Annotated in this window: 37 protein-coding genes, 3 tRNA genes and 2 pseudogenes (1 of these 42 only partly in view); 8 read left to right on the plus strand and 34 right to left on the minus strand. The window is 58.3% G+C overall.

What is annotated here, in order from left to right; genetic code table 11:
• The 22 genes from gmhB to ACTG20_RS21450 all read right to left on the minus strand — a co-directional run.
• A protein-coding gene (gene gmhB, locus ACTG20_RS21345; protein ID WP_194494694.1) for a D-glycero-beta-D-manno-heptose 1,7-bisphosphate 7-phosphatase crosses the window boundary here: on the minus strand, positions 1-172 show its 5' portion. It extends 371 nt beyond the left edge of the window; only the first 172 of its 543 coding nucleotides appear in the window; its start codon is at positions 170-172; its stop codon lies beyond the left edge, outside the window.
• A gap of 113 nt (positions 173-285) precedes the next feature.
• Positions 286-1,470: an elongation factor Tu gene (tuf, locus tag ACTG20_RS21350; protein ID WP_005339879.1), complete on the minus strand. Its 1,185-nt coding sequence runs from the start codon at positions 1,468-1,470 to the stop codon at positions 286-288.
• Positions 1,471-1,524: 54 nt separating this feature from the next.
• Entirely contained in the window at positions 1,525-3,630 is a 2,106-nt protein-coding gene (gene fusA / locus ACTG20_RS21355; protein ID WP_021229318.1) for an elongation factor G, read from the minus strand.
• Positions 3,631-3,705: 75 nt separating this feature from the next.
• Complete coding sequence (gene rpsG, locus ACTG20_RS21360; protein WP_005339911.1) at positions 3,706-4,176, minus strand: 30S ribosomal protein S7; 471 nt, start codon at positions 4,174-4,176, stop codon at positions 3,706-3,708.
• 93 nt (positions 4,177-4,269) lie between these two features.
• Positions 4,270-4,644 (minus strand): 30S ribosomal protein S12, encoded by a 375-nt coding sequence (gene rpsL / locus ACTG20_RS21365; RefSeq protein ID WP_005306278.1) that lies wholly within the window; start codon positions 4,642-4,644, stop codon positions 4,270-4,272.
• A 182-nt stretch (positions 4,645-4,826) separates the two neighbouring features.
• A complete protein-coding gene (tusB, locus tag ACTG20_RS21370; RefSeq protein WP_005339909.1) occupies positions 4,827-5,105 on the minus strand; it encodes a sulfurtransferase complex subunit TusB in 279 nt (92 codons plus the stop codon).
• A 7-nt stretch (positions 5,106-5,112) separates the two neighbouring features.
• Positions 5,113-5,472: a sulfurtransferase complex subunit TusC gene (gene tusC / locus ACTG20_RS21375; RefSeq protein ID WP_005341830.1), complete on the minus strand. Its 360-nt coding sequence runs from the start codon at positions 5,470-5,472 to the stop codon at positions 5,113-5,115.
• An 8-nt stretch (positions 5,473-5,480) separates the two neighbouring features.
• Complete coding sequence (gene tusD / locus ACTG20_RS21380; protein WP_139430114.1) at positions 5,481-5,873, minus strand: sulfurtransferase complex subunit TusD; 393 nt, start codon at positions 5,871-5,873, stop codon at positions 5,481-5,483.
• Between the two features lie 84 nt (positions 5,874-5,957).
• The gene (locus ACTG20_RS21385) at positions 5,958-6,338 is read right to left on the minus strand and encodes a RidA family protein (RefSeq protein WP_005339904.1); all 381 of its coding nucleotides are present in this window, start codon (positions 6,336-6,338) and stop codon (positions 5,958-5,960) included.
• A gap of 24 nt (positions 6,339-6,362) precedes the next feature.
• Positions 6,363-7,079, minus strand: a complete 717-nt coding sequence (locus tag ACTG20_RS21390) for a helix-turn-helix transcriptional regulator (protein WP_005339902.1) — start codon at positions 7,077-7,079, stop codon at positions 6,363-6,365.
• Positions 7,080-7,273: 194 nt separating this feature from the next.
• On the minus strand, positions 7,274-11,578 hold the full coding sequence (gene rpoC / locus ACTG20_RS21395; protein WP_194494695.1) for a DNA-directed RNA polymerase subunit beta': 4,305 nt from the start codon (positions 11,576-11,578) through the stop codon (positions 7,274-7,276).
• Between the two features lie 91 nt (positions 11,579-11,669).
• Positions 11,670-15,698: a DNA-directed RNA polymerase subunit beta gene (gene rpoB / locus ACTG20_RS21400; protein ID WP_439987398.1), complete on the minus strand. Its 4,029-nt coding sequence runs from the start codon at positions 15,696-15,698 to the stop codon at positions 11,670-11,672.
• Between the two features lie 224 nt (positions 15,699-15,922).
• On the minus strand, positions 15,923-16,288 hold the full coding sequence (gene rplL / locus ACTG20_RS21405; RefSeq protein WP_005306304.1) for a 50S ribosomal protein L7/L12: 366 nt from the start codon (positions 16,286-16,288) through the stop codon (positions 15,923-15,925).
• Between the two features lie 51 nt (positions 16,289-16,339).
• Complete coding sequence (gene rplJ / locus ACTG20_RS21410) at positions 16,340-16,840, minus strand: 50S ribosomal protein L10 (protein ID WP_005339895.1); 501 nt, start codon at positions 16,838-16,840, stop codon at positions 16,340-16,342.
• A 256-nt stretch (positions 16,841-17,096) separates the two neighbouring features.
• Positions 17,097-17,798, minus strand: coding sequence for a 50S ribosomal protein L1 (gene rplA / locus ACTG20_RS21415; protein WP_005339888.1), 702 nt, complete (start codon positions 17,796-17,798; stop codon positions 17,097-17,099).
• Positions 17,799-17,802: 4 nt separating this feature from the next.
• Entirely contained in the window at positions 17,803-18,231 is a 429-nt protein-coding gene (gene rplK, locus ACTG20_RS21420; RefSeq protein WP_005339887.1) for a 50S ribosomal protein L11, read from the minus strand.
• Between the two features lie 134 nt (positions 18,232-18,365).
• Complete coding sequence (nusG, locus tag ACTG20_RS21425) at positions 18,366-18,917, minus strand: transcription termination/antitermination protein NusG (RefSeq protein WP_005306318.1); 552 nt, start codon at positions 18,915-18,917, stop codon at positions 18,366-18,368.
• A gap of 9 nt (positions 18,918-18,926) precedes the next feature.
• A complete protein-coding gene (gene secE / locus ACTG20_RS21430) occupies positions 18,927-19,298 on the minus strand; it encodes a preprotein translocase subunit SecE (RefSeq protein WP_005306322.1) in 372 nt (123 codons plus the stop codon).
• Positions 19,299-19,358: 60 nt separating this feature from the next.
• Positions 19,359-19,435: transfer RNA gene (locus tag ACTG20_RS21435), tRNA-Trp, on the minus strand.
• Positions 19,436-19,488: 53 nt separating this feature from the next.
• Entirely contained in the window at positions 19,489-20,673 is a 1,185-nt protein-coding gene (gene tuf, locus ACTG20_RS21440; protein ID WP_005341825.1) for an elongation factor Tu, read from the minus strand.
• Positions 20,674-20,841: 168 nt separating this feature from the next.
• Positions 20,842-20,916, minus strand: a tRNA-Gly gene (locus ACTG20_RS21445).
• Between the two features lie 38 nt (positions 20,917-20,954).
• Positions 20,955-21,039: transfer RNA gene (locus ACTG20_RS21450), tRNA-Tyr, on the minus strand.
• Positions 21,040-21,302: 263 nt separating this feature from the next.
• Here ACTG20_RS21450 and coaA point away from each other — a divergent pair.
• Positions 21,303-22,241 carry a type I pantothenate kinase gene (coaA, locus tag ACTG20_RS21455; protein WP_194494696.1) on the plus strand — a complete coding sequence of 313 codons (939 nt, stop codon included), beginning with the start codon at positions 21,303-21,305 and terminating at the stop codon, positions 22,239-22,241.
• A gap of 80 nt (positions 22,242-22,321) precedes the next feature.
• On the opposite strand, the gene birA is transcribed toward coaA, so the two are convergent.
• The gene (gene birA / locus ACTG20_RS21460) at positions 22,322-23,287 is read right to left on the minus strand and encodes a bifunctional biotin--[acetyl-CoA-carboxylase] ligase/biotin operon repressor BirA (protein WP_069555544.1); all 966 of its coding nucleotides are present in this window, start codon (positions 23,285-23,287) and stop codon (positions 22,322-22,324) included.
• Positions 23,284-24,321, minus strand: a complete 1,038-nt coding sequence (gene murB, locus ACTG20_RS21465) for a UDP-N-acetylmuramate dehydrogenase (protein WP_194494697.1) — start codon at positions 24,319-24,321, stop codon at positions 23,284-23,286. Before murB ends, birA begins: the two co-directional genes overlap by 4 nt.
• Positions 24,322-24,448: 127 nt before the next feature.
• On the opposite strand from murB, the gene ACTG20_RS21470 reads away from it, so the two are divergent.
• On the plus strand, positions 24,449-25,102 hold the full coding sequence (locus ACTG20_RS21470; protein ID WP_005339863.1) for a potassium channel family protein: 654 nt from the start codon (positions 24,449-24,451) through the stop codon (positions 25,100-25,102).
• The gene (locus ACTG20_RS21475) at positions 25,099-26,454 is read left to right on the plus strand and encodes a TrkH family potassium uptake protein (RefSeq protein ID WP_194494698.1); all 1,356 of its coding nucleotides are present in this window, start codon (positions 25,099-25,101) and stop codon (positions 26,452-26,454) included. The genes ACTG20_RS21470 and ACTG20_RS21475 overlap by 4 nt, the downstream gene beginning before the upstream one ends.
• Positions 26,455-26,494: 40 nt before the next feature.
• On the opposite strand, the gene ACTG20_RS21480 is transcribed toward ACTG20_RS21475, so the two are convergent.
• Positions 26,495-27,325 carry an AraC family transcriptional regulator gene (locus ACTG20_RS21480; protein ID WP_194494699.1) on the minus strand — a complete coding sequence of 277 codons (831 nt, stop codon included), beginning with the start codon at positions 27,323-27,325 and terminating at the stop codon, positions 26,495-26,497.
• Between the two features lie 101 nt (positions 27,326-27,426).
• On the opposite strand from ACTG20_RS21480, the gene ACTG20_RS21485 reads away from it, so the two are divergent.
• Together ACTG20_RS21485 and ACTG20_RS21490 are read left to right on the plus strand one after the other, a co-directional pair.
• Positions 27,427-27,960, plus strand: a complete 534-nt coding sequence (locus ACTG20_RS21485) for a carboxymuconolactone decarboxylase family protein (protein ID WP_043823097.1) — start codon at positions 27,427-27,429, stop codon at positions 27,958-27,960.
• A gap of 14 nt (positions 27,961-27,974) precedes the next feature.
• A complete protein-coding gene (locus ACTG20_RS21490; protein ID WP_005357613.1) occupies positions 27,975-28,415 on the plus strand; it encodes a DUF417 family protein in 441 nt (146 codons plus the stop codon).
• 40 nt (positions 28,416-28,455) lie between these two features.
• Here ACTG20_RS21490 and ACTG20_RS21495 read toward each other — a convergent pair whose 3' ends face one another.
• The 3 genes from ACTG20_RS21495 to ACTG20_RS21505 form a co-directional block, all read right to left on the minus strand.
• Entirely contained in the window at positions 28,456-30,429 is a 1,974-nt protein-coding gene (locus ACTG20_RS21495) for a DNA topoisomerase III (RefSeq protein ID WP_194494700.1), read from the minus strand.
• A 67-nt stretch (positions 30,430-30,496) separates the two neighbouring features.
• Positions 30,497-30,994, minus strand: coding sequence for a response regulator (locus tag ACTG20_RS21500; protein WP_005341867.1), 498 nt, complete (start codon positions 30,992-30,994; stop codon positions 30,497-30,499).
• A gap of 55 nt (positions 30,995-31,049) precedes the next feature.
• The gene (locus tag ACTG20_RS21505; protein ID WP_439987400.1) at positions 31,050-33,017 is read right to left on the minus strand and encodes an ATP-binding protein; all 1,968 of its coding nucleotides are present in this window, start codon (positions 33,015-33,017) and stop codon (positions 31,050-31,052) included.
• A 276-nt stretch (positions 33,018-33,293) separates the two neighbouring features.
• Here ACTG20_RS21505 and ACTG20_RS21510 point away from each other — a divergent pair, with 276 nt between their 5' ends.
• Complete coding sequence (locus tag ACTG20_RS21510; protein WP_005339847.1) at positions 33,294-34,424, plus strand: NapC/NirT family cytochrome c; 1,131 nt, start codon at positions 33,294-33,296, stop codon at positions 34,422-34,424.
• A gap of 23 nt (positions 34,425-34,447) precedes the next feature.
• Positions 34,448-36,928 (plus strand): trimethylamine-N-oxide reductase TorA, encoded by a 2,481-nt coding sequence (gene torA / locus ACTG20_RS21515; RefSeq protein WP_439987402.1) that lies wholly within the window; start codon positions 34,448-34,450, stop codon positions 36,926-36,928.
• 85 nt (positions 36,929-37,013) lie between these two features.
• On the opposite strand, the gene ACTG20_RS21520 is transcribed toward torA, so the two are convergent.
• The 4 genes from ACTG20_RS21520 to ACTG20_RS21535 are packed head-to-tail and all read right to left on the minus strand — an operon-like array spanning position 37,014 to position 39,879.
• Positions 37,014-37,475 carry a hypothetical protein gene (locus tag ACTG20_RS21520; RefSeq protein ID WP_005339830.1) on the minus strand — a complete coding sequence of 154 codons (462 nt, stop codon included), beginning with the start codon at positions 37,473-37,475 and terminating at the stop codon, positions 37,014-37,016.
• Positions 37,476-37,516: 41 nt separating this feature from the next.
• A complete protein-coding gene (locus ACTG20_RS21525; protein ID WP_021231455.1) occupies positions 37,517-38,866 on the minus strand; it encodes a sensor histidine kinase in 1,350 nt (449 codons plus the stop codon).
• Positions 38,863-39,519, minus strand: a complete 657-nt coding sequence (locus ACTG20_RS21530; protein WP_005339826.1) for a response regulator transcription factor — start codon at positions 39,517-39,519, stop codon at positions 38,863-38,865. The genes ACTG20_RS21525 and ACTG20_RS21530 overlap by 4 nt, the downstream gene beginning before the upstream one ends.
• A 21-nt stretch (positions 39,520-39,540) precedes the next feature.
• Entirely contained in the window at positions 39,541-39,879 is a 339-nt protein-coding gene (locus ACTG20_RS21535; protein ID WP_194494704.1) for a PepSY domain-containing protein, read from the minus strand.
• A gap of 63 nt (positions 39,880-39,942) precedes the next feature.
• Between ACTG20_RS21535 and ACTG20_RS21540 the strand changes: the two genes are divergently transcribed.
• Positions 39,943-40,191 carry a PepSY domain-containing protein gene (locus ACTG20_RS21540; RefSeq protein ID WP_041202391.1) on the plus strand — a complete coding sequence of 83 codons (249 nt, stop codon included), beginning with the start codon at positions 39,943-39,945 and terminating at the stop codon, positions 40,189-40,191.
• Here the strand turns inward: ACTG20_RS21540 and ACTG20_RS21545 are convergent.
• Both ACTG20_RS21545 and msrP read right to left on the minus strand, forming a co-directional pair.
• A pseudogene (locus ACTG20_RS21545) lies at positions 40,188-40,741 on the minus strand (protein-methionine-sulfoxide reductase heme-binding subunit MsrQ); the annotation flags it as partial. The gene ACTG20_RS21540 and the pseudogene ACTG20_RS21545 overlap by 4 nt on opposite strands.
• Positions 40,737-41,651, minus strand: a pseudogene (msrP, locus tag ACTG20_RS21550) (protein-methionine-sulfoxide reductase catalytic subunit MsrP); the annotation flags it as partial. The pseudogenes ACTG20_RS21545 and msrP, both read right to left, overlap by 5 nt.
• Positions 41,652-41,808 lie beyond the last annotated feature (157 nt).

Raw genomic sequence — 41,808 nt, forward strand, 5'->3', positions numbered from 1 at the left:
GGGCGATTCCGGACTGGTTAGTGACGACGACCAGTAGATAGCCTTTCTTTTTGAGGAGCTGCAGAGCGTCTATGACTCCGGGCAGAAAATGGAAATCATCGACCTGGCTGACATAGCCAGTGTCTTCATTGATGACACCGTCACGATCCAGAAAAATGGCGGGGTTGCTCACGGAAACTACCTCTATCAATGGTTTTGCCCAGTATCTCACAGGCCATAAATAGCCCCAAAAATAAAAGGGGTGGCCGAAGCCACCCCTTTTCATGTTTGTATATAACGAATCGATTAGGCGATTACGCTAGCTACAACACCAGCACCTACGGTACGGCCACCTTCACGGATAGCGAAACGCAGGCCGTCGTCCATTGCGATCGGAGCAATCAGGGTAACAACCATTTTGATGTTGTCGCCCGGCATTACCATCTCTACGCCTTCCGGCAGTTCGATGGTACCGGTCACGTCGGTAGTACGGAAGTAGAACTGCGGACGGTAGCCTTTGAAGAACGGGGTATGACGACCACCTTCTTCTTTGGACAGTACGTACACTTCAGATTCGAACTTGGTGTGCGGCTTGATAGAACCCGGCTTGGCCAGTACCTGACCACGCTCTACGTCTTCACGCTTAACACCACGCAGCAGCGCGCCGATGTTCTCGCCTGCACGACCTTCGTCCAGCAGCTTACGGAACATTTCAACACCGGTACAGGTGGTAGAAACGGTATCTTTGATACCAACGATTTCTACAGTCTCACCTACTTTAACGATACCGCGCTCTACACGACCGGTAACTACGGTACCACGGCCAGCGATAGAGAATACGTCTTCGATAGGCATCAGGAACGGTTGGTCAATCGCGCGCTCCGGCTCCGGGATGTAGGTATCCAGGTGGCCAGCCAGCTCGATGATCTTCTCTTCCCACTGAGCGTCGCCTTCCAGCGCTTTCAGCGCGGAACCACGAACTACCGGCAGGTCATCACCCGGGAAGTCGTACTCGGTCAGCAGTTCACGAACTTCCATCTCAACCAGTTCGAGCAGCTCTTCGTCATCAACCATGTCACACTTGTTCATGAACACGATCATGTACGGGATACCAACCTGACGACCCAGCAGGATGTGCTCACGAGTCTGCGGCATCGGGCCGTCAGTCGCCGCTACTACCAGGATCGCGCCGTCCATCTGGGCAGCACCGGTGATCATGTTTTTAACGTAGTCGGCGTGACCCGGGCAATCTACGTGGGCGTAGTGACGGGTAGCGGTGTCGTATTCTACGTGGGAGGTGTTGATGGTGATACCACGCTCACGCTCTTCCGGTGCCTTGTCGATCTGGTCGAAGGCGAAAGCTTTACCACCGAAGTGCTTGGCCAGCACGTTGGTGATAGCTGCAGTCAGGGTGGTTTTACCGTGGTCAACGTGGCCGATGGTACCGACGTTTACGTGCGGTTTATTACGCTCAAATTTTTCTTTAGACACGACGTAGTCCTTCTAGGTTAAACCCGCCTACCGTCGTAGGCGGGGAATCTTAAATTACTTGGATTTGCGCTCTTCGATCACGGCTTGTGCAACGTTGGTCGGTGCATCGTGATACTTGGCGAATTCCATGGCGTAGGAAGCACGACCTTGGGTAGCGGAACGCAGTGCAGTTGCATAACCGAACATTTCGGCCAGCGGCACCAGAGCACGTACGATCTTGCCGGACGGGCCATCTTCCATACCTTCGATCAGGCCACGACGACGGTTCAGGTCACCGATAACGTCGCCCATGTAATCTTCCGGAGTTTCAACTTCTACTTTCATGATCGGCTCGAGCAGAACCGGGTTGGCTTTCATGAAGCCAGCCTTAAAGGCCATGGAAGCAGCGATTTTGAACGCCAGTTCGGAAGAGTCGACATCGTGGTAAGAACCGAAGTGCAGACGCACACCCAGATCCATAACCGGGTAACCAGCCAGCGGACCAGATTTGAGCTGCTCACGGATACCTTTATCAACACCTGGGATGAATTCACCAGGAATGACACCACCTTTGATGTCGTTGACGAATTCGTAGGCTTTGCCTTCTTCCAGCGGGTACATGTCGATAACAACATGACCGTACTGACCGCGACCACCAGACTGCTTGGCATGCTTGCCTTCGATGTCTTTAACGGTGGTACGGATGGTTTCACGGTAAGCAACCTGCGGCTTACCTACGTTGGCTTCAACCTTGAACTCGCGGCGCATACGGTCAACGATGATGTCCAGGTGCAGCTCACCCATACCAGCGATGATGGTTTGACCTGACTCTTCGTCAGTCCATACGCGGAAGGACGGATCTTCCTGAGCCAGACGGCCCAGAGCCAGACCCATCTTCTCCTGGTCAGCCTTGGTTTTCGGCTCAACCGCGATAGAAATTACCGGCTCCGGGAATTCCATACGCTCGAGGATGATCGGTGCGTTCGGGTCACACAGGGTGTCACCAGTGGTCACGTCTTTCAGACCGATGGCAGCAGCGATGTCACCAGCGCGTACTTCTTTGATCTCTTCACGCTTGTTGGCATGCATCTGAACGATACGGCCAAAACGCTCGCGCTTGTCCTTGACGGAGTTCAGCACGGTGTCACCGGAGTTGATCACGCCAGAGTAGACACGGAAGAAGGTCAAGTTACCAACGAACGGGTCGGTAGCGATCTTGAACGCCAGAGCAGAGAACGGCTCGTCATCGGAAGCGTGACGCTCGTCTTTGGTCTCGCCGTCCATTTTCAGGCCGTCGATAGCAGCAACGTCGGTCGGAGCCGGCAGGTACTCGATCACGGCATCCAGCATGGCCTGTACGCCCTTGTTCTTGAACGCGGAGCCACAGGTTACCAGGATGATTTCGTTGTTCAGCACGCGCTGACGCAGAGCACCTTTGATCTCTTCCTCGGTCAGCTCTTCGCCGCCCAGGTATTTTTCCATCAGGTCTTCAGACGCTTCAGCAGCGGCTTCAACCAGATTCATGCGCATTTCTTGCGCCTGTTCCAGCAACTCGGCCGGGACGTCTTCGTAATCGAAGGATACGCCCTGATCAGCTTCATTCCAGTTGATGGCTTTCATCTTGACCAGGTCAACAACGCCCTTGAAGTTCTCTTCAGAGCCGATGTTCAGCTGAAGGGGAACCGGAGTACCTTTCAGACGGGTCTTGATGTGCTCAACGCAGCGCAGGAAGTTGGCGCCGGTACGGTCCATCTTGTTGACGAACGCGATACGGGGAACCTTGTACTTGTTAGCCTGACGCCATACGGTTTCAGACTGTGGCTGTACGCCACCTACGGCACAGTACACCATCACGGCACCGTCCAGAACACGCATTGAACGCTCTACTTCGATAGTAAAGTCAACGTGGCCCGGGGTATCGATGATGTTGATACGGTGCGGTTGGAACTGTTTACCCATACCGGACCAGAAAGCGGTGGTCGCGGCGGAGGTGATGGTGATACCACGCTCTTGTTCCTGTTCCATCCAGTCCATGGTGGCAGCGCCATCGTGAACTTCACCGATCTTGTGACTTACACCGGTGTAAAACAGTACGCGCTCGGTAGTAGTAGTCTTACCGGCGTCAATGTGAGCGGAGATACCGATGTTACGATAACGCTCAATGGGGGTTGTACGAGCCATTGTCATCCTCTTACTAAGGCGCTTGTCCCTAGATAATTAAAGGTGCGCAGAGTCAAAAGACCCTGCGCAAGCGGATTACCAGCGGAAGTGAGCGAAGGCTTTGTTCGCTTCAGCCATACGGTGAACGTCTTCACGTTTCTTGACAGACGAACCCTTATTGTCAGCGGCATCCAGCAGCTCGCCAGCCAGACGCTGAGCCATTGATTTTTCACCACGTTTACGAGCGGCATCAACCAACCAGCGCATTGCCAGGGCATTGCGACGTACCGGACGAACTTCTACCGGCACCTGATAGGTTGCACCACCGACGCGACGAGATTTAACCTCGACCGCCGGACGAATGTTATCCAGAGCTTCTTCGAATACGGCCAGGTGCTCTTTGCCAGATTTGGTGGCAATGATGTCCAGGGCGCCATAAACAATGGCTTCTGCAACAGATTTCTTACCGTCAACCATTACTACGTTGACAAATTTAGCCAGCAGCTCTGATCCGAACTTGGGATCTGGCAGGATTTTACGCTGACCAACAACACGACGTCTTGGCATTTCAAATTCTCCGTAACTTCAGGGATTACCCAAAACTAGAAAGCTATCTAACTAGAAACGAATTAACGTTTGGCCTTACTTAACGGAGAACCATTAAGCTTTAGGACGCTTCACGCCATACTTGGAGCGAGCCTGCTTACGGTCTTTAACACCGGCACAGTCCAACGCACCACGAACGGTGTGATAACGAACACCTGGCAAGTCTTTTACACGACCGCCACGGATCAGAACAACAGAGTGCTCTTGCAGGTTGTGACCTTCACCGCCGATGTAGGAGGTGACTTCGAAGCCGTTGGTCAGACGTACACGGCACACTTTACGCAGTGCAGAGTTAGGCTTCTTCGGGGTGGTGGTATATACACGAGTGCATACGCCACGCTTCTGAGGGCACGCTTCCAGCGCCGGCACGTTGCTTTTCACAACGAGCTTGATGCGTGGCTTGCGAACCAACTGGTTAATAGTTGCCATCAAAAGGCTCCTGATAATGACTTCATAAACGTGTGGAAAATCCTCCCCGCAGATACGGGGACGCGAAATTTTATGCCCTGTTGTCTGGGGAGTCAAGATTTATACAATTTGCGTCACAAAAGGGCAATTCGGATCCGTTTGATTTCACGACATCACCTTGAATTTTCTTGAAAATATGCTTCTCAGCCACCCCAGGTGCGCGGAGAACCTTTTTGCGCAATCAGTGCCACCAGACCCGCCATATCGAGCACATTGCCCACCCGATGCTGCAAACCGCGAGCTTGCAGATCTTCCTGCATTACATAAAGCGGGATACCCGCCAGCCGCGCGCTCCACTGGGGAGCCGATGCCGCAATCACGGCATCCTGCATCAGTACCAGCTCATCCTCGGGCTGAAGGTATGAGAGCGCCTCTGCCAGAGCCTGACTCTGAAAGGGGGAGTTCAATATCAGATGCAACATGGAGACCTCAAAAGCTGATGTGAGTCGAACATTGTGCCCAGCGCCGAGCCAGTTCCTGGCGCGGCAGACTCTCGACGGGGATCAGCAGATCATCTACTGTCACACCACGCTCTGCCAGCGAGTCAGCACAAACATAGACCTCTTCGATGTCGTAGAGTTCCAGCATTTTGAAGGTGGGGGCGTAGTGGCGCTGCAAAATGGCGGCAGGCTGCTGCTCCTTGAGCAGCTGCAGCACGCCGTCCCCAATCAGGAAGAGGGCCAGCTCATCGGTCATGGCCGAGGTGGCCAACAAGGCATCCAGTCCTTCCCGGCCAGCGGCATGGCCATGGGGACCACGACTGCAGATAAAGGCGATTTTCTTGCTCATGACTCCCCCTAGAACTGAACCAGTCGATCGGCGGTGAGCGCTGCCTCGGCCAACTGGCCCAGACCGCTCAGGCAAAATGGCGCTTGCAGATTGAAGTGCACCTGCCCTGCCCCCTTGGCCTCCTGCTCATCGAGCACACCGCGCCGCATGGCGGCGGCGACACAGACGTCGATACAGATCCCCTGCTCTTCTGCCAGCTCTCGCCACAGACGCACCAGGTCAGTCTCATCGGATGCAGGCAGATGCAGACCGTTGCCGTTGCAGACCCCATCCTGATAGAAGAACAGGTGGGACAAGGTATGCCCCTGTGCCAACAGGGTGCGGGCAAAACGATAGGCTGTGCTGGCCGATTGGGTGCCATAGGCAGGCCCCGTGACCAGGATGGCAAAACTCAGACTCATAGCAGGACTCCTGTGCTGACCCGGTCCATTTTACGCCAAAAACAAAAAAGCCCCTGCCAGGAGGGGCTTGATTCAATCTGTTGATCAGAGATGGGCAATCGCCTCGACCTCGACCAGCACATCTTTCGGCAGACGGGCCACCTCCACGCAGGAGCGGGCTGGCGCCGCATCGCCAAAGTAGCGGGCATAGACCTGATTGAAGGCAACGAAGTTGTTCATGTCGCTCAGGAAGCAGGTGGTTTTGACCACTTTGCTGGCATCGGCACCGGCAGCGTGCAACACGGCAACCAGGTTCTTCATCACCCGTTCGGCCTGCTCTTCAATGCCGCCAGCCACGATTTCCATGGTGGCAGGATCGAGCGGGATCTGCCCGGAGGTGAAGATCATCTCGCCAACCTTGGTAGCCTGAACATACGGACCAATCGCGGCAGGCGCCTTGTCGGTTGCAATCACTTCTTTAGCCATTCATCTATCCCCTTCTGGAATGAGTTACTCGTTCTCGTCTTCACCCTGCTTGCGCTGTCGGATGTAAAGATAAACGGTATGTTTTGAAATATTGAGTTTGTCCGCCACCAGATTGATCGAATCCTTGATGTCGAAAATGCCCTTCTCGAACAGCTGGGTCACGATGAAGCGATTCTTGGCATTGTTGGCCACGGTGGGATCACGGTTGATCTCGTCGATAGTGTTATCCACCGTCTGGGCAACCAGCTCTTCCACGCTATTGGCGAAGGTCTCTGGTGACTGACGCGCCGCCTGCTGGGGCGTCGGGAAAAATTCGGCCACGAACTCGTGGAAAGGCGCATTGATGTGCAGGTTGATGCAGATAAGCCCCACCACTTGCCGCTCGCTGTTGCGAATGGCGATAGTGCTCGACTTCATCAGCGCGCCGGTACGGCTGCGAGCGAAATAGCTCTGGGTGTAATCCTGGCCGGTGCTCTCGATGTCCTTGAGCATGCGCAGGGCGAGATCGGTGATGGGCGCCCCGAGGGTGCGTCCGGTATTGAAGCCGTTAGCGATCTTGATCACCGACTCGTGCAGATTTTCCAGGGAGTGGAGAACCACTTCACAATGCTTGCCGAACAGCTCGGCCAAGCCATCGATGAGCCCATCGTATGAGCGCAACAATTCCCTGTCTTCATCTGTAAAAGTGCGGCTGATCAGCTGTTCTTCGGGAAGCATGGCTTCCTCGATACCGACAGTCATGTTCTACCCCTGTAATAACCATTCAACTTTCCCGAGTTTTAAATTGCAGGGGAGTAAAGTCAACTTTTTTTGATTTTTTACTCTACAACTTTGCTCTGGATCATCCTGAAACCCGCGCTGCGTCTACCATTGCCGAGGAATTGGCCAACAAAAAGGGCTCCTTGAAGGAGCCCTTTTCAATCACGGATGACGAGTTACTCTTCGTCGAAGCTACCGGCTGCGTTCAGCAGATCCGCCAGGTTCTGCTCCGCTTCATCAGCGGTCACCTGCGGGGCACCAACAGCACGAGCTGCGGCAGCACGCTGGTTGATCCGGCTGTGGTGGTAGGCAAAGCCGGTACCAGCCGGGATCAGACGACCCACGATGACGTTCTCTTTCAGACCACGCAGTTCATCACGCTTGCCACCTACGGCGGCTTCGGTCAGAACGCGAGTGGTTTCCTGGAAGGAAGCCGCGGAGATGAAGGACTCGGTGCTCAGAGATGCCTTGGTAATACCCATCAGTACATGACGGTAGGTCGCAGGGGTCTTGCCCTCGGCAACCAGCTTACGGTTGGCAATCTTCACACGAGCCACTTCAACCTGTTCGCCTTCGATCAGATCGGTATCGCCAGCGCTCAGGATCTCGCACTTGCGCAGCATCTGACGAACGATGACTTCGATGTGCTTGTCGTTGATCTTAACGCCTTGCAGACGGTAAACGTCTTGCACTTCGTTGGCGATGTAGTTGGCGACCGGGCTGATACCGCGCAGACGCAGGATGTCGTGAGCAGACTCAGGACCGTCCGCCAGCACTTCACCCTTCTCAACTTTTTCACCTTCGAACACGTTCAGGTTACGCCACTTCGGAATCATCTCTTCGTAGACGTTGCCACCATCGGTCGGGGTGATGACCAGACGGCGTTTGCCCTTGGTCTCTTTCCCGAAGGAGATGGTACCGGAGATCTCGGCCAGAATTGCCGGTTCCTTCGGTTGACGTGCTTCGAACAGATCCGCAACGCGCGGCAGACCACCGGTGATGTCCTTGGTACCGCCAGACTCTTGCGGGATACGCGCTACCGCGTCACCCACGCCCACGTTGGCACCATCTTCCAGGTTCACGATCGCCTTGCCCGGCAGGAAGTACTGGGCGGCTACATCGGTACCCGGGATCATCACGTCTTTGCCGTTCAGGTCGACCAGTTTAACGGTCGGACGCATCTCTTTACCGGCGCTCGGACGCTCGTTGACGTCCAGAACAACGATAGAAGAGAGACCGGTCAGCTCGTCGGTCTGACGAGTGATGGTCACGCCATCGATCATGTGTTCGAACTGCAGGCGACCTGCCACTTCGGTGATGATCGGGTGGGTGTGCGGATCCCAGTTGGCAACGGTCTCGCCAGCACTCACGGCCTGGCCATCCTTCACTTCCAGCACGGAACCGTAAGGCAGCTTGTGGCTTTCCTTGGTACGGCCCATGTCGTCCATGATGGTCAGTTCGGTAGAACGTGAGGTGATAACCAGTTTGTCATCGCTGTTGTGAACGAACTTGGCGTTCTGCAGCTTGATGGTACCTGTGTTCTTGACCTGGATGCTGCTTTCAGCAGCGGCACGAGATGCAGCACCACCGATGTGGAAAGTACGCATCGTCAGCTGGGTACCCGGTTCACCGATGGACTGGGCGGCGATAACACCGACTGCCTCACCCTTGTTAACCAGGTGACCACGGGCCAGATCACGGCCGTAGCAGTGAGCACAGTTACCGAAGTCGGTTTCACAGGTGATGGCAGAACGTACCTTCACACGGTCAACGGAGTTACGCTCCAGCAGGTCACACAGCTGCTCGTCGAGCAGGGTGTTGCGAGCAACCAGGATCTCGTCCTCGGTACCCGGCTTGATGACATCTTCTGCCACCACACGACCCAGCACGCGCTCACGCAGCGGCTCGACCACGTCGCCACCCTCGATCAGCGGAGTCATCCACAGACCGTCGGTAGTGCCGCAATCGTCCTCGGTGATCACCATGTCTTGCGCCACGTCTACCAGACGACGAGTCAGGTAACCGGAGTTCGCAGTCTTCAGTGCAGTATCGGCCAGACCCTTACGAGCACCGTGGGTAGAGATAAAGTACTGCAGTACGTTCAGACCTTCGCGGAAGTTCGCGATGATCGGGGTCTCGATGATGGAGCCATCCGGCTTGGCCATCAGGCCACGCATACCGGCCAGCTGACGGATCTGGGCGGCGGAACCACGCGCACCAGAGTCGGCCATCATAAAGATGCTGTTGAACGAGGCCTGCTCTTCTTCTTCACCCAGCGAGTTGACGTTACGCTCTTTGGACAAGTTCTCCATCATGGCCTTGGAGACGCGCTCGTTGGCGCTGGCCCAGATATCGATAACCTTGTTGTAACGCTCGCCCGCAGTTACCAGACCTGACAGGAACTGGTCCTGGATCTCGGCAACTTCGGCTTCGGCTGCCGCGATGATGTCTTTCTTGGCATCCGGGATGACCATGTCATCGATACCAACGGAAGCACCGGACAGGGCCGCGTAGTGGAAACCGGTATACATCAGCTGGTCAGCGAAGATAACGGTGTCCTTCAGGCCCTGCTTGCGATAGCAGGTGTTCAGCAGACGAGAGATGAGCTTTTTGCCCAGCGCCTTGTTGGATACGCACTTGATCCAGTTCTGCGGATTGGCATCCAGATCAGCCTGTTCTGCAGCAGTCAGCACCTTCGGCTCGTCGATCAGGGCGTATTCCATACCTTTGGGCAGGATCAGGCTCAGGATCGCACGACCAACGGTGGTGTTCTTCATCTCGGTGTGTTCACGCAGAGAACCGTCTTCCTGACGCAGGTATTCGGTAATGCGTACTTTCACACGAGCATGCAGATCGGCCAAACCGGCGCGATATACTTTCTCGGCTTCTTTCGGGCCGGCCAGCACCATACCTTCGCCTTTGGCGTTGATACGGGCACGGGTCATGTAGTACAGACCCAAGACCACGTCCTGAGAAGGAACGATGATCGGCTCACCAGAGGCAGGCGACAGGATGTTGTTGGTAGACATCATCAGCGCACGCGCTTCCAGCTGGGCTTCCAGGGTCAGCGGTACGTGGACCGCCATCTGGTCACCATCGAAGTCCGCGTTATACGCAGCACAAACCAGCGGGTGCAGCTGGATTGCCTTGCCTTCGACCAGAGTCGGTTCGAATGCCTGGATACCCAGACGGTGTAGAGTCGGTGCACGGTTCAGCAGAACCGGGTGTTCGCGGATCACTTCGTCCAGGATATCCCAAACGACAGCTTCCTCACGCTCCACCATCTTCTTGGCGGCCTTGATAGTGGTCGCCAGACCGCGGGTTTCCAGTTTGCCATAGATGAACGGCTTGAACAGTTCCAGCGCCATCTTCTTCGGCAGACCGCACTGATGCAGACGCAGAGTCGGGCCTACGGTGATAACGGAACGACCGGAGTAGTCGACACGCTTACCGAGCAGGTTCTGACGGAAACGACCCTGCTTACCCTTGATCATGTCGGCCAGGGATTTCAGCGGGCGCTTGTTGGAACCGGTGATGGCACGACCGCGACGGCCGTTATCCAGCAGGGCATCGACGGACTCTTGCAGCATACGCTTTTCGTTGCGCACGATGATGTCCGGAGCAGCCAGATCCAGCAGACGCTTCAAGCGGTTGTTACGGTTGATCACGCGACGGTACAGATCGTTCAGATCGGAAGTCGCGAAACGGCCGCCGTCCAGGGGTACCAGCGGACGCAGGTCCGGCGGCAGCACAGGCAGCACTGTCATGATCATCCACTCCGGCTTGTTGCCGGACTGCAGGAAAGCTTCCATCAGCTTCAGACGCTTGGTGGTCTTCTTGCGCTTGGTCTCGGAGTTGGTTTGATCCAGCTCCTCACGCATGGTTTTGACTTCACCTTCCAGATCGATAGCGCGCAGCAATGCCAGGATTGCTTCGGCACCCATCTTGGCGTCAAATTCGTCGCCCCACTCTTCCAGCGCATCCAGGTACTGCTCTTCAGAGAGCATCTGGCTGCGTTCGAGGTTGGTCATACCCGGCTCGATTACCACGAAAGATTCGAAGTAGAGCACGCGCTCAATGTCGCGCAGGGTCATGTCCAGCAGCAGACCGATACGGGACGGCAGGGACTTCAGGAACCAGATGTGGGCAGTCGGGCTGGCCAGCTCAATGTGGCCCATACGCTCACGACGGACCTTGGTCTGGGTCACTTCAACGCCGCACTTCTCACAGATCACACCACGGTGTTTCAGGCGCTTGTACTTGCCGCACAGACACTCGTAGTCCTTCACCGGTCCGAAGATACGGGCGCAGAACAGACCATCACGCTCCGGCTTGAAAGTCCGGTAGTTGATGGTCTCAGGCTTTTTGACCTCACCGAATGACCAGGAGCGGATCATGTCAGGAGAGGCCAGACCGATCTTGATACTGTCAAACTCTTCGGTCTTGGTCTGAGCCTTCAAAAACTTGAGTAAGTCTTTCACGTGTTTCCCCTGTCAGGAGTCTAACCTCGGCGCCCCGGCTGCCAAAACAGCGGGGCGCCCACGTCAATTCTCGAACAATAAGAGCGAGCTCTTATTCTTCGTCCAGCTCGATGTTGATACCCAGAGAGCGGATTTCCTTCAGCAATACGTTGAAGGATTCGGGCATGCCCGGCTCCATACGGTGGTCGCCATCCACGATGTTCTTATACATCTTGGTACGGCCATTCACATCGTCAGACTTGACGGTCAGCATTTCCTGCAGGGTATATGCCGCACCGTAAGCCTCCAGGGCCCACACTTCCATCTCACCGAAACGCTGACCACCGAACTGAGCCTTACCACCCAGCGGCTGCTGGGTAACCAGGCTGTAAGAACCGGTAGAACGCGCGTGCATCTTGTCGTCGACCAAGTGGTTCAGCTTGAGCATGTACATGTAACCAACGGTTACTTTACGCTCGAAGCGGTTACCGGTACGGCCATCGAACAGATCAATCTGACCGGATTCCGGCAGATCGGCCAGCTTCAGCAGGGCTTTGATTTCGCGCTCTTTGGCACCATCAAACACTGGAGTAGCAACCGGCAGACCCTTACGCAGGTTACCCACCAGGGTACGTACGTCGTCATCAGACAGTTCGGCGATGTTCACTTGCTGGGTGTCCTTCTCGCCCAGGTCATAGACCTGTTGCAGGAAGTTGCGCATCTCGTGCAGCTCGCGCTGCTCTTTGACCATGCGATCGATCTTCTCGCCGATACCCTTGGCCGCAAGGCCCAGGTGCACTTCGAGGATCTGACCGATGTTCATACGGGATGGTACGCCCAACGGGTTCAGTACGATGTCGACCGGACGGCCGAACTCGTCATGAGGCATATCCTCGACCGGACAGATCTTGGAGATAACACCCTTGTTACCGTGACGGCCCGCCATCTTGTCACCCGGCTGGATGCGACGCTTGACTGCCAGATAAACCTTGACGATTTTCAGTACGCCCGGTGCCAGATCATCACCCTGGATAATCTTGCGACGCTTGTTCTCGAATTTCTTGTCGAACTCGGCTTTCAGCTCAACGTGCTGTTCAGCGATCTGTTCCAGTTCGGTCTGCTTGCCTTCGTCTTCGATGGCCAGTTCAAACCACTTGGAGCGATCGAGCTTGTTCAGACGATCTTCGCTGTAACCGGCGGCCAGCAGCAGGTTGCGGGAGCGGCCGAAAATGCCGTCTTCCAGGATCTTGAACTCTTCGGTCAAGTCCTTCTTCGCTTCCTTCAACTGCATCTCTTCGATTTCTTTGGCGCGCTTGTCTTTTTCCACGCCATCGCGGGTAAAGACTTGCACGTCAACCACGGTACCGTACACACCGTTCGGTACACGCAGGGAGGAGTCCTTCACATCGGACGCCTTCTCACCGAAGATGGCGCGCAGCAGCTTCTCTTCCGGCGTCAGCTGGGTTTCACCTTTCGGGGTTACCTTACCGACCAGAATGTCGCCGCCCTTCACTTCAGCACCCACGTAGACGATACCGGACTCGTCCAGCTTGGACAGAGCGGCTTCACCCACGTTCGGGATGTCAGCAGTGATCTCTTCCGGACCCAGCTTGGTGTCACGGGAGATACAGGCCAGTTCCTGGATATGGATGGTGGTCAGGCGATCTTCCTGAACAACACGCTCGTTCACCAGGATCGAGTCTTCGAAGTTGTAACCGTTCCACGGCATGAACGCGACGCGCATGTTCTGACCCAGCGCCAGTTCACCCAGATCGGTGGACGGGCCGTCAGCCAGTACGTCGCCAGCCATGACCGGCTCACCCAACATCACACAAGGACGCTGGTTGATACAGGTGTTCTGGTTGGAACGGGTGTATTTGGTCAGGTTGTAGATGTCGATACCGGCTTCGCCTGGCATCAGCTCATCTTCATTGACCTTCAGGACGATACGGGAGGCATCGACATAGTCGATTACGCCGCCACGCTTGGCTACTACGGTTACACCGGAGTCAACGGCCACAGCGCGTTCCATACCGGTACCTACCAGCGGCTTGTCTGCACGCAGAGTCGGTACAGCCTGACGTTGCATGTTTGAACCCATCAATGCGCGGTTCGCGTCATCGTGTTCCAGGAACGGGATCAGAGCGGCTGCCACAGATACGATCTGCTGCGGGCTCACGTCCATATACTGGATCTGGTCGGCGTTCATAAAGGTGGATTCACCTTTGTGACGGCACGGGATCAATTCATCTTTCAGACGGCCATCTTCGGTGGTCGCGGCGTTAGCCTGTGCGATCACGTACTTGCCTTCTTCAATAGCAGACAGGTAGTCCACTTCGTCGGTGATCACACCGTCAATGACCTTACGGTACGGGGTCTCGAGGAAACCGTACTCGTTGGTACGAGAGTACACGGACAGAGAGTTGATCAGACCGATGTTCGGACCTTCAGGAGTCTCGATAGGGCACAGACGACCGTAGTGAGTCGGGTGTACGTCTCGGACTTCAAAGCCGGCACGCTCACGAGTCAAACCGCCCGGGCCCAGCGCGGAGATACGACGCTTGTGGGTCACTTCGGAGAGCGGGTTGTTCTGGTCCATAAACTTGGACAGCTGGCTGGAACCAAAGAACTCTTTGACTGCGGCAGAGATCGGCTTGGCGTTGATCAGATCCTGCGGCATCAGGGTGTCCAGGTCGCCCAGGGAGAGACGCTCCTTGACCGCACGCTCGACACGCACCAGACCGACGCGGAACTGGTTTTCAGCCATTTCACCGACAGAACGGATACGACGGTTACCCAAGTGGTCGATATCGTCCACTTCGTCGTTACCGTTACGGATGTTGATCAGGCGCTTCATCACATCGACGATGTCGTCTTTGGTCAGTACACCAGCGCCAGTCTCGTCTTCACGACCCAGACGGCGGTTGAACTTCATCCGACCTACGGTAGACAGGTCGTAACGCTCGGCGGAGAAGAACAGGTTTTCGAACAGCTGTTCTGCAGCTTCGCGAGTAGGCGGCTCGCCCGGACGCATCATGCGATAGATCTCGACCAGCGCTTCCAAACGGTTGGAGCTGGAGTCGACACGCAGGGTCTCGGACATGTAAGCACCGTGATCCAGTTCGTTGGTGAACAGAACCTCGAAATGCTTGAAGCCGGCTTGGGACAGGTTGGCGATCGCTTCCAGGCTCAGTGCCTGGTTGGCGGTCACGACCATCTCGCCAGTTTGCGGATGTGCGTAGTCCTTGGCAGCAACCTTGCCAACAACATACTCAACCGGAACCTCAATCTGGGTAACGGCGTCTTTTTCCAACTGACGGATGTGACGCGCAGTCACACGACGACCGGTCTCAACCACCACGGCGCCATTGGCCACGATGTCAAAGGTCGCAGTTTCACCACGCAGACGCTCCGGCACCAGATCCATCATCAACTTGCCATCTTTTACTTCAAAACCGATGGTCTCGAAGAAGGTGGCCAGGATTTGTTCGGAAGTGAAGTCCAGGGCGCGCAGAATAATGGATGCTGGCAGTTTGCGACGACGGTCGATACGGACAAACAGGTTGTCTTTCGCATCAAACTCGAAGTCCAGCCAGGAGCCACGGTAGGGGATAACGCGAGCGTTATACAGTACCTTACCGGATGAATGAGTTTTGCCTTTATCGTGGTCGAAGAAGACGCCCGGGCTGCGGTGCAGCTGGGAGACGATAACCCGCTCGGTACCATTGATAACAAAGGTGCCGTTCTCGGTCATGAGCGGAATTTCGCCCATGTATACTTCTTGTTCCTTGATGTCTTTGACGGTGCCGGCAGCTGCTTCACGGTCGTACAGAACCATACGAAGCTTGACACGCAGCGGCGCGGAGTAGGTCACTCCACGGATCTGGCATTCTTTTACGTCAAATACCGGCTCACCCAGGCGATAGCTGACATACTGAAGCTCAGCACTACCGGAGTAACTGGTGATCGGGAAAACGCTACGGAAAGCGGCCTCTAGGCCATATTCACCTTCCGGGTCAGCCTCGATGAACTGCTTGAAGGAGTCCAGCTGAATGGACAACAGATAAGGCGTGTCCAGTACCTGGTCTCGCTTACCGAAGTCCTTACGAATGCGTTTTTTTTCGGTATAAGAGTAAACCATAGGGTTCCTCAGCTCGCTGATAAGTGACCCACTCTGTCCCGCGGGACAGCTCTGTCTCAACACCGTTTTGTGTTGGCCCGGACGAAAGAAGACAGTCCGGATTGCTGGTGCACCGAGAGTCGTAAACGGTGTGAAATGCTCTCAGTCTACAGCGCAAAAAGGCTGGTGAACAAAAATTCACCAGCCCTAGCCTGTTTTATCAGGCTAATCTACATAAATGCAGATTATTTGATCTCAACAGAAGCACCGGCAGCTTCCAGCTCTTTCTTCAGAGCTTCAGCTTCGTCCTTGGACACGCCTTCCTTCAGGTTAGCCGGAGCAGCTTCTACCAGATCTTTGGCTTCTTTCAGGCCCAGACCGGTAGCGCCACGAACGGCTTTGATAACGGCAACTTTGTTGGCGCCAGCAGCAGTCAGAACTACGTCGAACTCGGTCTTCTCTTCTACTGCTTCAGCAGCAGCCGGGCCAGCCATTACGGCAGCAGCGGCAGAAACACCGAACTTCTCTTCCATAGCTTCGATCAGCTCAACAACTTCCATTACGGACATGGAAGCAACGGCTTCGATGATTTGGTCTTTAGTGATAGACATGACAAAAATTCCTGATGTTGAATAAACTCAAACAGCCTAAATAGGCGAGAATCAAGCAGCAGCTTGTTTCTGGTCGCGAACAGCAGCGATAGTACGAACCAGCTTGCCAGCAGAGGCTTCTTTCATAGTAGCCATCAACTTCGCAATTGCTTCTTCGTAAGTCGGCAGCGTGGCCAGACGATCAATTTGTGCTGCGGCGATAAACTCACCGTTAAAAGCGCCAGCCTTGATTTCGAACTTTTGGTTCGCTTTGGCAAACTCTTTGAACAGACGAGCAGCAGCGCCCGGGTGTTCGTTAGAGAAAGCAATCAAGGTAGGACCGGTAAATGCGTCGTTCAGGCACTCGTATTCGGTACCTTCTACCGCGCGACGCAGCAGGGTGTTACGCACAACGCGCATGTACACACCGGCTTCACGAGCGGTTTTACGCAGGACGGTCATCTTGTCTACAGTTACACCGCGAGAATCGGCAACAACTGCAGAAAGAGCGCCTTTGGCAGCTTCGTTGACTTCAGCAACAATTGCCTTTTTGTCTTCGAGTCCCAATGCCATTGGCTTAACTCCTGGATTGAATCCGGGTCTATTGACCCAGTACTGACACATCCCCCCTACCTTTACAACAGAGGGGAACGATGCGGTAGCAGGATTCCAGAAGAGAAAGAATCTTTCTCGCTGGGTTTCCGGCACCGTCTACGCAGGAAACATTAAGGCTTTGCAGCCTCCTGCGGTCTTGGACGGAGGTCGAAACCCCCAACCAATCAAGGCGCAAAATTATAGATTAAATTTTGCGCCTTGTAAAACCCATCAATTAGGCCTGAGCTTCCAGAGAAGCTTGGTCTACGGCAACACCGGCACCCATGGTGGTGGAGATGCTGACTTTCTTGATGAATTGACCTTTGGCGGAAGAGGGCTTGCCTTTTTTCAGGGCAACCAGCAGAGCTTCCAAGTTTTCTTTCAGCTGAACTTCGTTGAAAGAAACCTTACCCAGAGTGGTATGGATGATACCATTCTTGTCGTTACGGTAACGAACCTGACCAGCCTTGGCGTTCTTGACAGCTTCGGCAACGTTAGGAGTTACAGTACCAACTTTCGGGTTCGGCATCAGGCCGCGCGGGCCCAGGATTTGACCCAGTTGACCAACAACGCGCATGGCATCCGGGGATGCGATAACTACGTCGAAGTTCATCTCGCCTTTCTTAACCAGATCGGCCAGGTCATCCATACCTACCAGGTCAGCACCGGCAGCTTTTGCTGCTTCGGCGTTGGCACCTTGAGTAAATACGGCAACGCGTACATCACGACCGGTACCGTGCGGCAGTACAGTAGCACCACGTACGTTCTGGTCAGATTTACGAGCGTCGATACCCAGGTTGACAGCAACGTCAACGCTTTCAACGAACTTGGCGGTAGCCAGTTCTTTCAGCAGGGCAATGGCTTCGTTGATGGAGTACTCTTTGGTACCGTCAACTTTTTCGCGAATAACGCGCATACGCTTGGAAAGTTTAGCCATTGTCTTAATCCTCCACTACCAGACCCATGGAACGAGCGGAGCCTGCGATGCAACGTACTTTTGCATCCAGATCGGCACCAGTCATATCCGGCTCTTTGGTCTTGGCGATTTCTTGCAGCTGGGCAACGGTCACCTTACCAACCTTGTCTTTGTTCGGCTTGGAAGAACCAGACTTGATGCCAGCAGCTTTCTTCAGCAGGAAGGAAGCAGGCGGAGTCTTGGTTTCGAAGGTGAAGGAACGGTCGCTGTAAACGGTGATCACGACCGGAGTCGGTGAACCTTTTTCCAGCTTCTCTGTACGAGCGTTGAACGCCTTACAGAATTCCATGATGTTAACACCGTGTTGACCCAGTGCAGGACCAACGGGAGGAGACGGGTTGGCTGCACCAGCAGCAACCTGCAGCTTGATATAAGCTGTGACTTTCTTAGCCATTAGGAAAATACCTCAAAAATGGGTTCTAGCGCCTCGGAGACTTGCTCCTGCAAACGGCTCCCCAACTAATAAAGGGGCAGCGAATTATAGAGATATTCACTGCCCCTGACAACCGTTAAACGTACAGAATTCAATCAGCCTTTTTCGACCTGACCAAAATCCAGTTCAACAGGAGTAGAACGACCGAAGATCAGTACAGAGACCTTCACGCGGCTCTTCTCATAATCTACCTCTTCAACGGTACCGTTGAAGTCGGCAAACGGACCATCGGCAACTCGCACCATTTCACCCGGTTCAAACAGGGTTTTCGGACGCGGCTTGTCGTGGGCATCCTGCAGACGGTTCAGGATGGCATCGGCCTCTTTGTCGGAGATCGGTGCCGGACGGTCGGAAGTACCGCCGATGAAGCCCATTACACGCGGTACGTTACGTACCAAGTGCCATGTGGTTTCATCCATGATCATCTGGACCAGGACATAACCCGGGAAAAACTTGCGCTCACTCTTGCGCTTCTGGCCAGCACGCATCTCGACCACTTCTTCGGTCGGGACCAGTACTTCACCGAACATGTCTTCCATGCCATGCATCTTGATATGTTCGCGCAGGGACTTGGCTACACGGCCTTCATAGCCGGAAAAAGCCTGCACGACATACCATCTCATACGTTGTTCACGTTGTTCAGTCATGGCTTATCCTTACACACCGGTAATCAGGTTGACCAACCAGACCAAGGCACCGTCCAGAACGAACAGCAGCAGCCCCATCACGGCGGTCACCGCCAGCACAATCAGGGTTGTCTGAATGGCCTCCTGACGGGTCGGCCATACGACCTTGCGGACTTCCAGGCGAGACTCACGGGCGAATGCCAGTGTTGCCTTTCCCTTGGTGGTTTGCAGGGCTACTGCACCAGCAGCAGCAATGACAACGACCACACCCAGGGCGCGGACGGCAGCGACAACATCGTTGAGCAGGTAATTACCCACTACAGCGGCCGCCAGGATAATGAAAACCAGGCCCCAAAGCAGGGTATCCTTGCTTCCGCCCTGGCTCTCAGAACTAACACTCATACAACCCACCTGTATCTGACGTAACCAAAGACACAAAAGCCCCGTACGAGACGAGGTATATGGCAGGGGCGGCAGGACTCGAACCCGCAACCATCGGTTTTGGAGACCGCTGTTCTACCAATTCGAACTACGCCCCTACACAAGAAAGCCCCTATTATAGGGGCTTTGCTTTATTTATGTAAGCCAAAGATTAAGCGATAACTTTAGCTACAACACCAGCACCTACGGTACGGCCACCTTCACGGATAGCGAAACGCAGGCCGTCGTCCATCGCGATCGGCGCAATCAGGGTAACAACCATCTTGATGTTGTCGCCCGGCATTACCATCTCTACGCCTTCCGGCAGTTCGATGGTACCGGTCACGTCGGTAGTACGGAAGTAGAACTGCGGACGGTAGCCTTTGAAGAACGGGGTATGACGACCACCTTCTTCTTTGGACAGCACGTACACTTCAGATTCAAACTTGGTGTGCGGCTTGATGGTGCCCGGCTTGGCCAGTACCTGACCACGCTCAACTTCTTCACGCTTCACGCCACGCAGCAGGGCGCCGATGTTCTCGCCTGCACGACCTTCGTCCAGCAGCTTGCGGAACATTTCAACACCAGTACAGGTGGTAGAAACGGTATCTTTGATACCAACGATTTCTACGGTCTCACCTACTTTAACGATACCGCGCTCTACACGACCGGTAACTACAGTACCACGGCCAGCGATAGAGAATACGTCTTCGATCGGCATCAGGAACGGCTGGTCAATCGCACGCTCCGGCTCCGGAATGTAGCTGTCCAGGTGACCAGCCAGTTCCAGGATCTTCTCTTCCCACTGAGCTTCGCCTTCCAGCGCTTTCAGTGCAGAACCACGAACTACCGGCAGGTCATCACCCGGGAAGTCGTACTCGGACAGCAGTTCACGAACTTCCATCTCGACCAGTTCCAGCAGCTCTTCGTCATCTACCATGTCACACTTGTTCATGAACACGATGATGTACGGAACGCCTACCTGACGACCCAGCAGGATGTGCTCACGAGTCTGCGGCATCGGGCCGTCAGTCGCTGCTACTACCAGGATCGCGCCGTCCATCTGGGCAGCACCGGTGATCATGTTTTTAACGTAGTCGGCGTGACCCGGGCAATCTACGTGGGCGTAGTGACGGGTAGCGGTGTCGTATTCTACGTGGGAGGTGTTGATGGTGATACCACGCTCACGCTCTTCCGGTGCCTTGTCGATCTGGTCGAAGGCGAAAGCTTTACCACCGAAGTGCTTGGCCAGCACGTTGGTGATAGCTGCAGTCAGGGTGGTTTTACCGTGGTCAACGTGGCCGATGGTACCCACGTTAACGTGCGGTTTATTACGCTCAAATTTTTCTTTAGACATGATCGTCCCTCTAAACTAACGCTGAGTACGCGGTGGCAAGCTAACCACAGAACAGTTTATATGATGGATTTGAATCTGGTGGGAAAGAGAGAGGTACTGATGGCTGGTTCGCTTGCCGAACTCACCCTAGGGTGCGGCTCTGCTAACGCCTGAGCCATATCAGCATCTTGGAGCGGGCAGCGGGAATCGAACCCGCATCATCAGCTTGGAAGGCTGAGGTAATAGCCATTATACGATGCCCGCATTTCTCTAACCCAAAGAACTCAAACCGCAGAGAAATATGGTGGAGGGAGAAGGATTCGAACCTTCGAAGGCAGAGCCGTCAGATTTACAGTCTGATCCCTTTGGCCGCTCGGGAACCCCTCCAGACGCCAGATTGTCACAACGGTAATTCTGCTTGCACCCGTTGTGTTTATCGCTTTTGCACGGCAAATAGACGACAGACAGTCAAGCGTCGCGCATTTTATTGTAAGGTTTTGGGGGATGCAACCATTGAACCCGGCAAAATATGCTTTATTGCTGGGAAGTTTGCAAAAAAGCGGGGGCAAACAAGCCAATCCTGCTGCGTCCCTTGTCGCTCCCCCACCCTTGGTGTATGGTCGCCGTGCCCAAGAAACAGTGATGACACCATGACGACAGAGCATAACCCCTATCTGCAATTCACCCGCGAACAATGGGCGTTATTGCGCGATTCGGTCCCCCTGACCCTGACCGAACACGATCTGCAGACCCTGCGCGGGATCAACGAGAAGGTGTCATTGCAGGAAGTGGAAGAGATATATCTGCCTCTCTCCCGCCTGCTCAATCTCTATGTCAAAGCCAAACAGCGTCGCAGCCGGGTGCTGGAGCAGTTCCTCGGCCAGTCCCGCGGCAAGGGCACCTATATCATCAGCATTGCCGGCAGCGTGGCGGGGGGCAAAAGTACCACAGCCCGTATTCTGCAGGCCCTGCTGGAGCGCTGGCCGGAACATCCGCGGGTGGAGCTGGTCACCACCGACGGCTTCCTCTATCCCAACAAGGTACTGGAAGAGCGCGGCCTGATGCGTCGCAAGGGGTTCCCGGAATCCTACGATATCCGCCATCTGGTGGAATTTGTCGCCAATATCCGCGCCGGTCACGAGAAGGTCGAAGCGCCGGTTTACTCCCACCTTATCTACGACATCATACCCGATGAGAAAAAGGTGGTGGAGCAGCCGGACATCCTGATCCTGGAAGGGCTCAATGTGCTGCAAAGCGGCATGGACTACCCTCAGGAGCCCCATCGGGTCTTCGTGTCAGACTTTGTCGACTTCTCCATCTATGTGGATGCCGATGCCGAACTGCTGCGTACCTGGTATATCGAACGCTTCCTGAAATTCCGCAGCGGCGCCTTCTCGGATCCCGACTCCTACTTCCATAACTACGCCAAGCTGGCGGAGAGTGAGGCGACCCAGATCGCGAGCAACATCTGGCAAGATATCAACTATCTGAATTTGCAAGAAAATATCCTGCCAACGCGTGAGCGAGCCAACCTGATCATGACCAAGGGCCATGAGCACGCCATCGAGCAGATCAAACTGCGCAAATGATGACTGCAGTTGCCGGATAACGAAGAGGGGGCCCGCAGGCCCCCTCTTCTATTTGGCATCATGAGCGGCCTTGCTGACCCTCAGTCGCCCCGGCGCAGGGAGAGCTCGCCCCCCAGATAGAATTTGATCCCTTCGCCTGTCTCCAGTCGCAGGGCGCCGCGATCGTCGATACCACGAGCGATGCCGCGGATCTCCTGATCCCCCATCAGCAAGCGCACCGGGCGACCGGCAAAGTGATCGAGGCGGTTCCACTCATCGACAAAGCTTGCCAACCCCTGTTGCTCAAAGGTGTGCAGCGCCCGCTGCAGATGGACGATCATCCGGGCCGCCAACTGATTGCGATCGACCAGCTCGGGATTGATGTGGCGCAGCTCGGCCCAGGCTTGATCGATCTTCTCCCCTTCACGGGCAGGCATCGCCAGATTGAGACCGATGCCGATCACCAGATGACAGCTGGCCCCGGCGCTACCGCTCATCTCCACCAGTATTCCCGCCAACTTGCGGCCCTGATAGTAGAGGTCGTTCGGCCACTTGAGCTCGACGCCTTGATAGCCAAGGGACTCCAGCGCTTCAACCACTGCCACGCCGACCGCCAGACTCAGCCCCATGGCCGCCGCCATGCCTTGTTCGAGTCGCCAGTACATGCTGAGGATCAGCTGGCAACCAAACGGCGAAATCCAGGGTTTGCCACGACGACCGCGCCCGGCGGTCTGACACTCGGCCAGACAGCTCTCGCCAGAGCGCAGCTCATTGACCCGATCCAGCAGGTGTTGGTTGGTCGAGCCTATGACCGGAAAACAGTGCACCGGCGCCATCGGGGCCAGTACCTGCAAGGTGGCCTGATCATATAGCGCCATCGGCACCGCCAGCCGGTAGCCTTTGCCGGTCAGGCTAAAGAGATCCAGCCCCAGCTCCTTGAGCGCCGCCATGTGTTTGCTTACCGCCGCCCGGCTGATGCCGAGCTGCTCACCCAGCTGTTCGCCGGAGTGAAACTGGCCGTCGCTAAGCAGGGTGATCAGGGTCTGTCTGATGGGAGTCAACGTCATGAGAGCACCTCGTCGAGCCAGGTTTCACCATGCGCACCCATAAAACGCACCTCGTGCTCCAGCACCACGCCAAACGTCTGCTCCACACTGTCGCGGACATGAGCCGCCAGCGCGATCAGCTCCATGGCAGTGGCGCCCCCCAGATTGACCAGCACCAGCGCCTGCTCCTGATGGACGGCGGCGCGACCAATGGCGAAACCTTTCAGGCCGCACTGATCGATGAGCCAGCCCGCCGCCAGCTTGGCCTGCCCTTCTCCGGCCGGATAGCAGGGCATCTGCGGATAGCGCGCCTTGAGATTCTCCACCAGCGCGGCAGGCACCACCGGATTCTTGAAGAAGCTGCCCGCATTGCCGAGCACCGCAGGATCCGGCAGCTTGGCCATGCGGGTGGCACAGACGGTATCGAAGATGGCCTGCGCCGGAGGCTCATCACCGAGCGCCGCCAGTGGGCCATAGCCCAGCACCGGTTGCCACGCCTTGGGCAGTTTGAGTCCGATGGCGGTGATCAGGTGGGAATCCTGATACTCCTGTTTGAAGATACTGTCGCGATAACCGAAGCGGCACTCTGCCGCCGCGATCCGTTCAACCTCGCCACTCTGCCAGTTGAACGCCTCGACATAGGCGCAGAAGTCGGCCAGCTCAACGCCATAGGCACCGATGTTCTGCACCGGCGCGGCACCGACCGTACCGGGAATGAGCGCCAGATTCTCCAGCCCGAACCAGCCCTGTTGCAAGGTATGACGCACCAGCTGATGCCAATCTTCACCCGCCGCCACATGGAGCAACCAGTGATCGCCACCATCTTCAGCGGTAATCCCCTTGAGCCGGTTGAGCACCACCAGACCGAGAAAATCGGTGGTGAAGAGCATGTTGCTGCCGCCGCCCAGATTGAGGCGCGGCAGCTGGTTGAACTGCGGATCGGCACGCAGGGTCGCCAGATCGGCAACCTGCTCCACCTCGGCCAGCCAGAGGCAGTACGCATCGAGGGCAAGGGTGTTGAGCTTCAACAAGGAGGCGTTGGCATTCAGTTTCATCGGTCTATCCCGGCTTGGTGCAAGGGCGCAGTCTACCTCAAGTTGCCCCATGACGAAAAACCCGAGCCCTTTTCGGGGGAATAGCAGTGGTTTAGAGTAGGCGACTTCAACTGCTGAGGAATAACTCATGAACAACCAGTTTGCCGTCATCGGCCTGGGCCTGTTTGGCAGCGCCCTGTGCGAAGAGCTGCAACGGCAAGATGCCGAAGTACTGGCCATCGATATCGACGAGAGCAAGACCCGGCAAATCGCCGCCCTCTGCAATCACGTTATCGTGGCGGATGCCACCGATGAGGCCACCGTGGCCGAGCTGGGACTGGCCAATTTCGATATCGTCTTCGTTGCCATCGGTGACAACCTGGAGACCAGCATCCTCACCACCCTCGTCTTGAAAGAGGCAGGCGTGAAGAAGGTGTGGGTCAAGGCGCGCGACAAGTTCCACGCCAAGATCCTGCAGAAAGTGGGCGCCGACAAGGTGATCAACCCGGAGTGGGACATGGGCCGCCGGGTCGCCCAGAGCATGCTGGACAACCGGCTGTTCGACTATCTGGAGCTGGGCCACGACATGGTGCTGACCGAGTTCGTGATCGGCCTGCAACAGAACGGCCGGGAACTAGGCGACTTCCACCTGCTGCAACAGAGCGATTTCCAACTGCTCGCCATCAAGCGTGGTGATGTGCTGCACAACGTGCTGACCGGCAAGATGGAGCTGCAACTGGGCGACATCCTGATCCTGGCGGGCAACAAGCACGCCATCGACCACTGGCTTGAAACCCTATGATCAACTGGCGCAGCAGCTACGCCTTCGCCCTCCATCGGGAGCAGGACTCTCGCTGGAGCGAAGCCCGGCTGATCCTCGGCAGCTTTCTGATCATTCTGCTGATTGGCACCATCTTTCTGGTGCAACCCTCCAGCCACAATGGCGAGGTTACCTTCGTCAACGCCCTGTTTACCGCCACCTCGGCCATCAGCGTGACAGGTCTTGGCGTGGTGGATACAGGCACCGCCTTCACCCTGCAGGGGCAGATTTTTCTGTTGATGCTGATGGAGATCGGCGGTCTGGGCCAGATGACCATGACCCTGCTGCTGATCGCCATCTTCAGCAAGCGGGTCGGTCTGCGCCAACAGGTGCTGGCCAAGGAGGCGCTGGGACAGGAAGGCTCGGTCAACATCATTCAGCTGGTCAAACGGATCGTGCTGTTCGCCTTTATTGCCCAGCTGATCGGCACCGGCATCATGGCGATCCGCTGGGTGCCCGAGATGGGGTGGGTGCACGGCCTCTATGTCAGCTTCTTCCACGCAGTATCGGCCTTCAACAACGCCGGGTTTTCGCTGTTTGCCAACAACCTGATGGACTATAGGGACGACCCCATCATCAGCCTGACCATCGCCGGTCTGCTGATCCTGGGGGGGATCGGCTTTACCGTCATCGTCGATCTGGTGCGCAACCGCCGCTGGCGCAAGCTGAAGCTGCACAGCAAGCTGATGCTGCTGATGACCCCGGCGCTGCTGCTGGCCGGTACCCTGATGTTCTGGCTGCTGGAACACAACAACCTGGGCACCCTCGGCAAGGCCGGTGTCGGTGGCCAGCTGCTGGCTGCCTTCTTCCAGTCTGCCAGCGCCCGTACCGCCGGTTTCAATACCATAGATATCGGGCTGATGACCCCGGCGGCGCTGCTGTTCCTGATGATGCTGATGTTTATCGGTGCCGGTGCCACCTCGACCGGTGGCGGTATCAAGGTGACCACCTTCGCGGTCGTGCTGCTGGCGACCAAGGCGTTTCTGACCAAACGGCCCCATGTCACCGCTTTTGGCCGCACTCTGTCGCCCCAGACCGTGACCCGCTCGCTGGCTATCATCATCGTCAGCACCATGGTGCTGATGCTGGCGATGTTCCTGCTGATGGTGACCGAGGATCTGCCGTTCGACAAAATCATGTTCGAGACCATCTCGGCATTTGCCACCGTCGGCCTCTCTACCGGCATCACCGCCTCCCTGAGCGAGCCGGGCAAGCTGATCCTGGTACTGGTGATGATCTGCGGCCGTCTCGGCCCTCTGACCCTGGCCTTTATGCTGGCCCGCCCGGTCGAGACCCGCATCCGTTATCCGGAAGAGAACGTCTATACCGGCTGACCGGTTATGAACACGGGGCAGCCACTGGCTGCCCCGTTTTTTATTCGGCTTGTTGCTGCGCCTTGAGCCAGCGCCCCGGGCTCACCCCCAGCTCCCGCTCGAATGCCCGACCAAAGGCAACACTGCTGCTGTACCCCGCCCCCAGCGCCACCTGCACCATGGGCTCCCCCGCCAGCAGCTGCTGGCAGGCGCGCGCCATGCGCCAGCGGGTCAGATAACCCAGCGGCGCTTGACCAACCCGCTCCTGAAACCTCGCGGCAAAGCGGGCCCGCGACATGCCGGCCTCCCGCGCCAGCGTGGCCACCGTCCAGGGTTCATCCCCACGCTGATGCATCACCGAGATCGCCTTGGCCAACTGGGGATCGGAAATGCCTGCCAGCATCCCCTGCTGACACACCCCTTGCTCGACCAGATGACGCAGCAGCAGGATCAACAGTACCTCCAGCAAGCGGGAGATCAGCGGATCCTGCCCGTAGCGGGGGTGAAACGCCTCGTCAAACAGCTGACTCAGCACCGGCTTCAGGACAGGCAACTCACGTAGCGGCAGCACCAGCGAGCTCGGTAATGCCAGTTGCAACGGCGATGCGCCCCCCTTGCCGAATGCGACATTGGCGCACACCAAATCACAACCCCCCAGCGTTCTGGGTTCAAGCTTGTGAGGACGTCCCCGAGGGAACAGGATCAGGGTCGGCTCCTCGAGCAGCAAGCTGGTTCCCCCCTCTTCACGCAGCATGACGGCACCGCTGCGCAGCAGATGAAGATGTCCGCCACTCGGATACTCATCACTGGAGGAGTTCTGGCAAAGGTTGCCGGCGAAGAAGATCCTGGCTTCGGGGGAGGCATGAACCAACAGGGCAGAGAGCGGATCCATATTTGAGACGAATAATATTTATTTGCAGACGATGAGTGATAAACCGTATCACGAATGACGGCACACTGTCTCCCGTACCTTCACTACCACAGGAGAAGATCATGAGCCGTATCCAACCCGTATCCCAACCGCAACCCGCAGCCGCCCAGACCCTGGCCACCCTGCAACGCAATCTGGGTATGGTGCCCAACCTCTACGCCACCCTGGCCCACTCGCCAGCCCTGCTCAATGGCTTCCTGGCCTTTGCCGAGGCGCTTGGCAAGGGGCGTCTCACTGCCCCACAACGGGAGTTGCTGGCACTGGCCATAGGTCAAGCCAACGCCTGCCAATACTGTTTGTCTGCCCACACACTACTGGCGGGCAAGGCCGGATTCTCGGCCCAGGAGATCCGGGCAGCCCGGCTCGGCCAGGCCTCGGCTCCCCTTGATCACGCCCTGCTGCAACTGGCAACGGCACTGGTCAACCAGCGCGGGGTGATCAGTGACGAGCAGCTTGCTAGCGCCCGTGCCGCAGGCGTAGATGACGAGCTGCTGCTGGAGGTGCTCGGCCAGGTGGTGGTCAATACCCTGACCAACTATGGCAACCACCTGGCGGCGACCGAGATCGACTTCCCGCCCGTCACTCTGACCCCTTAAACAAGGAGCCCCCCATGCAGCAACATGACAAAGGCTTTCTGGTCGCCCTGGCGGGCGTGGTATTGACCCTGCTCTGGATCGGCGTCTTCAAGTTTACCCCGACAGAGGCAGCCGCCATCAAACCACTGGTAGCCAGCCACCCCTTGATGAGCTGGCTCTATGGCCCCCTGTCGGAACAGAGCGTATCGAACCTGATCGGGGTGGTCGAGATAGTGATCGCCATCGGGCTGGTCGTGGGTCTGTGGCAACCTCGCATCGGTTACTGGTGCAGCATGGGGGCTATCGTCACCTTCCTGGCGACGCTGAGCTTCCTGCTGACTCTGACAGGTGTCTGGAAGATGGTTGACGGCGTGCCAGTCACCGAGTTCTTCCTGTTCAAGGATCTGGTGTTTCTCGGTGTGGTGCTGCACTACCAGCACAGGATCCGTGCCAGCTTGTCCACTCAGGCAGCCTGACAACAATGCCTTTGGCGCCCGGGATGGGCGCCTTTTTTCGTTATGCCGCCCTGGTCTGGCGCTTGCTGGCCGTCTTGCGCGGTCGGGGCCCGCCAGTCGTGCTGGCCGCCGGACTCTTGCGCCTGGTAAAACGCCGCTTGCCGGCACCCGGCGCCTCCTTGGGCAGGGCGCTGAAGCTGGCGCCGGAGTCCTGCCGCGCCCCCTCGATCAGGCCGTTGAGCTGCTCGGTGAGCGGCCCCATAAACTGCTGGTAGCTGCCGTGGCGCTCGGCGATCTGGCCGAGGCTCTGCTCCCACAGCGCCGTCATATCCGGCGTGGTGGCAGTAGCAGGCAGCGCCTGCACCAGCGCCCGCCCGGTCGGGGTCGCCTTGATGCTCTTGCCCTGACGCACCAGAAAGCGGCGCTTGAACAGCAGGTCGATAATGCCTGCCCGGGTCGCTTCTGTGCCGAGACCATCGGTGTCGCGCAGGGTCTTGCGGATCTCGGGATCCTGCACATAGCGGGCGATGCCGGTCATGGCCGCCAGCAGGGTGGCATCGGTGAACGACTTGGGCGGCTGGGTCATTTTCTCCTGCAGTTCGCCCCGCTCGCAGAACAGTTGTTCGCCCTCCTTCAGCGCGGGTAGCGTGCCCGCCTTCTCTTCGTCGTCATCCTCCTCCACCCCGAGCAGCGCCTTCCAGCCCGCTTTGAGAATGCGCCGCGCCTTGGCCTGAAACAGACCACCGGCGATACGCAGCAGCACCTTGCTGTCGTTGTATTCGAACGGGGGATAGAACTGCAGCAGATACTGTCGGGCAATCAGGCCATAGAGCTTCGCCTCGTCGGCCCCCAGCGTGGCGGGGTTGCCCTGCTTTTCGGTGGGGATGATGGCGTGGTGGGCATCCACCTTGCTGTCGTTCCACGCCTTGCTGCGGATCTTGCCGTCCGCCTCGGCAACCGCCTTGGCCAGCGCAGGAGCAGTGGCAGCGATGGCGCCGCGCACCTGCTCGGCCCGCTTGAAGTGGTCGGTCGGCAGATAGCGGCTATCGGAGCGCGGGTAGGTGATGAGCTTGTGACGCTCGTAGAGGCTCTGGCAGATGTCGAGCACCCGCTTGGCATCCATGCCGAAGCGCTTGGCGGCATCGATCTGCAGGCTGGAGAGGTTGTAGGGCAGCGGCGCCGCCTGCTTGCGGGCCTGCTCCTCCACCGATTCAACCTGTGCGCTCTGGCCGTTGATCCGGCTCACCACCTTGTCGGCCAGCGCCCGGTTGAGCACCCGCCCCTCCTCATCCTGCCACGGTAGGCAGGCTTCCGATGGCAGCCACTTGGCGATGAAGCGCTCGTTGCTATCGGTCAGCAGATGGGCCAGCACCTCGTAGAAGGGTTTGGGGACGAAGGCCTCGATCTCGAGATCCCGCCGCACCACCAGCCCGAGCAGCGGGGTCTGCACCCGACCAACCGAGAGCAGCTCGCTGCAACCCGCCTTACGCCCGAGCAGGGTGTAGGCGCGGGTCATGTTGATACCGTAGAGCCAGTCGGCCCGACTGCGGGCCAGCGCCGAGACCGCCAGCGGCACGAACTCCTTGTTGTCTCTGAGCTTGTCGAGGGCGCGGCGCACCGCGGGCGGGTTGAGATCGCTGATGAGGCAGCGCTGCACCGGCTTGGATTTCGGGTAGCCGAGAAAGTCGATCACCTCATCCACCAGCAGTTGCCCTTCCCTGTCCGGGTCACCGGCGTTGACCACGCAGTCCGCCTGCTTGATCAGCCGCTTGATGACGGTGAGCTGGGTTTTGGTCTTGGGCTTGGCCACCAACTGCCACTGGGCGGGGATGATGGGGAGATGATCCATCCGCCACTGCTTGAAGGCGGCGTCATAGGCATCGGGCTCGGCCTGCTCCAGCAGATGGCCGATGCACCAGGTGACCACATCCCCCTGGGCTGTTTCGATAAAACCGTCGCCCTTCTTGTGGGGCTTGGGCAGGGCATCGGCAATGGCGCGGCCCAGCGTGGGCTTCTCGGCGATAAAGAGTCGCATCGGTGGCTACCTGCAATACTGTATATGCAGACAGTATACAACTGCCACCGCGAAAGCCCAACTGCCCCTATTCGTCAAACGGGTGATCGTGGATGGCGGCAAACAGCCGCGCCTGATTGAGCAGCGGCGCATAGTGGAAGGCATTTTCGCCATCTTCCGCCAGCAGGTAGTCGGTCAGCTGTTCGCGCACCGCCTCTTGCAGGGTCTCCAGCTTCCACGGCTTGGCAAGGTAGTAGTGCAACCCGCCGCGATTGACCGCTTCAACGGTGGCCTCCAGCCCGGCTTGTCCGGTCAGCAGCAATTTGCGGCTGGCCCGGGTGGAGGCTCGCCGGTTCAGCTCTACCAGAAAATCGACCCCCAGGGTTCCCGGCATGATGTGGTCACAAAGGATCAGCGCCAGCTTGTTGCCGTCGCGCTCCCACTCCTCCACCACCGCACGCGCCTCATCGACGCTCTCGGCGGCTTCCAGTTCGAAGTGGGAACGGAACGGGGCGAGATCGTGGATCACCGCATCCAGCACCTCCCGCTCATCGTCCACACAAAGGATCAGATAGTGTTTGTTCATTGCTCCTCCTTGGCGACATGGTTTGGCACGCCGCGCGATTGATGCTGGCCACGGCTCAGGCCGCATGCTCCTTGTTGTGATGAGGTTCGCCCCCGTAACCGGCCTGCCCCATGCCGTCCAGCGGCAGACAGACCCGCATCCGGGTGTAACGGCCCGGCTCGGAGGCCACCTCGATCCGGCCGTGGTGCTGCTGCACTATCTGCAGCGAAACGCTCAGACCAATCCCGAGGCCGAAATGTCCCTCCCGCTTGGTGGTGAAGTTGAGATCGAAGATCCGCTGCCACAGTTCGGGCTCGATGCCGCAACCGCTATCCTCGATCTCTACCATGACCCACTCGGGATCCAGCAATCCGGTGCGGATGGTGAGCCGCCCCGGGCCGCTCATGGCATCCAGACTGTTGGCGATCAGGTTGGTCCACACCTGTTGCAGGGCGATAGGGTGACAGCGCACCAGCGGCAACGGCTGGTACTCCTTGCAGAGCTCATGATGCTTGAGGCGGTTTTCGAAAATCATCAGGGTATCTTCCAGCCCCTCGTGCAGGTCTACCAGCGAGGGCTCGTCCCGATCCTGCCGGGCATACTGCTTGAGGCTCTTGACCAGATCGCCGATGCGACGGGCACACACCTCGATGTTGCGCAGGAAGCTGCCGGTCTGCTGGAACAGCTCCAGCCGGGAGAGCAGCGCCTCCCGCTCGTCGGCAGTGCGGCTGGCAAACCAGCGCTGCCAGTTAAGCTCGTCATCCAGATTCATCTGCACCGCCAGCCGCGCCTGCTGGCGATCACCAAAGCGCCCCTCTGCCTGCCGGGTCTTGTCACGGATCTCGCGGGTCGAGACCGGCTGGGAGGAGAGCGCCTGACAGAGGGTCTGGTTGCCCAGACCCTTGATGGGGGCAGGCAGTTCGAGATTGACCAGGTCAGGGATGGCGGCCCGCAGGGTCTCGCTGCCACGGATAATGGCCGCCACCGGGTTGTTCAGCTCGTGGGCTACACCGGCCACCAGCTGACCCAGCATCGCCATCTTTTCGCTCTCCACCAGCTGGGCGTGAGCAGCATCGAGGGAGTTGAGGGTCTGTTGCAGCCGCATCTCGGTGCGGATGCTGTTTTGCAGACGGCGGTTGAAGTGGCGCAGCAGCAGGTTGGTAAAGGAGGGGAGCAGTTCGCTGCGCGCCTGCATCACCCGGGAGAATTGCAGCTTGTCGAGCTTGATCACCTCGGCACCGGTCAGAGTCACCCCGGTGGTGAAGGCGGGTTCGCCAGTCACGAAGGACATTCCCCCCACCAGCGAGCCGGTACGGTAGTGCACCACCTCCTGATCGACCCCCTGCTCGTCCCGCTTGCGCAGCACCACCTCCCCCTTGGCGATAAACCAGAGGAAGCTGTTGGGCTCCCCCTCGCGGGTCAGCACATGGCCCGGACTGTAGTGGCGGCAGACCCGCTCCTCGTCATTACCCTCGAAAAACTGATAGAGGCCGTCGATCACCACCCGGGAGAGTTCTTCATCGCTGCAGTGGGTGTAATCCATAAAGCCCTGCCGATAGGCAGCCAACTGGCGATCGACGTGGGCTCGCAGCAGCTTCTGGTTGTCGAGCACGGCGGCATAGCTCAGCAGATCCGCATCGGGACGTTGCAATACAAAGTGGCTCGCCTGCTCGATCACCGCCCGGCGCAGGCTGCCATCGCGCCAGGGGCGTTGCAGGTAGTAGTCGAGACGACCGAGGTTCACCGCCTCGATGATCGATTTCATTTCCGGCTGGCTGCCCAGCAGGATCTTGCGGCACGCCTCGTGACGACTGCCGAGGCGGATCAGAAAATCGGCCCCTCGCCCATCCCCCAGCTCGCTGTCACACACCACTACGGCGGGTGGCTGCCCCTTGCTATCCAGCTCGTCCAAGGCCAGCTCAGCCGACCCCTGACCGACCACCACCACCAGCGCGAAATGGCCGAGCAGCGGAGCCAACTCCTGTTCGAATTCGGCCAGCAGTTGCACGTTGGCGGCGACACACAGCAGCGAGAAAGGGCTCATCAGCGACACTCCGTTGAGGCTCACTGCTCACTATATCAGCGAATCTTGTGGGGTTTTGCGAGGGGGCTAACAGCTGTCGCGGAAAGTGCACAAATAGATAAAACAGAAAAAGAATGAATTTAATTCGATAATCAAATCAATAACAAAACAAAAGACAAAATGTGACAACAATCAAAAATATAAACCATGATGGAGGTCAACGCCTTATCCCTGTCATTACTACTACTATTGGACTAGTACTATGTAGGTAATTATTGACCGTAGGAAAACGCCGCCATGATTGGAAAACTGATAAGAAAAACCTGGTTCTGGCTCCTGCTGCTCGGGGCCCTGCTGGGTGTCGCGGCACTGGGTGTCACCGTGACAGTGCTGCACAAGACCAGCTCCACCGAATTCTGCGTCTCCTGCCACTCCATGCAGACTCCGCTCGCCGAGTATCAGGGCAGTGTCCACTTCCAGAACACCAAGGGGATCCGCGCCGAGTGCGCCGACTGCCACATCCCGGGCGACCCCACCTCCTACCTGTGGACCAAGATCCGTGCCGTGAAGGATATCTATCACGAGGCGATCGGCACGCTGGATACCCCGGAAAAGTATGAAGCCCACAAGCTGCGGATGGCCCAGTCCGTCTGGGACGAGCTGAAAGCCAACGACTCCGCTACCTGCCGCAGCTGCCACAGCTACGAGGCGATGGACATTCTGGCCCAGCGCCCCAATGCCCGTGCCGAGCACCCGGTCGCCATCAAGGAAGGCCAGACCTGTATCGACTGCCACCGCGGTGTCGCCCACATCATGCCTGACATGAGCGGCCTGGCTGCCGCCGGTGCCAGCGAGCTGGCGCAGGCTGCGGCCCAGACCCCGGCCAACGTCACCACCCGTTACGCCATCGCCACCACCCCGCTGTTCCTCGATGCCGCCGCCAAGACCGACGAAGGAACCCTGATGCCTTCGACCAAGGTGGAAGTGCTAGCCAACGAAAACGGCCGCGCCAAGGTGCAGATCGAAGGCTGGCAACAGGATGGTGTGAGCGAAGTGTTCTACGCCGCACCGGGCAAACGGATCCTCAGCGTACTGGTCGGCGATGCCGCCAAGAAAGCGCTGGTCACCGGCCAGAGCGAAACCGACAGCGCCACCAACCTCACCTGGCATCAGGTCAAGCTGACCGCCTGGGTCGACCAGAGCCAGCTTATCGGCGATCAGGGCAAGCTGTGGCAATACGCCTCCACCCTGATGTCCAACAACTGCACCGGCTGCCACGGCCTCACCGCGCTGGATCACTTTAATGCCAACCAGTGGATCGGCGTCATCAAGGGGATGGAATCTCGTACCTCCCTGACCCCGGAACAGGCTCGCATGTTGACCCAGTATGTCCAGAAACACGCCAGTGACATGAGCGCGGCCCACTAAGGCTGGCACAGAGGAAAACCGTTATGACTTTTTTCAATGACAAGAAGACCAATCTGTCCCGCCGCAACCTGCTCAAGGGGCTCGGCGCCTGCGCAGCCCTGCCCCTGCTCGGCGGCATTTTTCCCAAGAGTGCGCTGGCGCAAGCCATCAGCACCGCATTGAGTCAGTTCCCGACCCTGGTGCCCGCCCAGAAGGGCATTCTGACCGGCGCCCACTGGGGTGCTTTCGAGGCGATCGTCGAAGATGGCCGCATGGTGCGCGTTCAGCCGGTGGCCGATGATCCGGCGCCAAACGATCTCATCGACATGGCGCCGTTCCAGGTGCACGCCAAGAACCGCATCAAATACCCCATGGTACGCAAGAGTTGGCTGGAGCACGGCCCGGGCGCCAAACCCGAGCTACGCGGTGCCGACGAGTGGGTGCGAGTGAGCTGGGACAAGGCGATCGAACTGGTGGCCGGCGAGATCCAGCGCGTGCAGAGTGACTTCGGTCCGCAGGCGATCCACGCCGGTTCCTATGGCTGGAAGAGCGTCGGCATGTTCCACAACAGCCGTACCCTGCTGCACCGCCTGATGAACCTCTCCGGCGGTTTCACCGGTTATGCCGGTGACTACTCCACCGGTGCGGCTCAGGTGATCATGTCCCATGTGATGGGCTCCATCGAGGTGTACGAGCAGCAGACCGCCTGGCCCAACGTGGTGGAGAACGCCGAACTGGTGGTGCTGTGGGGGGTCAACGCTCAGGTCACCCTGAAGAACAGCTGGAACATACCGGACCACGAAGGTCAGGCCGGTTTCATGGCGCTGAAAGAGAAGGGCACCCGCGTCATCAGCATCGATCCCATCTACAACGAGACCGCCAAGCTGGTCGGCGCCGAGTGGATTGCCCCGAACGCCTACACCGACGTGGCCATGATGCTGGGTGTGGCCCACACCCTCTACAGCGAGAAGAAGCACGATCAGGCTTTCCTCGATCGCTATACCGTCGGCTTCGACAAGTTCCTGAACTACCTGCTCGGCAAGGATGACGGCCAACCGAAGAGCGCCGAATGGGCGAGCACAGTCTGCGGCGTCGATGCCAAGGTGATCCGCCAGCTGGCTCTCGACATGGCCGCCAAGCGCACCATGATCATGGCCGGTTGGGGGATGCAGCGTCAGCAGCACGGCGAACAGCCGAACTGGATGCTGGTCACTCTGGCCTCCATGCTGGGCCAGATCGGCCTGCCGGGCGGCGGCTACGGCTTCAGCTACCACTACTCCTCCGGTGGCAGCCCCACCGCCAAGGGCGGCATTCTGGCGGGTATCTCCGCCGGCAACGCGCCGAAGAACAGCCCGGCACCGATCCCGGTGGCCCGCATCGCCGACTGTCTCGCCAACCCGGGCAAGACCATCGACTTCAACGGCCGCAAGGTGACCTATCCGGACATCAAGCTGGTCTACGTGGCGGGCGGCAACCCCTTCCACCACCATCAGGACACCAACAACCTGCTGCAAGCGTGGCGCAAGCCGCAGACCGTGATCGTTCACGAGCCCTACTGGACCGCCACCGCCAAACACGCCGATATCGTGCTGCCGGTCACCACCAGCTACGAGCGCAATGATCTGGAGATGGGCGGCGACTACTCCCAGCGCTATGTGTTCCCGATGCACCAGTGCGTCCCGCCCCAGTTTGAAGCCCGCAACGACTTCGACATCTTCAGCGCCATCGCCGCCAAGCTGGGCGTGCAGGAGCAGTACACCGAAGGGAAGGACGAGATGCTGTGGCTCAAGCAGATGTATGACGGCATGGCGGCGCAGGCCCGCGGCGCCCGCGTCGCGCTGCCGCCGTTCAACATGTTCTGGGAATCCAACAATTACATCCGCTTCCCGATCCCCGAGGCCAACCGGCAGTGGATCCGTCACGCCGATTTTCGCGAGAATCCGCTGCTCAATCCGCTCGGCACCCCGTCCGGCAAGATCGAGATCTTCTCCAACACGGTAGCCGGGATGGGTTATGCCGACTGCGCCGGTCATCCCAAGTGGTATGAGCCCAAGGAGTGGGTGCAGAGCGAGGTGGCGGCGCGCTATCCGCTGTCGCTCAACACTTCGCATCCGACCCAGCGGCTGCACTCCCAGCTCGACAACACCCCGCTGCGGGACAAGTTCGCCATCGCCGACCGCGAAGCAATCATGATCCATCCCGCCGACGCCAAGGCTCGTGGCATCGCCCAGGGGGATCTGGTGCGCGCCTTCAACGAACGCGGCCAGATCCTGGTGGGCGCCCTGCTCTCCGAAGATGTGCGCCAAGGGGTGGTGCGGATCTGCGAAGGGGCCTGGTATGACCCGGCCAAGCCGGGCGAAGCGGGCAGCATCTGCAAGAACGGCAACGTCAACTGCCTCACCTTCGACGAGGGCTCGTCCAATCTGGCGCAGGGCAACTGCGGCCACATGGCCCAGCTGCAGATCGAGAAGTACACAGGCCCGGTGCTGGCCAACACCGCCCACGCGGTACCGGCCAACGGCTAAGGCGATTACCACCCAATAAAAACGGCGCCATCAAGGCGCCGTTTCTTTATCCGTCTGCCAAAGCTCAGGCATGGTCGGAACGGGTTTAGAACTCCCCTTCCTCCATATACTCCTGCGCGCATTCAACCAGCTGCGGCCACAGCTCTTCCGGCACCCAGGCGTCCGGGTCATCTTCATCCCCGTCGTACTGGCTCCAGAAATAGCGACGCAGGCCGGAGGCAAACTCGTCGCTGATCTCGGCCAGCTCCGAGAGCGGCCCCAACCAGGCGATGCGGCGCAGGCCGGAGGCGAGATCGTTGATGGCATCCATCAGGGTGCGATCGTCGAAGCTCTGCTCCACCAGCAGGGTGAAGCGCTCGCGCGCCTGCTCGGTCTGCTCTTCATCCAGCTCGCCCACATCGGCCAGCAGGTCGACAAAATCTTCCAGAAGGAACGCGATCAGGCCATCCCTGTCTTCAAACCACTGGATCTGGGCGCCCTTGACCCCCAGCACAGAGGCATCAAACGAATCGTCAAGGTGACACAGTGCCCACGGATCGTCGGTCATGCTTCTCTTCCTCAGGCTAAAACAAATGCCATATGTTATGCCTAGCTCTCGACTCTTGCCACCTTGGGCAACGAGAGTGAGGCGGCCAGACCTCCCAGTTCGGCGCGGCCCATGATGAAACTGCCCCGATAGGCTTCCGCCAGATCGGAGACGATGTTGAGACCCAGGCCCGAGCCCGGCACCTTCTCGTCGAGCCGCACCCCGCGCAGCACCGCCTTGGCGATCTGATCTTCGCTCATGCCGGGGCCGTCATCCTCGATACGCAAGGTGATCCAGCCCCCCAGCTCGGCGCTGGAGATGCGCAGCTCGCTGGCAGACCACTTGAAGGCATTCTCCAGCAGGTTGCCTACCATCTCGTCGAAATCCTGCTCTTCCACCCCGACCGCCAGATTGGCGGGCACCTGCAGATCCACCGTTTTGCCCGGATAGAGGCGGGAGAAGGCGCGGCAGATATACTCCACCCGCGCCCGCACCGGGGTCGAGACCCCGAGGATCTTGGCGGCACCGGTCACCCGTGCCTTGCCGAGGTGGTAGTCGATATGGCGCTGGATCTGGTCGAGCTGCTCGCCGATGGAGGCCTGATCCTCCGGCGACAATTGAGCCACCTGATTGCGCATGATGCTGAGCGGCGTCTTGAGGGCGTGGGCCAGATTGCCGGTGTGGGAGCGCGCCCGCTGCAGCAGCTCGCCGTAGTGGTGCAGCAGCCGGTTGATATCCTCCACCAGCGGCTGGATCTCCAGCGGATAGCGCAGCCGGAACCCCTCCTGATGGCCCTCGTGAACCCGCCCCAGTTCACGGCGCAGCAGGTGCAGCGGCCGCAAACCGTAGACGATCTGGAACATGAAGCCGAGCACCAGACCGGCGGCAGCAAAGCCGAGACCGAGGAACAGGCTGATGCGGGTCTTGTTGAGGGTCTGGGTCAGGGCGCTACTGTCCTTGGCCATCACCAGAGTGAACACCCGATCCGAACCGGGCAGCAGCACGGTGCGGGTCATGATCAGCAGCGGCTCCTTGTTGGGCCCCTTGCCGACGAAGAGGTCGGGATCGCCAAACGCCGACTTGAGGCCATCGCTCTTCAGGTTGGTATCCCATAGGGAACGGGAGCGCCCCACCACATCGCGGCCCAATTCCAGCTGCCAATAGTAGCCGGAGTAGGGTTGATTGAAGCGCGGATCGGAGAGGGAGCCGGTGACCACCGGCAGGCCGGTTTTGGCCACTTCCAGCCGGGAGAGCAGATCATAAAGCTGCAGGCGCAGGCCGTCGGCCTCCGCCTCCTGCCAGTAGTTGCGCATCATGGTCTGCAGACTGAAACCGGTGGCGAACAGAAACAGCCCGCACCACACCAGCGCGATGGCGACCAGTCGCCCCCGCAGGGTTCTGACCAGCCTCATTCGTTGATCCGGTACCCGAGGCCGCGCACTGTTTCAATCAGATCGGGGTTGGTTTTCTTGCGGATCCGGCCGATGAACACCTCCACGGTATTGGAGTCGCGGTCGAAATCCTGAGCATAGATGTGGTCGATCAGCTCGCTACGCGACACCACCTTGCCCCTGTGCTGCATCAGGTAACCCAGCACCCTGAACTCGTGGGCGGTCAGTTTGATGGGAGTCCCTTCGTACCACACCTGGGACGCCGCCATGTCGAGCCGCACTCCACCAATCTCCAGAATGGAGCTGGCGTTGCCTGCCGCCCGGCGCACCAGCGCATGGACTCGCGCCACCAGCTCGGCCACCTGGAACGGCTTGGTAAGGTAGTCATCGGCACCGGCGTTGAGCCCCTCGATTTTCTCGTGCAGCTGGCCACGGGCGGTCAGCACCAGTACAGGGGTATCGATCCCCTTGCTACGCCACTCTTTCAGCACGCTCAGGCCATCGCGCCCCGGCAGGCCGAGGTCGAGAATGATGGCGTCATAGGGTTCGGTCTCACCGAGGAAACCGGCCTCGTTGCCATCGTGGCAGAGGTCGGTGACAAAGCCGGAGAGGCGCAGCTGTTCGGCCAGCTGGCCAGCCAGAATTTTTTCGTCTTCAACAATCAGAATTCGCATGAACAGGCTTCCACACAGGGGTTATTCATCATCCTCGACCGGGGGCTTTGGCGGTTCGAACAACCGCTCCAGATGGTGGCCCTTGGCCCACACCAGCTCAAGGTTGTCGGCCCGATAGGCTACCTTGATCACGCTATTCTCCCGATCGATGACTCGCAGTTCATAGAGCCAGATACCATCCTCTTCCCCCAGATCCACCCGCAACACCCGCACCGGCAATCTGGCCGCCACCTCCATCATTTCATGGAAGGGCCGAACCCGTCCCTCATGGACAGCTTGCTGCAGCATGGCTTCATCAGGCGTGACCGCCTGTGCCAGCACCGGCAGCAATAACCCAAGCAGAGGGAGCGCTCTATTCATGGATGATTCATCTCCAAAAACCTAACATAATGGCGTTTATAGTCTGCCAGCCATGAATCCGGAATGAATATGATCCCGCGCAGTTTCCTGCTGATCCTTTGCCTGTTGAGTGCCACAAGCTGGGCGGCCCAGAGCCGTCTCGACATGGCCGGGCTGGTCAAACTGTTGCTGGCGCAAGGGTATCACGACATTCGGGAAGTGGAGCTGGAAGGGGACAAATTCGAGGTCAAAACCCTCAATCGCCAGGATCAGAAGGTGCATCTCATCGTCGATGCCTACACTGGCGAGATCAAACAACGAGAGGCCGATTAGGCCTCTTTTGCATTCCAGCGCCCCCGCATGGGGCGCAGCAGCTTCTCCCGCCTAGGCCAGAGCAGGGCGCATGCCAGCAGCAGGTAGATGAGGGGCTCCCCCCAACCACTCTTGAGCGACCACCAGTAATGCACCGGCACCAGCAAGGCGATGGCATAGACCCAGTTGTGCAGCTTCTGCCATGCGGCGCCCATGCGGCGCTGCAATGCGGGCAGCGAAGTGATGCTGAGGGCGGCCAGCAGCAGCAATGCCACCATCCCCACCACGATATAGCTGCGCTTGACCAGCTCGCCGCCAATCAGGCCCCAGTCAAACTGCAGATCCAGCCCCAGCCACGCCATGAAGTGGAGCAGCGCCCAGGTAAAACACCAGAGCCCGAGGGGGCGGCGCAGCTTGATGAGCTGCCCCTGCCGCCAGCGCTTGGCCAGCGGCGAGACCAGCAGGGTGAGCAGCAGCAGATTGAGCGCCCCCTTGCCAAGGTAGTGGATAAGCTCGGGCACCGGATCCCCCCCAGCAGACCAGCCGGAATGGCAAAAACCAGCCAGAGCACCAAATACTCCACCCTCGCCAATAAAGCGCTCGCTGGCCTGACTCCAGCGCGGGTGATCCACCTGCGGATTGACGTTGGCGTAGAAGCCATATTCGTTAGGAGCCAGCAGGTTCCAGGTGGTCGGCGGCATCTCCTCCACCAGCCGGATCGAGACGATGCTCTTGATGCTCTTGAAGCCGTACTTCCACGGCACCACCAGCCGGATCGGCGCGCCATTCTGGGCGGGCAGGGTCTTGCCATAGAGCCCCATCGCAAGGAAAGAGAGAGGGTGCATCGCCTCGTCGATACGCAGCCCTTCGACGTAGGGATACTCTATACCGCCCCCCAGACTGGAGGCCTGACCCGGCAGCTGTTTCGGATCAAACAGGGTTTCGAAGGCAACAAACTTGGCGCGACTGGTGGGCTCGGCACGGCGGATGATCTCTGCCAGCGAGATGCCGTTCCAGGGCAGTACCATGGACCAGGCTTCAACGCAGCGCAGTCGGTAGATCCGCTCCTCCAGCTCGCTCTTGTTGATGAGGTCCCACACATCGAGGGTAAAAGGCTTGGCCACCTCCCCCTCCACCTTGAGGGTCCAGGGTTCTGGCTTGAGGTAATGGCCGTTGCGAGCCGGGTCGGACTTGTCGGTGCCGAGCTCATAGAAGTTGTTGTAACTGGTGGCCTTCTCTTCCGGTGTCAGCACCAGATTGGCCGGGCGGTCGGCAGGCTTGCTGTTAAGCGGCCTGGTGGCTAATTGGGGAGCATCCTCTTTACCGCGCAGCAGGTCGAGCACTCCGGCCTGAGTGGGAAACGCCAGAGTAGCCACGCCCAGACCCAGCCCTTTGAGAATAAGGCGGCGGTCCTGATAGACGGCTTCCGGGGTGACATCCTGTTCGGTGAGGGGGTGGGCGGTACGACGCTTGATCAACATGAAAAACTCCCGGGGCTGAGTGAGGCACTATGGATAAGACCCGCCCCGGCAGATTTTTATTTCACACAAATTTACATCATGTGGTGCAGGGGCAGTGCCTTGGCCATGGTGCCGACCAGAGAAACAGGACTACGAACACCAGCAGGGGAACGATCAC

Origin of the sequence: Aeromonas sp. 84A, assembly GCF_051919345.1 — a bacterium.
Classification (GTDB): domain Bacteria; phylum Pseudomonadota; class Gammaproteobacteria; order Enterobacterales; family Aeromonadaceae; genus Aeromonas; species Aeromonas veronii.

What these genes read in the sequence shown, in the direction of transcription:
- fusA (WP_021229318.1), bottom strand. Translation starts at nt 3,630, where the DNA reads ATGGCTCGTACAACCCCCATTGAGCGTTATCGTAACATCGGTATCTCC.
- rpsG (WP_005339911.1), bottom strand. Translation starts at nt 4,176, where the DNA reads ATGCCAAGACGTCGTGTTGTTGGTCAGCGTAAAATCCTGCCAGATCCC.
- rpsL (WP_005306278.1), bottom strand. Translation starts at nt 4,644, where the DNA reads ATGGCAACTATTAACCAGTTGGTTCGCAAGCCACGCATCAAGCTCGTT.
- tusB (WP_005339909.1), bottom strand. Translation starts at nt 5,105, where the DNA reads ATGTTGCATCTGATATTGAACTCCCCCTTTCAGAGTCAGGCTCTGGCA.
- tusC (WP_005341830.1), bottom strand. Translation starts at nt 5,472, where the DNA reads ATGAGCAAGAAAATCGCCTTTATCTGCAGTCGTGGTCCCCATGGCCAT.
- tusD (WP_139430114.1), bottom strand. Translation starts at nt 5,873, where the DNA reads ATGAGTCTGAGTTTTGCCATCCTGGTCACGGGGCCTGCCTATGGCACC.
- ACTG20_RS21385 (WP_005339904.1), bottom strand. Translation starts at nt 6,338, where the DNA reads ATGGCTAAAGAAGTGATTGCAACCGACAAGGCGCCTGCCGCGATTGGT.
- ACTG20_RS21390 (WP_005339902.1), bottom strand. Translation starts at nt 7,079, where the DNA reads ATGACTGTCGGTATCGAGGAAGCCATGCTTCCCGAAGAACAGCTGATC.
- rpoB (WP_439987398.1), bottom strand. Translation starts at nt 15,698, where the DNA reads ATGGTTTACTCTTATACCGAAAAAAAACGCATTCGTAAGGACTTCGGT.
- rplL (WP_005306304.1), bottom strand. Translation starts at nt 16,288, where the DNA reads ATGTCTATCACTAAAGACCAAATCATCGAAGCCGTTGCTTCCATGTCC.
- rplJ (WP_005339895.1), bottom strand. Translation starts at nt 16,840, where the DNA reads ATGGCATTGGGACTCGAAGACAAAAAGGCAATTGTTGCTGAAGTCAAC.
- rplA (WP_005339888.1), bottom strand. Translation starts at nt 17,798, where the DNA reads ATGGCTAAACTTTCCAAGCGTATGCGCGTTATTCGCGAAAAAGTTGAC.
- rplK (WP_005339887.1), bottom strand. Translation starts at nt 18,231, where the DNA reads ATGGCTAAGAAAGTCACAGCTTATATCAAGCTGCAGGTTGCTGCTGGT.
- nusG (WP_005306318.1), bottom strand. Translation starts at nt 18,917, where the DNA reads ATGACTGAACAACGTGAACAACGTATGAGATGGTATGTCGTGCAGGCT.
- secE (WP_005306322.1), bottom strand. Translation starts at nt 19,298, where the DNA reads ATGAGTGTTAGTTCTGAGAGCCAGGGCGGAAGCAAGGATACCCTGCTT.
- tuf (WP_005341825.1), bottom strand. Translation starts at nt 20,673, where the DNA reads ATGTCTAAAGAAAAATTTGAGCGTAATAAACCGCACGTTAACGTGGGT.
- coaA (WP_194494696.1), top strand. Translation starts at nt 21,303, where the DNA reads ATGACGACAGAGCATAACCCCTATCTGCAATTCACCCGCGAACAATGG.
- birA (WP_069555544.1), bottom strand. Translation starts at nt 23,287, where the DNA reads ATGACGTTGACTCCCATCAGACAGACCCTGATCACCCTGCTTAGCGAC.
- murB (WP_194494697.1), bottom strand. Translation starts at nt 24,321, where the DNA reads ATGAAACTGAATGCCAACGCCTCCTTGTTGAAGCTCAACACCCTTGCC.
- ACTG20_RS21470 (WP_005339863.1), top strand. Translation starts at nt 24,449, where the DNA reads ATGAACAACCAGTTTGCCGTCATCGGCCTGGGCCTGTTTGGCAGCGCC.
- ACTG20_RS21475 (WP_194494698.1), top strand. Translation starts at nt 25,099, where the DNA reads ATGATCAACTGGCGCAGCAGCTACGCCTTCGCCCTCCATCGGGAGCAG.
- ACTG20_RS21480 (WP_194494699.1), bottom strand. Translation starts at nt 27,325, where the DNA reads ATGGATCCGCTCTCTGCCCTGTTGGTTCATGCCTCCCCCGAAGCCAGG.
- ACTG20_RS21485 (WP_043823097.1), top strand. Translation starts at nt 27,427, where the DNA reads ATGAGCCGTATCCAACCCGTATCCCAACCGCAACCCGCAGCCGCCCAG.
- ACTG20_RS21490 (WP_005357613.1), top strand. Translation starts at nt 27,975, where the DNA reads ATGCAGCAACATGACAAAGGCTTTCTGGTCGCCCTGGCGGGCGTGGTA.
- ACTG20_RS21495 (WP_194494700.1), bottom strand. Translation starts at nt 30,429, where the DNA reads ATGCGACTCTTTATCGCCGAGAAGCCCACGCTGGGCCGCGCCATTGCC.
- ACTG20_RS21500 (WP_005341867.1), bottom strand. Translation starts at nt 30,994, where the DNA reads ATGAACAAACACTATCTGATCCTTTGTGTGGACGATGAGCGGGAGGTG.
- ACTG20_RS21505 (WP_439987400.1), bottom strand. Translation starts at nt 33,017, where the DNA reads ATGAGCCCTTTCTCGCTGCTGTGTGTCGCCGCCAACGTGCAACTGCTG.
- ACTG20_RS21510 (WP_005339847.1), top strand. Translation starts at nt 33,294, where the DNA reads ATGATTGGAAAACTGATAAGAAAAACCTGGTTCTGGCTCCTGCTGCTC.
- torA (WP_439987402.1), top strand. Translation starts at nt 34,448, where the DNA reads ATGACTTTTTTCAATGACAAGAAGACCAATCTGTCCCGCCGCAACCTG.
- ACTG20_RS21520 (WP_005339830.1), bottom strand. Translation starts at nt 37,475, where the DNA reads ATGACCGACGATCCGTGGGCACTGTGTCACCTTGACGATTCGTTTGAT.
- ACTG20_RS21525 (WP_021231455.1), bottom strand. Translation starts at nt 38,866, where the DNA reads ATGAGGCTGGTCAGAACCCTGCGGGGGCGACTGGTCGCCATCGCGCTG.
- ACTG20_RS21530 (WP_005339826.1), bottom strand. Translation starts at nt 39,519, where the DNA reads ATGCGAATTCTGATTGTTGAAGACGAAAAAATTCTGGCTGGCCAGCTG.
- ACTG20_RS21535 (WP_194494704.1), bottom strand. Translation starts at nt 39,879, where the DNA reads ATGAATAGAGCGCTCCCTCTGCTTGGGTTATTGCTGCCGGTGCTGGCA.
- ACTG20_RS21540 (WP_041202391.1), top strand. Translation starts at nt 39,943, where the DNA reads ATGAATATGATCCCGCGCAGTTTCCTGCTGATCCTTTGCCTGTTGAGT.